Origin of the sequence: Variovorax gracilis (genome assembly GCF_030317115.1) — a bacterium.
In the GTDB taxonomy this organism is placed as follows: domain Bacteria; phylum Pseudomonadota; class Gammaproteobacteria; order Burkholderiales; family Burkholderiaceae_C; genus Variovorax; species Variovorax gracilis.
Window position 1 is genome coordinate 451,014 of the sequence record NZ_JASZYF010000001.1, and the last position, 55,060, is coordinate 506,073.

Genomic DNA, 55,060 nt, shown 5'->3' on the forward strand with positions numbered 1-55,060 from the left:
GACACTGAACTTGACCTCCATCGTCTTTGCCAGCGATTCGACCTCGCGCCGGTCCAGGCCCGCCCGCATGCGCGTCCCGCCGCCGGCGGCACCACCGCGTAGCGAATTGATGACAACCCAGCCCTTGGCCGGCGTCTCCGCGTCGTGCCACTCGAAAACGATCTCGGGCGCCTTGTTCTCAAAGCGATTCAGAAGTTCTTTCATCTCAGTCTTTCAAAATGGAAACCAGTGTGTTCAGTGGCGACGCACGAACCGGCGCCAGCCCCATACCGGGGAGACAGCGGAACCGGCTCCGCCGGCCCGCCGGTATCGCCCCCGGCAGGGGGTGGAGCGCGTCACGAAGTGCGCGAGCCTGGCGTTCTGCCTAGGCCAGGAGAAGCTTGTCGTCGTCGAGCTTCTCGCCGCGTGTCTTCTCGAACATGTGCAGGAGATCGGACACGTCCATGCCGGCGCGCTCCTCCCCCTTCACGTCCAGGATGACGCGGCCTTCATGCAGCATCACCGTGCGGGTGCCGTAGTCGAGCGCCTGGCGCATGCTGTGCGTGACCATCATGGCCGTGAGCTTGCCGGCCTCGACGATGCGGGCGGTGAGTTCGAGCACGAAGGCGGCCGTCTTCGGGTCGAGCGCCGCCGTGTGCTCGTCGAGCAGCAGGATGCGCGACGGTTGCAGCGACGCCATCAGCAGGCTGACCGCCTGCCTTTGCCCGCCGGAGAGCAGGCCCATGCGGTCGGCCAGCCGGTTTTCGAGGCCGAGGTTGAGGATGCTGAGCTTCTCGCGGAAGAGTTCGCGCAGGCTGCGCGTCAGCGAGAAGCCGAAGGTGCGGCGGGCGCCACGCTTCCAGGCCAGCGCCATGTTTTCCTCGATCGTGAGTGCCTCGCACGTGCCGGCCATGGGGTCCTGGAAGACCCGGGCGACAAGGTTCGATCGCTCGCAAGCCGGGCGGCGGGTGACGTCTTCGTCGTCGATGCGGATGGTGCCGCGATCGACCATCAGGTCGCCGCTGACGGCATTCAGGAAGGTCGACTTGCCGGCGCCGTTCGAACCGATGACGGTGACGAACTGTCCCGTCGGGATCTTCAGGTCCAAGCCTCGCAGCACCCGGTTCTCGATCGGCGTGCCGGGGTTGAAGGTGATCTCCAGGCCTTTGGCGTGCAACATCAGTTGGCCTCCTTGACAGTAGCGGCCGCGATCCGGCCGGCGCCGCCCGGCCTGAGCGCGGCCAGCTTGCGTTTGTAGGTGGGAACGAGCAGCGCGAATGCGACGAGCACGGCGGTGACCAGGTTCAGGTCCTGGGCCTTCAGGCCGATGAAGTCGCTGTTCAGCGCAAGTGCGATGAAGAAGCGGTAGAGCACCGCCCCGAGGACACAGGCCAGCGTCGTGACGACCAGGCTGCGCGCCGGCAGGATCGTCTCTCCGATGATCACCGCCGCGAGGCCGACGACGATGGTGCCGATGCCCATCGAGATGTCGGCGCCGCCCTGGGTTTGCACGAACAGGGCGCCGGCCAGCGCAACCAGCCCGTTGGACAGCGCCAGGCCCCAAACCGTCTGCCGGTCGGTCGAGATGCCCTGCGCCCGCGCCATGCGCGGATTGCCACCCGTGGCACGCATGGCCAGGCCCGCTTCCGATGCAAAGAAGAGATCGAGCAACAGCTTGGCCGCGATCACGATCACGAGCAGCACCAGCGGCTTGAGCACGTAGTCGGGCATGCCGCCGAACGCGACCATGCTGAAGACCGTCGGCTCGTCGATGAGCGCGATGTTGGGCTTGCCCATGACGCGCAGGTTCACCGAATAGAGCGCGATCATCACCAGGATGCTGGCGAGCAACTGCATGATGCGCAGCCGCACGTTCAGCCATGCGGTGAGGTAGCCGGCGAGCGCACCGGCCGAGATCGCCGCCGCCGTCGCGGCGAAGGGATTCCAGCCCGCCACGATCAGCGCGGCGGCAACGGCTCCGCCGAGCGGGAAGCTGCCATCGACCGTGAGGTCGGGGAAGTTGATGATGCGGAACGAGAGGAAGACCCCGAGGGCAACCAGCCCGAAGATCAGTCCGATCTCGATCGCACCGAGGGATGCAATGAGCGACATGTTGGCGACGCCCGCTTACTTGACGACGACTTGAGCGGACTTGACCAGCTCGTCCGGCAGCGTCACGCCTTGCTTCAGCGCGGCGGCCGGATTGACGTGCAGCTCGAAGGTGCTGCTGGTCTGCGAGGCGATCGTCCCGGGCGCCTGGCCCTGAAGAATGCGCACCACGATCTTGCCGGTCTGGTGGCCGATGTCGTAGTAGTTGAGGCCCAATGCCGCGACCGCGCCGCGCTTGACCGCGTCGGTGTCCGCCGCGACCACGGGAATCTTGGCCTGCTGCGCGACCTTGACGATGCCCTCGAACGCCGACATCACGTTGTTGTCCGTGGGTGCGTAGATGACGTCGACCTTGCCGACGAGGCTCTGCGCCGCGCTGGCCACGTCGACAGTCCGCGCCGCGGCGCCCTCCACCAGGGTCATGCCGGCAGCCGGCATGGCCTTCTTCAGCGCCTCGATGATCGACACCGAATTGGCTTCGCCCGGGCTGTAGATCACGCCGACGCGCTTGGCGTTGGGCACTACCCGCTTGATCAGTTCGAGGTGCTTGTCCAGCGGAGAGAGATCGGACACGCCGGTCACGTTGGTGCCCGACGCCTCCCACCCCTTCACCAGCTTGGCGGCGACCGGGTCGGTGACCGCGCTGTAGACGACCGGGATGTCCTTGCTCGCGGCCACCACGGCCTGGGCCGACGGCGTGGCGATCGCGACGATCACGTCCGGCCGTTCGCCCACGTACTTGCGGGCGATCTGCGCCGCCGTGCCGTTGTTGCCTTGGGCGCTCTGGTACTCGTACTTCAGGTTCTTGCCGGCCTCGAAGCCGGCCGACTTCAGCTCGTCCTTGACGCCGTCGCGCACCGCGTCAAGGGCCTTGTGTTCGACGATCGAGGTGACTGCGACCGACACCGTCTTGTCGGTGGCGTGGCTGGGGGCGGCGGCGCCGGCGAGCGCGACGGCAAGCAGGGCGAAGGAGGAACGCAAGAAAGGATATTTCACTGTGGAGTCCTGATGAGAAATAGTCGGCAGGGTTCAATTTGCGACGGCCACCCCGATCGGGCGCCTGTCAGGTTCGCGTCGGTAGACCGCGTTCCAGGGGAGTAAGTGTGATTTTTTGCGCGGAGAATCTGTTTTCATCGCGCGTCGGGGCGAACCCTTGGAAGAGCAACATAATTTCGCCAACTCGCCAAACAAGGAGACGAACTTGCAAGACCCTGATTTCGACCGCATCGACCGCAAGATCCTTGGCTTCCTGCAAGAGCACGGACGCGCATCCAACCTGGAAGTGGCGGCGGCCGCCGGCCTGTCGCCCGCTCAATGCCATCGCCGCCACCGGCGTCTGGAGGAGGCCGGCTTCATCGCGCGCTACGAAACGCGCCTGAATGCCGCCCGGCTGGACCTGCACGTCGTGGCGTTCATCCTCATCGCCATGGAAAAGGGCCACATCCGCGACCTGACGAAGTTCACCGATGTGGTCACCGACCTGCCGGAGGTCCTGGAGTGCTATTCGATCACCGGCGACTACGACTTCGTCATCAAGGTCATCGCGCGCGACTTAAAGGGCCTGTCGCAGTTCCTGATCGACAAGCTGATGCGCCTGCCGGGCGTGGACGGGGTGCGATCCAGCGTCTGCCTTGACGAGTTCAAGTGCACCAGCGCCCTGCCCTTGCCGGACTGAGCCGCACCGGCGCGAGACGCCCGGGTTACCAGCGAAGAATTCGAGGCCCGGCCAGGGCGCCCACCACCACAGGCAACGAAATGCCCGCGACGTACCAGACCGCCAGGAAGGGCGCAGCCAGTTCCTGGCAATGCAGCGCGTAGACGGCAGCGCCCACCCCTCCCGCCATCGCGCCCGCAGCGGCGCCCGCAAGTGCGGGCCGTGTCGGCGCGAGCCCTTTCAGTGCCACCAGGGCGGCGATGAATACCGGGAGGGAAATCGTGGCGATGTTCATTGCGCAAGTGCGCCATGTCTGCCCCATGATCAGCGTCGGACGCTCCTCCGCCGGCGATGACAACAACATCACGGCCGCCATCACCCAGATGACGCCCAATGGCGCGACGAGCCCCAGCCAGGCCCGGCGCACGAGCACGCCGGGTCGCGCCAGTCGCTGCAAGATGACGAAGCCGGTGACCGCCACGCAGATCGGCAGCAGCATGCGGACCCAGAACATCGGCCAGACCATCACCTGGGCGAGGTCGCGCCGCATGCCATACACGAGCGTCATCCACGCGAAGGACAGCGGCACGCCGACCAGCAGCGCGATGGACAGCCTGCGCGAAGCCGCACCCGGAGGCACCGGCGCCGCACCGGTGGCGAGCATCGCGACAAGGTCGTCTGTCTTCATAGGGACTCCTTGATCTTCAGCGCGAGTGCCTTCAGGCCGCGGTGGATGCCCACCTTCACCGCGGACTCCGACATGCCGGTCAGCGTCGCGGTCTCCGCGACCGAGAGGCCTTCGAGCTTGACGTGCACGATGGGCAGGCGGTGCCGGTCCGGCAGGGTGTCGAGCAACCCCGCCAGGTCGCGGCGCGCATCGCTCGCTTCGGTGGCCGATTCGGCGAAAACGGCCAGGTCGTCGTCCAGCGGTTCATGCAGCGCCTCGCGGCCTGCCTTGGCGCGCAGCAGGTCGATCATCTTGTAGCGCGCGATCGCATGCACCCAGGCCGTCAGCGGCTGGTCTCTCTGGTAGGTGTGGCGCTGGTTGTGCATGGCGAGAAGGCATTCCTGTACGAGATCTTCCACTTCATCGGGCCAACCGAACAGGCGCCTGGCCAGGAACGCTCGAAGGTGGGTGCTGAGCTTCTGGAGGAAGGCGCGGTAGGCCGCCGCGTCGCCGTCGAGACCGCGCACGAAGAGGTCGTGCAGCACGCGCTCCGCGTCGCTCTTCGCCAACGGGCTCCCACTGGTCATTCGTGCTTTCGAGTCGGCCGGTTACAGGCGCATCAGGAAAAAGAGATCCGGCGGATTGTGCCGTCGCGCAGGCTCGGCAGCGCATTACGACAAATGGCGTATGCAGTTGCTTGCCAGTTATGGGAGCCGTCGGTACATTGCGGTTTTTGAGGGCCTGCAATGTCCGTTGACACCGTTCCGACTCCATCCTCTCCATCGCTTTCTTCCACGTCTCCCGAGCCCTCTCCTGACGTCGCGCCGCCCGAGTCGGTGTCGATCTCGCCGGTCTATCCCGGCTCATCCCCCCAGCGCAGCCACATCCGCCTGACGTCGCATGCCGGCGGGTTCGGTGCCCTGCCGATCCAGTGGGGCGCAGCCACCGCGGCGGAACGCGGACCGGTGGTCGGCACCACGACCAAGCGCGCGCACCGCAACGTGATCGGCACGCACAGCGGGTCATACAGCGTCTATCGCGCACTCGCCGTGGCCTCGGGCGCCCTGTCGCCGCACCACAAGGCGGACCTCACCAATACGGCGCCGACCGACGCCATCGGCCCCTATCCGCAATGGAGCGAGCCCGGCAAGATCGTCTCGCTCGATCCATGGGGTGCCGTGGTGGCGGATGTGTTCTCCGCCGAACTCGCGGCCGGCTACGACATTCGGCCCACCATCGCGATCACCAAGGCGCACGTGATCCTGCCGGAGGTCATCGAGGCCTTGCAGAAGGGCCGGCTCAAGGCCGACGGCAAGTTCCTGACGGCCGGCGGGGCGGCGATGGTCACCAAGGCGGCGATCGAACCCGTCTGGTACCTGCCCGCGGTCGCCAAGCGCTTCGGCTGCTCCGAGACCGACCTGCGCCGGGTGCTTTTCGAGGAAACGGGCGGCATGTACCCCGAGCTGGTGACGCGCTCCGACCTGGAGGTGTTCCTTCCGCCCATCGGGGGCCAGACCCTCTATATCTTCGGCAATGCGCGCGACCTCGCGAACCCCGATGTCGAACTGACGGCGCGCATCCACGACGAGTGCAACGGCTCGGACGTGTTCGGCTCCGACATCTGCACCTGCCGGCCCTACCTCACGCACGCCATCGAGGAATGCATCCAGGGCGCGCAACGCGGCGGCGTCGGACTCATCGCCTATTCGCGCAAGGAGGGCCGTGCGCTCGGCGAGGTGACCAAGTTCCTGGTCTACAACGCGCGCAAGCGCCAGGTGGGCGGCGACACGGCCGACCAGTATTTCGCGCGCACCGAATGCGTGGCCGGCGTGCAGGACATGCGCTTCCAGGAACTGATGCCCGACGTCTTCCACTGGCTCGGCATCCGCAAGATCCACCGCCTGGTGTCGATGAGCAACATGAAGTTCGATGCCATCACAGGCTCGGGCATCGAGATCGGAACGCGCGTGAACATTCCCGACGAACTGATCCCGGCCGACGCCCGCGTCGAGATGGACGCCAAGATGGCGGCCGGCTACTTCACGCCGGGCGCGGTGCCCGACGCCGAGGAACTCAAGAAGGCCAAGGGCCGGGGGCTCGATCAATGAGCAGGGACAACTACGGGCTGGACCCCGATCGACCGACCTCGAACCCGGCCGTGCGCAGTGTCGACCCCGAAGGGCACGTCGACCCGTCGGCCGAATTCGTGCCCGACACCGATCACCCGGCCGGCGCCGCCGCCTACCTGCGCACGACGCAGGCAGTGCGCAGCCGGGCGGCGGCACTGCTGGCGCGCGCCCGCGCCGGCGATTCGCAGTGGTTCACGATCGGCGCCGACAATGCGATGGAAGACACGGCACGCACCGTGGCCGAAGTGACCCGCGACCGCTACCCTTGGAGCCCCATCCCGTACCACAGCCGCTGGCGCCATTTCGAAGCCGGCGGCGTGAACCGGGTCAGGACGCTCGACGAACTGCTGGGCAACGCGACCGCCAGCCAGCGCGCTCGCGCGCACATCGACCTCGTGCTGGTGAGTGTGCTGCTCGATGCCGGCGCCGGCCCCGACTGGCACTACATCGAGGCGGCCACCGGCCAGCGCTTCACGCGCTCCGAAGGGCTGGGCGTCGCGAGCTTCCACGCCTTCACGAGCGGCCTGTTCTCGTCGAATCCCGCGCAGCCGCTGCAGGCCGATTCGGCCGGACTGCGCGCCTTGGTCACTGACCGGCTCGGCGATGCCTTCCAGGTCAACACGGTCAACCCACTGGTCGGTCTCACGGGCCGGGCCACGCTGCTGCGTCGGCTTGGCGAGGCGATGAGCGAGCAGCCCGAAGTGTTTGGCGACGATGGCCGGCCGGGCCGACTGTTCGATGCGCTCGTCGGCCCCTATGGCCCCGCCGCGCCGCCGACCGCCGAGGTCACGGCGCACGAAATCCTCTCGCTGCTGCTCGATTCGCTTTCCGGCATCTGGCCGTCCTCCAATGCGATCGACAGCATCGCGGCCGACGGCAGCGATGCACCGGGCGGCATCGGCACCGGCGACCCGGCGCTGGCGCTGGGCGACTGCTGGCGACACAGCGCGGTGCCGGGCCCTGGATTGACCAGGGGCTGGATGCCGTTCCACAAGCTCTCGCAGTGGCTCACCTATTCGATGCTCGAACCCTTCGAATGGGCCGGCGTCAAGGTCCGCCATCTCGAAGCGCTCACCGCGCTGCCCGAGTACCGCAACGGCGGCCTGCTGATCGACAGCGGGATGATCGTTCCGAAGGACCCGTCTTTTCTCCTGCGCGACTGGAAGGTCAGCGACGAGTTCATCGTCGAATGGCGGGCGCTCACCATCGCCCTGCTCGACGAGTTGGCTCCGCGCGTGCGCAAGGTGCTCGGCCGCAGCGAGGAAGAGTTGCCGCTCGCCCGCGTGCTCGAAGGCGGCACCTGGGCAGCCGGACGCGTCATGGCACAGCGCTTGCGTGATGGTGCACCGCCCTTGCGCATCGAGAGTGACGGCACCGTCTTCTAGACTCCACCCTCTTTTTTCACAACGACAAGAACGCCCAGCCGCTTCTCGACCACCATGAGCAACGTCCACCTCGTCGATCACCCCCTCGTCCAGCACAAGCTCACACTGATGCGCCGCAAGGAAGCCAGCACCAACAGCTTCCGCCGCCTCCTCAATGAAATCAGCATGCTGATGGCCTATGAGGTCACGCGCGACATGGCGATGCAGGACATCGAGATCGAGACCCCGCTCGAGACGATGCACGCCAAGGTCATCGACGGCAAGAAGGTCGTGCTGGTGTCGATCCTGCGCGCCGGCACGGGCATCCTGGACGGGATGCTGAGCGTGATCCCGGGCGCGCGCGTCGGCCACATCGGCCTGTACCGCGACCCCAAGACGCTGACCGCGGTGGAGTACTACTTCAAGATGCCCGGCGGCATGGAAGAGCGCGACGCGATCGTGGTCGACCCGATGCTGGCCACCGGCAACTCGGCGGTGGCGGCGGTCGAGCGGTTGAAGGAACTGAATCCGAAGTCGATCAAGTTCGTCTGCCTGCTGACCTGCCCCGAAGGCGTGAAGACGATGCAGGACGCGCATCCGGATGTGCCGATCTACACCGCGGCAATCGACCGCGAACTGAACAGCCATGGCTACATCCTGCCCGGCCTTGGCGACGCCGGCGACCGGATCTTTGGGACCAAATGAACTCGCCCCCAGGCTGCGCGCACTTCGTGTCGCTTCGCCTTCCCCCTACCGGGGGCAACGCCTGTGGCCCGGCGGAGCCGGTTCCACGGCGTTTCTGGAATGGGGCGCGAACTACTTGCCTTGCGAATTCATAACCCGAGGAGAAGCACTGTGACTGTTCGCCGTCAGTTGATCATTCGTTCGGTTGCCGTTGCCGCGGCGCTCGCGGCGGGGGCGCCTGGGCTCGCGCTGGCGCAGGCCAAGCTCAAGGTGGCGGCGGTCTACACCGTGCCTTTCGAGCAGCAATGGGTGGGGCGCATCCACAAGGCGCTGAAGGCGGCGGAGGCGCGTGGGGAAATCGAATACACCGCGACCGAGAACGTCGCCAACGCCGACTATGAGCGCGTGATGCGCGAATACGCGACGGCGGGCAACCAGTTGATCCTGGGCGAAGTGTTCGGCGTCGAAGCGGCGGCACGCAAGGTGGCGAAGGATTTTCCGAAGACGGCGTTCCTGATGGGATCGTCGCTCAAGCCGCAGGCGCCGAATTTCTCGGTGTTCGACAACTACATCCAGGAGCCGGCCTATCTGTCCGGCATGGTCGCCGGGGGCATGACCAAGACGAACAAGATCGGCATGGTCGGCGGCTTCCCGATCCCCGAGGTGAACCGCTTGATGAATGCTTTCATGGCGGGCGCCAAGGAAGTGAATCCGAAGGTGGAGTTCAGCGTGAGCTTCATCAACAGCTGGTTCGATCCGCCCAAGGCCAAGGAAGCGGCTTTCGCGATGATCGACAAGGGCGCGGACGTCATGTACGCAGAACGCTTCGGCGTGAGCGATGCAGCCAAGGAAAAGGGAAAGCTCGCGATCGGCAACGTGATCAACACACAGGATAAGTACCCGGACACGGTCGTCGCCTCCGCACTGTGGAACTTCGAGCCTTCCGCCGACCGCGCGATCAAGCTGGTCAAGGAGGGCAAGTTCGCCGCCGAGGACTACGGCCAGTACTCGATGATGAAGCACAAGGGGTCCGAACTTGCGCCGCTGGGCACTTTCGAGAGCAAGGTGCCGGCCGACATCGCCGCCAAGGTCAAGTCGAAGCAGGCGGACATCCTGTCGGGCAAGTTCACAGTGAAAGTGGACGATAGCCAGCCCAAATCCACCGCGAAGTGAAGTCCACCCCCAAGTAGCTCTTCTTGGCCCAAGTCCTCGCGCTGCGCGGCATCACCAAGCGCTTCGGCGCGCTGGTGGCCAATGACGGCATCTCGCTCGAACTGCAGGCGGGCGAGGTGCTGGCGCTGCTCGGCGAGAACGGCGCGGGCAAGTCGACGCTGATGTCCATCCTGTTCGGGCACTACGTGGCAGATGAAGGCAGCATCGACGTGTTCGGCGGGCCGCTCGCACCGGGCAATCCGAAGGCGGCGCTGGCCGCGGGGATCGGCATGGTCCACCAGCATTTCACGCTCGCCGACAACCTCAGCGTGCTGGACAACGTGCTGATGGGCACGGAGTCGCTGTGGAAGCCCTTCTCCCGCCGCGGCGCGGCACGCGCCAAGCTGATGGACGTGGCACAGCGCTTCGGCCTGCCGGTGCAGCCGGATGCTCTGGTGGGCAGCCTGTCGGTGGGCGAGCGTCAGCGCGTGGAGATCCTGAAGGCACTGTACCGAGACGCGCGCATCCTGATCCTCGACGAACCCACGGCCGTGCTCACGCCGCAGGAGAGCGAGGCGCTGTTCCACACGCTCGCGCAGATGGTGGCGCAGGGCCTGTCGATCATCTTCATCAGCCACAAGCTGGCCGAGGTGCTGCGCGTATCGCACCGCATCGCCGTGCTGCGCGGCGGCAAGCTGGTGGCCGAGTCGCGCACCAGCGACACCACGCAGGCGCAACTCGCGCTGTGGATGGTCGGCCATGCGATCGAGGGCACGGTGCGGCGGCCCGCGCAGCGAGTCGGCGATGCCGTCTGCGTGCTCGATCACGTGCGAACCACGGGCAGCGGGCACGATCGACTGCAGGACGTGACGCTCACGCTCAGGGCCGGTGAGATCACCGCCATTGCGGGCGTGTCCGGCAACGGGCAGGTGGCGCTGGCCGAACTTCTGAGCGGCACGCGTCGTGCAATCGCGGGCACGGTGAGCCTGATGGGGCGTGCGCTGGCCGCATCGCCGGCCCGGTTGGTGCAGCGCGGCGTGGCGCGCATCCCCGAAGATCGACATGCTGTAGGCGTGGTGGGCGATCTTCCAGTGTGGGAGAACGCCGTTTCCGAGCGGTTGCGCAGCCGTGCCTTCTCGCGCTGGCTCTGGGTCCGGCGCGGCGCCGCGAAGGCGCATGCGCGCAGCGTGGAAAAGGCCTACGACGTGCGAGGAGCCGGGCTCGAATCGCCTGCGAGGTCGCTCTCCGGCGGCAACATGCAGAAGCTCATTCTCGGGCGGGCACTGCTCGCGCCGGCGTCCGCTCCCGCGCAGCGCCGCATCCCGCGGCTCATCGTCGCGCACCAGCCGACTTGGGGACTGGACATCGGCGCGGTGGCCTATGTACAGCAACAGCTGATCGCGGCGCGCGACGCCGGCGCGGCGGTGTTGCTGATCTCGGACGATCTCGACGAGGTGTTGACGCTGGGCGATCGCGTCGCCGTCATGCACGGGGGCCAGTTGGGCGAGCCCCGCCCGGCATCGGCGTGGACGCGCGAAGCGATCGGCCTGGCGATGGCGGGCTCGAAGACATGAGGCTGGAGCGCCGCCACGGGACATCGCGCGTGGCATTGGTGCTCGCGCCCGTCGGCGCGGTCGGATTCACCTTGCTGGTGAGCGCGCTCCTGGTGCTGTGGGCCGGCGCGCCGGTGGGTCGCACCTATGCGCTTCTCCTGCAAGGCGGCTTCGGCTCGGTGTTCGCCTGGAGCGAGACCCTCACCCGCGCCATCCCCTTGATCCTCACGGGCTTGGCCGCCACCGTCGCCTTCAAGGCGCGGCTCTTCAACATCGGCGCCGAAGGGCAGCTTTATGCGGGCGCGCTCGCCGCCGTGGCCGTGGGCGGCATGCATGGCGGCGCGGGCTTCGATCTGCCGCTCTGGCTGTTGTACCCACTGATGATGCTGGCCGCCGCGACCGCGGGCGCCCTGCTGCTGCTGGGCCCGGCGCTGATGAAGAACAAGCTGGGCGTCGACGAAGTGGTGACCACGCTGCTGATCAACTTCATCGTGCTGCTCGGCGTCTCCGCCATGCTCGATGGCCCCATGAAGGACCCGACGGCGATGGGTTGGCCGCAGAGCGTATCGCTGCAGTCCGAACTCGAGCTGAACAAGCTGATCGCGCAGACGCGGGTGCACAGCGGCTTGCTGTGGGCCGGCGCCCTGTCGGTGATCGTGTGGGCGCTCTTCAAGTACACGGTGATCGGCTTCGACATCCGCGCGGTAGGCGCGAACGCGCGCGCTGCAGCCTTTGCCGGCGTCCCGGTCACGCGCACGGTCGTGCTGGTGGCACTGCTCTCGGGCGCGCTGGCCGGGCTGGCGGGCGCGATCGAGGTGGCCGGCCGCACGAGCTACGTCACCCTCGACATGTCTCCGGGCTACGGCTACAGCGGCATCGTGATCGCGATGCTGGCCGGACTGCATCCGCTGGGCGTGCTGGCGGCGGGCGTGTTCGTGGCGGGCGTGCTGGTCGGAGCCGACACCATGAGCCGGGCGATCGGCGTGCCGACCTACATCGCGGACGTGATCGTGGCCGCCTCGCTGATCGCGGTGCTGGTCGCGACCCTGTTGACCCAATATCGGGTGCGGCTGAGATGAGCGACGTGGCGGACATTCTTTCGAACGCCTCGTTCTGGGTGGCCGTGCTGCGCATTGCCACGCCGCTGATTTTCGGGACACTGGGCGTGCTGCTGTGCGAACGGGCCGGCGTGCTGAATCTCGGCATCGAGGGAATCATGGTCGCGGGCGCCTTTGCGGGCTGGCTGGCGGTGTACGCGGGAGCGCCGCTGTGGATGGGCGTGGGAGTGGCCGCGCTGACGGGAGCCGTCTTCGGGCTGCTGCATGCCTTCCTTACCGTGGGGCTGGCACTCTCGCAGCATGTGTCGGGGCTTGGCATCACGCTGCTGGCAACAGCGCTGAGCTACTACGGCTATCGCGTGAGTTTCCCGAAGGTCAACACGCCACCTACGGTGACTCCCTTCGCGCCGATGGAGTGGCTGCACATCCCGGTGCTCGATGCGCAGACGCCGCTCACCCTCCTTGCGCTGCTGATGGTGCCGGTGGTGGCCTACGTCCTCTACCGCACACCCGTCGGGCTGGCCGTGCGCATGGTCGGCGAGAACCCGCAGGCGGCCGAAGGCCAGGGCGTGTCGGTCGCGGCCACGCGCACGGGTGCGATCGTCGCCGGCTCGGCGCTGATGGGCGTGGCGGGGTCCTTCCTCACGCTCTCGGCCTTCAACGCCTTCTTCTTCAACATGATCAACGGCCGCGGATGGATCTGCGTGGCGCTGGTGGTGTTTGCGTCCTGGCGGCCCGGCAAGGCACTGCTGGGCGCGTTGCTGTTCGCCTTCTTCGATGCGCTGCAACTGCGGTTGCAGCAATCTGGCGACGCCGTGCTGCCCTACCAGATCTACCTGATGCTGCCTTATCTGTTGTCCATCCTGGCGCTGGTGCTGGTCGCGCGCAAGGCGAGCTACCCACAGGCCCTGATGAAACCGTATCGAAAAGGAGAGAGGTAGAACCTCAGACCCCTGGGGCCCGGCGGACCCGGTCCCGCGGGGTTTTCACGAACAGGGCTCGCTACGCTGGCCCGCCACGCGCAGGAGAACCGGAATGCTTGACTTGCTCATACGAGACGCCGCCCTTCCCGACGGCCGCACCGGGATGTCGATCGCCGTGCAAGACGGCCGCATTGCCGAGGTCACGGCCGGGCTCGATGCGCCGGCCGCGGAAAAGCTCGACGCGCAAGGCATGCTCGTCGCGCCGCATTTCGTCGACCCGCACTTCCACATGGACGCCACACTCAGCTACGGCCTGCCCCGCGTGAATGAAAGCGGCACCTTGCTCGAAGGCATCGCGCTGTGGGGCGAGCTCAAGCCGCTGCTGACGACCGATGCATTGATCGAGCGCGCACTGGCGTACTGCGACTGGGCGGTCGCCAAGGGGCTCCTCGCGATCCGCAGCCATGTCGACACGAGTGACCCCAGCCTGCTGGCAGTCGATGCACTGCTCGAGGTCAAGCGTCGCGTGGCGCCCTATCTCGACTTGCAGCTCGTCGCATTTCCGCAGGACGGGGTGCTGCGTTGTCCGGGTGGCGTCGAGAATCTGAAGCGCGCGCTCGACAGGGGCGTGGACGTGGTCGGCGGCATTCCGCACTTCGAGCGCACGATGGCCGACGGCGCCGCAAGCGTGAAGTTGCTGTGCGAGGTCGCAGCCGAGCGCGGCAAGCTGGTCGACATGCACTGCGACGAGTCGGACGATCCGCTGTCGCGCCACATCGAGACGCTGGCCTTCGAGGCGCAGCGCCTCGGGATGCAGGGCCGGGTGACCGGCTCGCACTGCACGTCGATGCACTCGATGGACAACTACTACGTGAGCAAGTTGCTGCCGCTCATCGCCGAAAGCGGCGTCGGCGTGGTGTCGAACCCGCTCATCAACATCACGCTGCAAGGCCGCCACGACACCTACCCCAAGCGCCGAGGCATGACGCGCGTGCCCGAACTCATGGCCGCGGGCGTGAACGTCGCCTTCGGCCACGACTGCGTGATGGACCCGTGGTACGGCATGGGCTCGGGCGACATGCTGGAGGTGGCGCACATGGGATTGCATGTGGCGCAGATGACCAGTCAGCACGGCATCCGGCAGTGCTTCGACGCTGTCACGGTCAATGCGGCCAAGGTGTTTCACCTCGAAGGCTACGGGCTCGAAGCCGGTTGCGATGCGAGCTTCGTGCTGCTGCAGGCGCGAGATCCGGTGGAGGCCATCCGGCTGCGTGCGACGCGGCTCAAGGTCTATCGCAAGGGCCGCCTGTTGGCGCAGACGCCGGCCGCCACGGCGGATCTCCATCTGCCCGGCCGCGAAGCCAGGACCGGCTGGATGATTCAGCGAGGCTGAGGATTCCGGGCCTCAGCCGAGCGAACCCACCGGGCACCACATGTGGACTTTGGACAGGAAGGTCGAGCCCAGCGCAACCGCGAAAGGTTCTACGCCGAAGGACACGAATCCGCAGTGTTCGTAGAGCGCATGCGCGGCGGCATTGCCTTCGGTCACGGTCAGCTGCACGACCTTGACCCCTTCACGCGAAGCGGCTTGTGCCAGTGCAGCCTGCACGAGCATCCGCCCCACTCCGCCTTGCCGGGCCGCAGGCGCGACATACATGCCGAACAGGTTGGCCTTGTGCCGCGCCTTTCCGCGCGGCTCGAACTGGAGCCCGGTGGCACCGACGAGCCGATCGCCGTCAAAGGCGCCCAGGACGACCTGACCGGCCCGGGGCGACGCATCGAGCCGCGACTCCCACCAGGACATCGGCAATGCCGCGCGCTCGTCCGCACTGGAGGTGAACGCGTCGGGATGCCGCTCGTAGCCTTCGAGCATCAGCGCCCGGTAGGCAGCGGCATCGGGTGGCGCGAGACGGCGCACGGTGGTGGACATCGCGAGTTCCTCCTTCAGATGGCCGGCGCAATGGCCTCCGCGTATTCATACAAGGCGCCGAGTATCTGTTCCGCTCTCTCGTCCGCCGTCTCCGCCAGCGTGTCGATCTCGGCGAAAAGCTCGTCGACATTGCGTGCACCGCCCTCCCCTTCGAGCAGACGCGCGACCCGGTGCGCCTCCCAGCGCTCGGATTCTTCGTCATTGAGCGTCTCGACGAAGTTGCGCGCGCGGTAGCGGAACAACAGTTCCTCGAGCCGTGCGTCGTCGAAACCGGTGCGTGCCTGTGCGAGCTGGGTCGGCGGCAGGCTGCGCAACTGAGTGAGTCGTCGCCGATCGCCATTGCCGACGAATCCGCCGTAGAGGTCCTCGTCGACGTCGGGCGCGCCTTCCCGCGGCCGTTCATAGACTTGCGGCCAGATCGCGCTCATGTCGGGTAGCGCGGCGGCCAGTGCCGCATTGCGCATCGCCGCCTCCATGTCGATGCCCCAGCGCGCGGCCATGACGGGCGACAGCGTCTTGAGGTTGCCAACCACCATGGGTGACTTGTTCAGGTGCACACCCTTCACCGGCAGGCGCGCAACGCCTTCGGGCAAGTCCGCGGTGCGCGTGAAGAGGCGCAGGCGCAGCGTCGCCACGTCGATATCGCGCAGTTCGCTGGGGTCGTGGGCCAGGTCCCAGGCGAGCAACTCGTTCTTGTTGGTCGGATGGCTGGCCAGTGGCCACATGACTGCCAGGCAGCCGCGTTCGACCGGGAACATGCCGGAGACGTGCAGGAAGGGCCGCGCGGAGTCGCGCGTGGCGGGCAGACCGAGTTCGGAGGCGACGCGATCCTTGCGATGCAGTGCGAACGCGAAGTCGAAGAGCTTCGGTTGCTTGTCGCGAATGAGCCGCGCCAATGCGATGGTGGCACGCACGTCCGACAGCGCATCGTGGGCCGCCTCGTGAAGCAGCCCATTGGCACGTGCCAGGTCTTCGAGTTTGAAGCTCTGGGTGCCATCAGCCTTCTTCGGCCATTCGATGCCGTCGGGACGCAGGGCGTAGGTCAGCCGCACCACGTCGAGCAGGTCCCAGCGGCCGCAGTCGTTCTGCCATTCGCGCGCATACGGATCGATCAGATTGCGCCAGAACAGGAAGCGCGTGACTTCATCGTCGAAGCGGATGGTGTTGTAGCCCACGCCAATGGTGCCGGGCTGCGAAAACGCGCGCTCGATCTGCGCCGCGAATTCGTGCTCCGGGATGCCGCGCTCCAGGCACTGCTGCGGCGTGATGCCGGTAATGAGGCAGGCCTCCGGGCTCGGCAGGTAGTCGGGCGCGGGCTTGCAATAGATCATCAGCGGCTCGCCGATCTCGTTGAGTTCGGCGTCGGTGCGGATGGCGGCAAATTGTGAAGGCCGGTCGCGGCGCGGCACGGCACCGAAGGTTTCGTAGTCGTGCCAGAGAAAAGTATGAGGCGGCATTGTCAAAGCAAGGGGGAAAACAGGCGTGCGATCGAATCGCCGAGGCGGCGCAGGAAACTCTGGCGCCGTAGGGCCCGGATCGGCGACGCACTGCGGAGATCGGTCACGAATTGCGCGACCAGGGGCTTGGCGAGGGCTGGACCGTAGATCACGGCACAGACCTCGAAGTTGAGCCGGAAGCTGCGGTTGTCGAAATTGGCGGTGCCGATCATCGCGCAGTTGTCGTCGACGACCAACGTCTTCGAATGGAGCATGCGCGCCTTGTATTCCCACACCTTGACACCCGCCGCGATCAACTCGTCGTAGTACGAACGGGCCGCCGCGCTCACGACCAGCGAATCGCTTCGCCGCGGCACGAGGAGCTGCACGTCGACGCCTCGCAAAGCAGCACTCGTGAGCGCCATCAGCGCCGGTTCGCCGGGCACGAAATACGGCGTCGTGAGCCAGGCCCGATGCACCGACGACTGGATCGCCGCCAGGTGCATGCGATGGATGGGCTCCAGAAGATTGTCGGGTCCGCTCGTGACGATCTGCACCGGTATCTCCCCGACGCCCTCGTGAGCGGGAAGGCGCGGCAGCAGACGCGCCATGGTCCGGTCGATCTGGCGCGGGTCTTCGCCGGTCGCGTAGGTCCAGTCCTCGAGGAAGGTCGTCTGCAGCCAGCGCACCGCGCTCCCTTCGATGCGGAGGTGGACGTCGTGATACGCATCCTCGCGTGTACGGGAGTCTTCCTCGTCGGTGATGTTGACGCCGCCGGTGAAGCCCACGCGCCCATCGCATACGACGATCTTGCGGTGGGTGCGGTAGTTGGTGACCGGCCGCAGGCGCCGGCCGATGCGTGTTTCATGGAAGAGCGCGACATGGATGCCCGCCGCGTGCATCGGCGCCATGAACTTGCGGCCAACACGCTTGGAACCCAGCGCGTCGAGCAACAGCCGGACCGCGACACCTTCGCGCGCGCGTTCGATCAGCAGATCGCGCAGCGCCGTACCGATCTGGTCCGGCTCGAAGATGTAGTACTCGAGGTGCACATGGTCGCGCGCATTCCGGATGGCATCGAAGATGGCATCGAAGGTGCGCGCACCGCCTGAAAGCAACTCAGCCGATGTCGCGCTCGACACCGGCAATCCGCACGACGCCGTCCCGAGCGCGGCCATCTGCCGCAATGCAGGCGGCGCCTGCTCGGCCGCATCGCGCAACAGCGCGAGATCCGCCGGCGACTGCGCATTCGCGCGGCTGCGCAAGCGCTTGAGGCGCTGCTTCTTGAGCCGCTGAGGCCCGAGGAAGTAGTAGATGATGAAGCCGGCGAACGGCAGCAGCGCCAGCGAGAGGATCCAGCTCATCGTCGACACCGGCGCGCGCTTCTGCATCACGATCCAGACGGAAAGCACCGCGATGTAGCCGCTCCACGCAAGGGAGAGGCCGGTCTTCCATTCCTGGCTGAGCTCGGGGACGATCAAGGGCGAAAAGGATCCTGAAAAAGAAAAAGGCCGATAGCCCGATGCTACCGACCTTATTCACACTCCAGAAATACCGCGGATCCGGCTCCGCCGATCCGCAGGTATTGCCCCCTGCAAGGGGGTGGGCGGCCACACGAAGTGGGCAAGCCTGGGGGTTAGCCAGTTAGCCCGTCGCTGCTTCCTCGGCTTCCGGCTTTGCCTTGCCTTCCTTCTTGGCCACTGGCTGGATGTCCAGTTGCACTTCTTCCTTGTCGTCCAGGTCGACGGTCAGGCGACCACCTTCCTGCAGGCGACCGAAGAGCAGTTCGTCGGCCAGGGCACGACGGATCGTGTCCTGGATCAGACGCTGCATCGGGCGGGCGCCCATCAGCGGATCGAAACCCTTCTTCGCGAGATGCTTGCGCAGCGCGTCGGTGAACGTGACGTCGACCTTCTTCTCGGCAAGCTGGGTCTCCAGTTGCAGGAGGAACTTGTCCACCACGCGAAGGATGATCTGCTCGTCAAGCGCCTTGAAGCTCACCGTGGCGTCCAGGCGATTGCGGAACTCCGGCGTGAACAGGCGCTTGATGTCGGCCATCTCGTCGCCCGCCTGGCGCGGGTTGGTGAAGCCGATCGTCGCCTTGTTCATGGTCTCCGCACCCGCATTGGTGGTCATCACGATGATCACGTTGCGGAAGTCGGCCTTGCGCCCGTTGTTGTCGGTCAGGGTGCCGTGGTCCATGACTTGCAGCAGCACGTTGAAGATGTCCGGGTGCGCCTTCTCGATTTCGTCGAGCAGCAGCACCGCGTGCGGCTTCTTCGTGATCGCTTCGGTCAGCAGACCGCCCTGGTCGAAACCGACGTAGCCCGGAGGCGCGCCGATGAGGCGGCTCACGGCATGGCGCTCCATGTACTCCGACATGTCGAAGCGGATCAGCTCGATGCCCATGATGTAGGCAAGCTGCTTGGCCGCTTCCGTCTTGCCGACGCCCGTGGGGCCGCTGAACAGGAACGAACCGATCGGCTTGTCTTCGCGACCGAGGCCGGAACGCGCCATCTTGACCGCCGAGGCAAGCACTTCCAGGGCCTTGTCCTGGCCGAACACGACGCTCTTGAGGTCGCGCTCGATCGTCTGCAGCTTGCCGCGATCGTCGTTCGACACGTTGGCGGGGGGAATGCGCGCGATCTTCGCGACGATTTCCTCGACCTCGGTCTTGCTGATTGTCTTCTTGCGCTTGTTCGCGGGCAGGATGCGCTGGGCGGCACCGGCTTCATCGATGACGTCGATCGCCTTGTCGGGCAGATGGCGGTCATTGATGTACTTGGCGCTCAGTTCGGCGGCGGCCTGCAGTGCGGCCACGCCGTACTTCACGCCATGGTGCTCCTCGAAGCGCGACTTCAGGCCCTTCAGGATGTCCACGGTTTCCTGCACCGTCGGCTCGACCACGTCGACCTTCTGGAAGCGACGCGACAGGGCCGCATCCTTTTCGAAGATGCCGCGGTATTCGGTGAAGGTGGTGGCGCCGATGCACTTGAGCTGCCCGCTGGAGAGCGCCGGCTTGAGCAGGTTGGATGCATCGAGCGTGCCGCCCGAGGCAGCGCCGGCGCCGATCAGCGTATGGATCTCGTCGATGAACAGGATCGCATTCGGCTTGTCCTTGAGCGACTTGAGGACGCCCTTCAGGCGTTGTTCGAAATCACCGCGGTACTTGGTGCCAGCGAGCAGCGCGCCCATGTCGAGCGAGTACACGTTGGACTCGGCCAGGATTTCCGGCACGTCGCTCTGGGTGATGCGCCATGCGAGGCCTTCGGCAATCGCCGTCTTGCCCACGCCCGCCTCCCCCACCAGCAGCGGATTGTTCTTGCGGCGGCGGCACAGGATCTGGATCACGCGCTCGACCTCGTACTCGCGGCCGATGAGCGGATCGATCTTGCCTTCCTTGGCAAGCTGGTTGAGGTTCTGGGTGAACTGCTCCAGCGGAGAAGATTTCTCGTTCTTCTCGCCACCGCCCTCTTCGCCCTCGCCCGAAGACGCGTCGTTGTTGCCCTTGGCAGCTTCCGGCGGATCGCTCTTCTTGATCCCGTGCGCGATGAAGTTCACCACGTCCAGGCGCGTCACGCCCTGCTGATGCAGGTAATAGACGGCATGCGAATCCTTTTCACCGAAGATCGCGACCAGCACGTTGGCGCCGGTGACTTCCTTCTTGCCGTTGCCGGTGGACTGCACATGCATGATGGCGCGCTGGATGACGCGCTGGAAACCCAGCGTCGGCTGGGTGTCGACATCGTCGGTTCCCGCCACCTGGGGCGTGTTGTCCTTGATGAAGTTGGTGAGCGACGCGCGCAGGTCGTCGACGTTCGCCGAGCAGGCGCGCAGAACCTCTGCGGCACTCGGGTTGTCCAGCAAAGCGAGCAGCAGGTGCTCCACCGTGATGAACTCGTGGCGCTGCTGCCTGGCTTCGACAAAAGCCATGTGCAAGCTGACTTCCAGTTCCTGGGCAATCATGTGATTTCCTTTTGCCTTGCTGTAAATAATTTCTCAGATGGGTTGGAGCGCTGTTTATTCAACCGGTTCACTGACGCATTGCAACGGGTGACCGGCCTGATGGGCCGCTTCCATCACCTGATTGACCTTGGTCGCCGCCATGTCGCGGGAATAGACCCCGCACACGCCACGACCGTCGAGATGGATCTTGAGCATGATCTGCGTGGCGGTTTCCCGGTCCTTGTTGAAGAACTCCTGAATCACGACGATCACGAACTCCATCGGCGTGTAGTCGTCGTTCAGCATCACGACCTGGAACATCTGGGGCGGCGCGGTTTTCTGCGGCCGCCGTTCGAGAACGACCGCATCGCCGTCGTCCCGCCTCGGCTTCGTAGCCGGCGGCGTCTTGGGGGTCGAGGGGATTCTGGTAGCCATGAAAATCATTTTATAGAGCAGCCGCGCGTTGCACTTGCCGTAGTGACACAACTGGAGGCAGCTTTGTGACATTCAAGGCGGATGGGGCTGGAACTGCATGGTCGACACATGCAATCTACGTGCCTTCCACCCCCTGCATGCCGGTCCCCGCGCGCAAGATATGCAACAAAAAAGCCCCGGCGCCTTGCGGCTCGGGGCTTTGCTGGCAAGGGCTCCGCAGACGCCCCGCGCAACGGTTTACATGTTGTCGATCATCACCTGGCCGAAGCCAGAGCAACTCACCTGGGTGGCGCCTTCCATCAGGCGGGCGAAGTCGTAGGTGACCTTCTTGCTGGCGATGGATTTCTCCATCGAACTGATGATCAGGTCGGCCGCTTCGATCCAGCCCAGGTGGCGCAGCATCATTTCGGCGGACAGGATCTCGGAACCGGGATTCACATAGTCCTTGCCGGCGTACTTCGGGGCCGTGCCGTGGGTGGCTTCGAACATGGCAACCGTGTCGCTCAGGTTCGCGCCGGGGGCGATGCCGATGCCGCCGACCTGTGCGGCCAAGGCGTCGGACACGTAGTCGCCGTTCAGGTTCAGCGTGGCGATGACGCTGTATTCGGCCGGGCGGAGCAGAATCTGTTGCAGGAAAGCATCAGCAATTGAATCTTTTACGGTAATTTCTTTGCCCGTCTTGGGGTTCTTCAGCTTCATCCAGGGGCCGCCGTCGATCAGTTCGGCGCCGAATTCCTTGGCTGCCAGGCCATAGGCCCAGTCACGGAAACCGCCTTCGGTGAACTTCATGATGTTGCCCTTGTGCACGATCGTGACGCTGGGCTTGTCGTTGTCGATGGCGTACTGGATCGCCTTGCGCACCAGACGCTCGGTACCCTCGCGCGAAACCGGCTTGATACCGATGCCCGAGGTGTTCGGGAAGCGGATCTTCTTCACCCCGAATTCGTCCTGCAGGAACTTGATGAGCTTCTTCGCCTTGTCGCTCTCGGCTTCGAACTCGATCCCCGCGTAGATGTCTTCCGAGTTCTCGCGGAAGATCACCATATTGGTCTTGTGCGGCTCCTTCACGGGGCTGGGCACGCCCTCGAAGTACTGGATGGGCCGCAGGCACACGTACAGGTCGAGTTCCTGCCGCAACGCGACGTTCAGCGAACGGATGCCGCCGCCGACGGGGGTCGTCAGCGGACCCTTGATGGAGACCACGTAGTCACGGACGGCGTGGAGCGTTTCTTCGGGCAGCCAGACGTCCGGACCATAGACCTTGGTCGACTTCTCGCCAGCGTAGACCTCCATCCAGTGGATCTTCCTTTTGCCTCCATAGGCCTTGGCCACTGCGGCGTCCACGACCTTGAGCATCACGGGGGTGATGTCGAGGCCCGTACCGTCGCCTTCGATGAACGGAATTACCGGCTGATCGGGCACATTCAGCGAGTTGTCGGCGTTGACCGTGATCTTCTGGCCTTCGGCCGGGATTTTGATGTGCTGATAGCTGGACATGAGATCAAGGACTCCAGGAGAAATGAACGGTGGAAGACACTACGTTTCCAGCCGGCTGAATACCCTTAGAATTTTAGACGCAACCGGAGGAGCCTGAAGGATCTGTCAACCACAGCCATATTGGCTCCGTTGTTGACTGACCTTCTGCTGGCCGGGAGGCGTTTTCAACCATTTCCATTGAGGAATCCGTAATGAGCAAAGTTCTCGCAGTCATGATGGCCGGCCTGTTCGCAGCTGGCGCATACGCACAAGGCACCTCGCAAGAAGCCGCCCCCCAGACCAACACCAAGTCCCAGCAACGCGCTACCGAGCGTCGCGCCGACAAGCCCCAAGGCCAGGTCCGTCAGCCGACTGGCGACACCGCCAACACCGCTGAAGGCAGCGGCGGCCTGACCCAGAACAAGGCAACCGCCGCCGGCCAGGCACGCGCAAACACCCGCAGCGATCGCCGCCGCAACAAGGATGGCAGCGTTCGCAAGATGAACCCGCAAGGCGGCACGCCCAACTGAGTGGGTCGGTCTGCTAATGAAAAAGCGTTCTCCGGGACGCTTTTTTTTCGTCTGCTCGCGCACCGAGTCGGTCAGGTACCGTACAGGTAATTCCCCCGAATAAGAGGTAAGCTCCGAGGCCAATTGGCCATGCCCGCATCCGCGGGCATTCTTGTTTGTGTTGCCGTCCTGAAAGTCGACCCATGTTCCAGCGTTTTTTCACCTTTTTGGCACTGTCGGCCGCATTGCTGACTATTGCGCAGGCCCAGGAGCCGCAAAGCAATCTGCCACGGACCAAGCTGTCCGCCGGCATGTACCAAATCGATGCGCAAGTGGCACAGACCCCCGAACAGCGTCAGACCGGGCTGATGTTCCGCAAGGAAATGCCGCAGGCGGAAGGGATGATCTTTGTGTTCGAGCAACCGGCTACCCAATGCTTCTGGATGAAGAACACCCTGCTCCCGCTGACGGCCGCCTTTGTCGCGGATGACGGCCGGATCGTCAACCTGGTCGACATGAAGCCCCTGTCGGAGGATTCGCACTGCTCCAAGGAGCCGGTGCGCTTCGTGCTGGAGATGAACCAGGGCTGGTTCGCGCGCAAGAGCATCAAGGAAGGCAGCAAGCTAGGCGGCGAACTCTTCGCAAGCCGGCGCTGAACGCCCCCGAAAAAGAAAAAGCCGACCCAGGGTCGGCTTTTTCATGCGTGGCACGTTCGGATCAGCCGAAGTTCTTGGCCGCGAAGTCCCAGTTGACCAGCTTCGCGAGGAAAGTTTCGACGTACTTGGGGCGCAGGTTGCGATAGTCGATGTAGTAGGCGTGTTCCCAGACGTCGACGGTCAGGAGCGCCTTGTCGTCGGTCGTGAGCGGCGTGCCGGCAGCGCCGGTGTTGACGATGTCCACCGAGCCATCGGCCTTCTTCACCAGCCATGTCCACCCGGAGCCGAAGTTGCCGACGGCCGACTTCACGAATGCTTCCTTGAACGCTGCGAAGCTGCCCCACTTGGCATCGATGGCCTTGGCCAGCGCGCCGGCGGGTTCGCCGCCACCGGCGGGCTTCATGCAGTTCCAGAAGAAAGTGTGGTTCCAGATCTGGGCGGCATTGTTGTAGATGCCGCCGCTGGACTTCTTGACGATCTCCTCGAGCGTCATGTTCTCGAACTCGGTGCCCTTCTGCAGGTTGTTCAGGTTCACGACGTACGCATTGTGGTGCTTGCCGTAGTGGTATTCGAGCGTTTCCTTCGAATACTCGGGTGCCAGCGCGTCCAACGGGTATGGCAGAGGCGGAAGAACGTGTTCCATGTTTTATCTCGCGGGTTGGTTGTGGGATGGCTGATTCTAGAAAGGTAGGGGAACCATATCTTTCCGGGGCTTAGCCTAGCTTAGTTCTCACTCGGTTTTCACTGGGAAACATAGCGAAATTCGTCAGAAGCGGATTAGCGTATCTTTCCTACACTTAACCCTCTCCCTAGCGAAATCCTAGCTATGACGAACGAAACTCTGCCGAAGGTCCAAGCCTTGAGCGAAAGCCTAGCACGGACGCTGCCCCCGGGCGAGTGGCAGGACAAAACCCAGAAGAGCCTGTACTTCTATGTGTCGGCCAAGGGCACCCGGTCCTACGGGTTCTACAAGTGGTCCTCGGCTCGGCAGCAACCCATCCGCAAGTCGCTCGGGAAGTGGCCGGAAACCAAAGCTGAGGACGCCCGCAAGGAGGCGGCACGGCTGGCCGTCCTCGTGGCTGACGGGAAGGACATTACCGCCCGCACGGCCAGCAAGGCGCAGACCGTCTCCGAGTTCGCCAACGGCCACGCGGAGAAGCTCAAGCAGGAGAACCGGGCCGCATGGGAGTGGATTCGCAAGATTCTGGACTTCCACGCCCCCGATTGGTCCGCCCTGCCCCTCGACAAGCTGACCAAGGAAATGATCGCCGTGCGCCAGCGTCGGATCGCCTATGGAGACGCCTCCCACGAGCCCCGGGGGAAGCAGGCCGGGGCGGCGTTTGTAAAGGCCCTACGAGCCCTGTTCACCTATGCAGAGAAAGAGCACAACTTCGAGGGCAAGAACGTCGCCAAGCTGGTCGACAGGGCTCCGGGGGTCGCTCGGCAGCGCATCCTGTCCGAGGCGGAGCGGGTGGCAATCATCGCCACGCTCGACTCGCCCCGCTGGCTCCCCCATGTGCGCCCCTACTTCCGGCTGCTCATGCTGACCGGGGCGCGTCGGGCCAACTTGGCCGGGGCGAGGAAGGAACAGTTCAAGCTGGACGTGTCCGAATGGCGCGTCCCCGCCCGGAGCGCGAAGGGTCGCCGGGAACTGTTGGTCCACCTGCTGCCGGAGGCGGTTGAGCTGCTCCGTGCGCAGTTCGCCAGAAACCCTGAGTCTCCATGGGTCTTCCCCACGACCAGCGGTTCTAGCAGCGGCCACATCGAGGAGTTGCGGCCAGTGTGGAAAGCAATTCTCAAGGAAGCCGGGGTGTCGGACGACATCACGATCCACGATCTGCGTCGCACCTTCGGCTCTCGTCTGCTGGAGCAGGAGACGCCCATGGAGGTCGTATCGAAACTCATGGGGCATCGGAACGTGGCAACGACAGCGAAGCACTACGCATTTGTCACCGACGAGGCGGCAGCGAAGCACTTGAACCGCGCTAGCCTCTAGTCCTATTCAGAGGATCAAAGAATGAAAAAGTGGATCAAAGGAAGCCTTGTGTTTTTAGCTGGCGGTGTGACGTTCACGGTTGTCCTCTTGGCCGTGATGCTTCGCGCCGATGAACGCAAGTACTACTACGTCCAGCAATATGACGGGACTACCCTGCCGCTCGTGCTTGAAATGGTTGACCGACAGGGTTGCCAGGACCTGAGGACAACGACCCACGACATTAGGGCGCAGACCCGCCTCGCCGTCGAGACTGCGGAGCCCGTCTGCGTCCCAAAAAACTCTCAAAGGCGCAATGACCTTGTGCAGGCAGAGCAGACAGGAGCGTCCCGGGCTAGGGCCAAACAGCCAGCATCGGATTGACGCGGCGGGCGGCGTGGAAAGCCTCCCGGGTGAAGTACTGAGATTTCCGCCCCTGTAGGTATGCAATCTTCACTTGCAGGGCCGCGTCGGGGTCGAGCCCAATGTAGAGCAGATGGTGGTTGAAGGTCGTGCTCATGACGTACGCAACGTCGTTGTCCCGCATGGCCTGCATGACGATCGCAAGCATTAGCTCTCGGCACGCCTCGATGGGGGTATCGGGCAGACCCTCGCGCATCGGTTGAATGTCCGGATCATTGATCGCCCCGCCCCATGATGACTTCGGGAGGTCGAGCCCCGTATAGGAGCCGCGTTCGGCCCGGGGAAGGGTACGGATACCCTCCTCCGGTTTCGACGGCTCTGACAAAGCCTCCGAGCCCTGTGCACGCCACACACGTTCGAGGGGTCCGGCGTCGAACTCGGGGAGAGCCCTCACGATTGTTCCTCCATAGGCATTTCTGTGCGCTCCTGGCGGGGCTCTACCCGCGAGCTATCGGATATTTGGGGAGAGAGGCGTATGTTTTCCAACTGCCGGTAGGTCCAGTCCCATTGAGACTCGTCCTCGGGCAGTTGCTCACCGAAAACACGCCCGGTCATGATGCGTTCCCCCGGTCCTTTTGAGCCAAGCGCTCGATCAGTTCAGCAGCGGCTCCCATCCCCCATGCCTGCTCTGGCGTTGGGCCGGTAGACCGCTGGCGGGGGTCATAGATTTGGTTGATCCACACCGGCTGCGCGGGACGCTGCACCCGACCCATTTCGTCGGCCAGTCGGTCACCCTCCGCCGCCATGGCTTTCTCACGCTCACGCCGCTGCTCCATCGTCAGCTTGTTAAACGGAATGTCCGCGTATGGGATGGGGATGGGGGTCGAACTCATTGCTGCTCCCCCTGCGACTGCGTAGCCATTTGCCGAGCGAGTTGGGAGACAACGCTCTGGGCCATCGGCTGAAGGTGCGGGTACTGCGTAGCCAACCGCTCAAGCGCCTGTGCAGGCGGGAGAGCGCGCAAAGCATCCGACACGCTCTTGGGGATCGCAGCGCCGAGACCATCCAAGAGGAAGTTGATACCCGGGCGCGAGTACAGGACTGCGGTGAGAGCGGCAGCGCCAGCCGTGTGACCGAGAGCCCCGGCCGTGGCCGCTCCGCCGATGACGCCAGCCCCGAGCAGCGCCCTGCCCGCTGTACCGCTGTCGGGGATCGAGGCCGGGAGAACCCTACGTGCAGCCGTGTTCAGTTCGCTCCCGTCCTGGCCGAACTTCTGGGCGGCACGGTTGAATTGAAGCGGTGTGAACCGTCCACCCTGACCCATGGCGCGATCCGCAGCCTTCACGGAGGGCAGCAACTGACGATATGAACTGTTGGCCTCCTTGAGCAGACTCTTGGCGGCGGGGGTCGTCGCCTCCAGACCGTCCCGCCACGATTGCTGGAGCGCATAGAACGCTTCCCCGAGCGAGTGAGCGGAGGGGTCGGCAGCAGTGCTGAACTCCCGGGCTTGGTGACCAATTTCGGCGTCGATGGCCTTCCATGTCTTGCCGTCGATGGGCTTCCCGCTCTGTAGCTGCGGCTGGATCTTGCGAGCCACGTACTGGATCAGCTTGCCCTCTTGCTCGACCGTCAGCAGGGGAATGTCCTTCAGCGCGGCGTCGGTCGCTTGGAGAGCTTGGGTAGCTTTCGCCGGGGTCAGGAACATCTGTGGCAGCGCGAGGTCATACGCGTCCGAAATGGCCCGTTGGGCGGATTCGATCGTGTCCTCACCGGAGCCCCGGACCTTCTTGCCGAGTGGGGCCAGAGCGCGATTGATTTCGACGTTGTTGTACTGCTCCATCGAGCGAGTGCGAGCGTTGCGGATGAGGTCGCCAGCGAGCGGGATCGACATGGCCTTGTCTTCCGTGGCGCGAACCACCCTACCGGGTAGGTTGTCCCCGAACAGTTGGCCCGGCGTCGGCGTCACGCCAGCGTCGATGAGCGTTTGGGCGTCCTTCGACACGAACGGCTTGGCGACTCCTCCGAGAGCGCGGGTCAGAAGTCGCCCGCCCGCTGCGCCTGCCCCGCCGACCATTGCAGAAGTGCCCCGGTTGCCCTCGTCGGCCGTGGCTGCGGCGTACCCAGCGTTCGCAGCGATATCGCCTGCAGCGGGCGCTAGACGCCCCAGAGTGCGAGCGAGGACAGGAGCTTTCGAGATGAGCGTGCCAGCGCGGGAGATGGGGGCAGCCGTTGCGACCACTTCCGGGATCGCCTCGCCAATCGCGCCAGCGGTGCCCAGATCGGCCTTGTTCGCCTCATAGGTTGCCAGGTTGTCTCTGCGCTCCCGTGTGTCGTCCCTGCCGAGCGTTCCCATGGACAGGGAGTTGATTGGGTTGCCCGGTGGGAAGATTTGGTCACGCATCTTCGACAAGCCGCCACCGATGCCGGTCAGCACCTTCTCGGTCGTGGACATGCCCTCTGCCGTATCGACCTTGGCGGGGGCGGCAGAGGACCGGGCCTGCCGGATCGCGTTGGCGAAGGCGCGGGCGTCCTCCGCGTTGCCAGCGGCATCGGCTGCGATCAGGCCACGTTCAAGCTGTTCAAGCGTAGCCATGTACTCACCTGTACTTGTTCAGAAGGTCATCGATGTTCTTCGGGGTCGAATGCTGATCGGCTGCGGCCTTGACCGCATCGCGGATCGATGGACCCTTGGCCTGCTGCTCGAACTGCTTGCGGACACGCTCGTACACGGCCAGCTTGCGGCTGACGGGGATCGTGGGATCGCCCAACCCGCCCGAGGTCGCGGACAGGAACTTGAGGTCAGCGTCGGAGAACTGCGGGCCGAGCCCCTTGCGGTCGATGTAGCTGACCAGCTTCTTGCCCATCTGGTCAATCTCACCGGCCGCATCACCTGCGGCGGTGGAGACGCCCACAACGCCGAGCGCCTTGTCACGCACCGAGCCGACCGTGCTGGAGGTCGCCTTGGGGATGAGGGGCTTCATCTGGTCGAGCAAGTCGATGGCCTTCTCGGCGTTGTCGATGGCCTGCTTCGCGTCCTGCTGCTCCTTGAGGACGCCAGCCGACGACTTGCCACCTTGGCCAACAACGTCCTTCTGGCCGCTGAGCTTGTTCACGCGGGTGATCGTGCCACCGTCCCCTTGGAACAATTGATAGTTGCTGGCCTTGTCGCCCCCGCCACCGGCAGAGCGAACAGCATGGGCGAGCGTGGCGCGGAGGTCGCGGTTGGCGGCGTTGTCGTCGGCGCGCTGCTGGTCACGCTCACGGCGGTAGGTCAGTTCCTCCTGCTGCTTGCGCTGCGCTTCGGCAATAGCGTCGGCCTGCTTCTGCCGGCGCTCGGCGCGGGCTTCGACACGCTCCGGCTCGGTCACGAGTTGGTCGGTCGCATACGCCTTCATCAAAGGCGCGACGTTGGGAATCTGCGACCCGCGCTGAGCCCATGCCAGCTTCTCCTCCCGGGGGGCATCCGCCGCAGGCGGGTGGGATAGGTGCTCCATCGCTGCCGCTGCGGCACGGCGCTCGTAGTCGCTGGCTTCATTGTCAAGAGCCGTCTGCTTGTACTGCACCAAGGCCTGACCGAGGATGGGGAGCAACTGCTGACCCTTAGAGGGGGCCACGAAGCGCCCAGAGACCATCTGACCTTGAGGTTGGCCCTGCTGGGCGATAGCTGCGGCCTGCTCTTGAAGCTGCTTGCGGCGCTCAGCGAGGCGGAAGGCTTGGGTGGTCAGAGCCTCGTTGCCGCTGTCGAGGGCATCGCCGTCAGTGAATGCGTTGGTAATGGAAGGCATGGGGGCTCCTACTCTTGGGAATGGATAGCTGCGGCAGCTTCGATCTGCTCGCGCAAAGTCGCTTCTTTCGGCAGGGGGCAATCAGCGTCGGTCCCCATGCGCTCCTGCATCTCGCTGGTCAATTGCTCGGTGACGAACTGCTGGGTGACGCCCTGGGCGTGCTTCATGAACTCGGGGTCGGCAAGGTGGTCCGGGCGGTGCGTCTCCTTGGGCGCGAACGGCGTGGGGTAGCCGTGCCGATTGGCGACGGTCGGCTCAGACGGGCGGTAGCTGTTGCCGTTGGGCAGAAGGTCGGGACGCCAACGCATGCCCTCCTCGGCGCGCTGCATGTGACTGAGTTCAGCCAGGTACTGCGTCTGGACCTCGGGGGGCATACGCTTGATCCGCTCCAGCAGACCGGGCTTGCGAATGTCGCGCTCAAACTCTGCTTTGCTGATCGGCGTGCGATTCACGTATTTCATTTGTACGGTTCCTTCCACGGCTGGGGGGCGTTCTTGGCGAGGGATGGCTTGCGAGCGGTGGACACCGGACTCGTGCGCCGCTGGAATTCCTCAGCTTCTTCACGCTTGCGCTGGCGAAACTCTTCCTCAGTCATGTGGAATGGCTCGCCCACTACGTTCGACGCACGCCGCTGGACCGGGGGATGGTTGCCTGCACGAAGGAATGCAGCCTCTACGGTCGTGAAGCTGGGGCTCAGCGTCGGATCGGGTACGGAGCGCGGCAGGTTGGCCTTGGCGAGGTGGGCGAAGTGCATGTCGAACCGCGTCTGATCGATTCGGCGCAGTTCGACAAGGTTGGCTTCGATGTTGGCGGCGATCTGGTCATAGGCCGCAAGCATTCGATCGAAGTTGCGAGCCCGCACCACGTGCTCTGTGTTCGGGATTGGGTCCATGGTGTCGCGAGCAGCTTGATCCCAGACGCCAGCGCCGGGCGTCGGGTCCGGGGCCTCTTGGATCACGCGGAAGTCACTCACCGATGACTCCTTGCGCCGGGGGCAGCAAGTCCTCCGGCCACGGATGCTGGTTCTCACCGTATGGGTTGCCGTCGGCACCGTATGGCTTCGCCGGGGGTCTGCGCTCGCCCCAGCCGTTCGTCGGTTCGCTCTGGTGCCCGACGCGGGGGTCAACCTCTGCGACCCGGTTGCCGATAGCGTTGATCCCCGGATCGCCGACTTTGAGTTGAGGGGCGCAAACACCGGAATCCCAGCCCGCCCCTGCGCGGCGTGCCCGTGCGCGCTCGATGTCTTGATAGTCGAATGCCACGATTGGCTCCTCAATTGACGACCCAGCCGAAGCCGTTGGCCGGAATGGTGGATTGGGCGATGGAGGCGCCAGCGCCGACGACGAATGCGCCTGCGGTGATCGTTCCTGTGGCGCCCGCTGTGCAGCCCGCGACGCACACGCACCACGTCATGGCCTGATTGGTTTTGGACCGGCCCGGGGTGCCTTGCACAGCCTTGACCCCGCCCGAGGCGCTGGGGGCGTTGTCTGCTGCCGACACAGCCACGGTCAGGTCCGTCCCAGCGTGCGGATTCCACGATTCCGCGTTAGCCGCGGTGAGCGCGTTGTGCCCTATGGGCGGCTGGACGGCGATACTCGTAGGCGCGCTCAAAGCCCCGGCAATAGTCGCAGCGGCATAATCAGTGGACACTATAGATTCCCGAAATAGGCTATAGCCTATTTTCGATTAATCGTCCGAATTTCGGGGAAATATAGTCCTTTGAGGTCTATTAGGACTTCTACTTAATTTGGCGAGAACAAATGGACAAGAAATATCAAGTTTTTGTTAGCTCAACCTACACTGATCTAGTGATGGAGAGGAAGGCAGTTATCGAGAATCTTTTGCGATTGGATTGCATTCCCTCGGGGATGGAGCTATTCCGTGCCGCAAACAAAAAATCGTGGGATCTCATAAAGGGGGTTATTGACGAATGCGACTATTATCTTGTCATCGTAGGTGGGCGCTACGGATCTCAGCATGAGGACACAGATCTGAGCTACACGGAGATGGAATACCGCTACGCCGTCGAGAAGGGCAAACCCGCCGTTGGCTTCGTTCACAAGGATATAGGCGTGCTTCCCGGAAATAAGTTGGAAGAAACAGAAGCGGGTAGAGCCAAACTCTCGAAATTCACGGCGCTCGTCAAAAGTCAACAATGCGCTTTTTGGACAAATGAAAGTGATCTCGCCGCCGAGGTTGTTCTTAGCATAAACGACCTCAAGAAGACTGATCCAGCGGTCGGATGGGTCAAGGGAGATCAAGTGCCTGAGCGAGGTGCCACAGAGGAAATACTCCGATTGCGCCAAGAGATAGAAAAACTCCAATACAACATTGCGGCGACGGAAATTTCAGCAGGCAAGGGAACAGAGCAATTTTCCCAAGGCGACGATAAATTCGAGATCTCATATGCATTTGACGGCTTCAAGAGCAACCAGTTCTCAGCCGACATAAATTTCACCGCATCATTCCGCTCAAGTTGGAACGACATTTTTGCGGAATTGGCTCCTTTAATGATAGATGAAGCGTCCGAGAAACAACTGAAGGGGCAACTTAGTCAATTCTGCATCACACACAATCTTGACACTCTCTCGAAAGAAAAGAGCACCGCCCCCTATCGACTGAAAAACTTTCGAGCAGATTCGGATGATTTCCACACAATTAAGGTCCAGTTGCTTGCGCTACGACTGATTCAGAAGAGCGAGAAGAAGAAGTCGAGAAGTGTGAACGACAAGGAAACATATTGGACGCTAACTCCTCATGGGGAAAACGTCATGATGACATTGAGAGCTATTAGGCGCGCGCCGAAGGTTCACGCGGAGGGCAAAGTAGAACGCACGGCTCTCAAGATGGTCAGCGAAAATACGGCCCACTAAAGGCAAGGAGCTTAGAGAACATAATGATTAATTGGAAAACAGCGGCGACGACATTGGTAGTTGCCGCATCTTGTATTGGCCAGACCGTGCAAGCAGTGGAGGCACGGGGCATGCGGTCGTGTGGGACTTGGACCAAGGAAAGGGCCGTTCAAGGAGTTGACCACTTCGTTTCTGAGGCGTGGTTGCTCGGCTATTTATCCGGCATGGCTTTTGTCAGCAGCAAAAACATTTTGAAAGGGACAGATAATGACTCCCTGTACCTTTGGATGGATAACTATTGCAAGGCCAACCCGCTCAAGGATGAGGCTGACGGGGCTAACGATCTGTACTTCGAGCTGGTGAGGCAAAAGAGGATGTGAGCATTACAAATTGTTGGTGGCAGGCTCTGTGGGTTTCGGGTGCAGGTTCCGCAAGGCCGACCAGTGACATGAGAGGCACCCCCACCCGCCCATTTGCGCCCATGTGGGAACGGCATTGCCAAGTGCTTTTCACATGCCGCTGACTCAAAAGAATGTCAGCACGCCGCCCGGCCAGCCAGCAGCAGGCAGAGCCAGAGAAGACAGAGGGCAAAACCTCTCCGCTCTCCACCCGCCCGGCTCACTCGGTTCCGCGTCGGATTCGCTTTGTCAGTGCAGATCAATGACTTAGCTCCGCGTGGCTAGGCAGTGAACTAGTCGTCAGTCCCGGCAAAGGGGTCGCGGCGCTTTGCGGCAGGCAATTCAGGCGCTTCGGGCTGCTCCGTGCCGAGCTTGGCGTACATCGCCTGCGCCGCCTCATAAATCTCCGGGTGCGCGGTCAGGAAGTCGTGGATCATTTGCCGTAGCGCCTGCGGGTGGTCGACCCACGGCGAGTCGTCGTCCGGGCTAATGTCGCGTGACGCCACGGTCACGATCTGGTACGACAGCCGCTGGGCCTTGAGCCACGTAGGCATCGGCATTTCGTCAGCCTTCTGGTTCGGATCGTTCACGCCCTCAGGCGGCAGAGAACGAACGAGCAACTTCGACAGTAGCTCGGGGTTCGCCTTCAGGAAATCGACGCCTCCTACTGCCGCGTAGGCCCTTGCAGAGTCATTTCTAAGCTGCTGGCGGAGCGACACATCGGGATCGACCTCCGGTGGGGGCACGGCTACCACTGGCGGACGGGGCTTCCCCACGTCTCCGACATCGCACAGACCATTGTTTACATCGTCAATTGACCAAAACATTTGAATTTCTCCGAATTTTCATGGGGGAACACATCAATAGGGGCGGCTAGGGGCGGCTAGGGGCGGGTATTTCTACTTGTTGTCTAATTAAAAATCGATCGAACGAATTTATATAACACTTCCCGGAAAAGCGCCCCTAGCCGCCCCTCCCGCCCCTAATGCTTAGCACCTCTGGCGGTTTTCACTATTCCTTTCAAAGCCCTCACGCCGCCCGTTCCTTTGCCCGCTTCGATCCGACCTTTGCCGTAATCAATAAGCCTCTTGCTAAAGATCGCAGACGAGACGGCTTTCATGCCCTCCATCTCGCACCAGTGGGCAAAGGACGCGAACACCTCGGTGCTAGGCGTCTTGCCGTTCGGGTCAAACTCCCAGCCCTCGTCGTCCATCCAGCGACCGAGCTTGTCTTGCGCTCCCCTGTAGGCGTCGGCATTGCGCACCAGATCGGCAGGCGGGCGCGGCAACCCTTCGCGCTCCAATTCGACGCCACCTTGGATCGCCCACCAGAGCAGCCACCGCAGGGCGTCAGGGTCGCGCCCCTCGGCCATCACATCCCTTAGCCACGGGTCAGCCTCGGGCAACGAAGGGTCATCGCCATCCGTCGCAGAGAGCACACCGGGCCGACGCCAGCGCAGGGCGAAGGGGAACGGGGCCAGCCGATCCCACAGGGCAGCGTCACCCGCCGCAATGTTGGGCAGCGCGTTGGTCAGCAGCACGGGGGTGAACGTCACGGCGTACTCGCCGCCGTCCTGGTAGTTCGCCCGGACGTTGATCTTGTCCCCGCCGGTGAGGGCCTTCACGCGGGCCTCATCCAAGTACTGCGTGTCACTGCTCTCGTTGGCGAAGACCATGCGAGCGCCGACCGCTTTGGCGAGGAACGGCGATGCACTCTCAGCGTCACGCCCGCGAATCGACGTCATGAGCGATCCGGCAGGCACGTTCACGGCGTAGTCGCCTAGCGCATGACCAAGGGACTTCGCCAGCACGCTCTTGCCGTTGGCCCCCTGCCCGTGCCAAATCTCCAGCGATTGGAGGGCATTGCGACCGCGCAGGGCCGCACCGATCCGCAGACTCAGCCACCGCTCCCGCTCGGCGTCGACATGACCGTGCTGTAGGCCGGTGATCCCCTCGATGAAGTACGCAGCGCGGGCAGCGCCCTCGGTCCCTTGCGGCTCGGAGCCGTCATATGAAACCGCGCAGCGCTTGAGGATCATGTCTTCTTGCTGCTCGGGGCGGACCTCGCCAGTGCGCAGATCCACGATGCCGTTCTGGACCGCGAGCACGTCAGGGTCAGCATCAAAGTCGGCCATGGTGGCGTGGAGCATCCGGCGCTCGGCAGCGTCCTTGAGCATGGTCTGCCTCCCGGGCACGGAGGAACACTTCGCCTCGGCGTGCTTGCGGTAGCGACCGGCCTTCTTGACCAGCGCGTCTCGCTTTGCCGCGTGGGCGTCGTCAGCGGGCATCCCCGACGCCATCAGCTCGAATCGATCAGCCAGCAGGAAGTAATGGCGCGCGACCACGTTGGTCATCTCGTAGGGCGTCGAGCCCATGTTGTGCCACCGCGTGCCGTCCCACTTCACCCACTCGCCCACGTCAGTTAGGTGGCGCAGGTTGTTGCGACCGATCAGACGCACAAGCAGGGAAGCGTTGCCGCGGTCGGTCAGGTCCGTCAGGCTCTGGTTGAACTTGTCCTGCGACGCCAGCGCCCATTTCTTTGCCTCTTCCAGTTCTGTGACTGGGACCTGCGGCAGCGCAAAGATTTCCTTGATGACCTGCTTCTGGTCGGGCCAGTATTCGCGGTCGGTGTTGTACTTGGCGACGAACCAATCGTCATAGCCACGCTTCTTGCCCTTCTCATCGACGCCAAAGTCAGGGAACCGGGCCTGCACACCGTAGCTGTCGAGTTCAACGGCATAGGTCGCCAGCGCTCTCGCCACGTTCGGGTTGCTCGCCCAATCGCCGTCAAACAGAGCCAGGTGGACTTTCCCCGGGCGGCAACCGTCGAGGATGTCGAGGCGTACGGTCTTGCTGTCCACGCCGTCCTCACCATCGCCGCCGCTCTCTGCGAAGTCCCAGCAGCTATCCATCACCATCGTCGGGATGCCGGTCGTGAGCTCGAACAACACCGACTTTTTCAGCCCCTCGACAGAGGCATTCATGTTGCCGCTGTTGAACTCGACAACCGAGCCGACGCAGGTGCTGGGCGCACGCTTGCCCTTCGGCCCTATGTACTTGTTCTCGTCCCTGTCGATGCGATCCTTGTAGTAGTCAAGGTCATACCAAAGCCTGTACTTGGCTTGCCCATCGTCGGTCAGGGGCTGCGGCTTCGGCGTGATCTTGAAATCCGAAGGCACGAGGCCAGACCGCATCAGATCGGCCAGCATGAAGGCTTCGGACGTGGCGTTCATGGTGGTCACGTTCGGCAGCGCACTCATTAATTTCTCCTCAACTTGCGCTCGGCCACCATGCGACCGCGCCAGTCCCAGAGGGCCTCGCCGGTGCGCGGGACGATGCCGATGCGGTAGGCGAACGCGACATAACCGGGGGCCAGGACGCGGGGCGCTGGGCTGGGCTCGGGTGGCTCGATGCGCTCAGCCTTGATCTTCACCATGCGCCTCTTCCAATCGCGAAGGTTGTCGTCCATGGCTCACTTCTCCGCCATGCGCCGGTTGAACTCAGCGATCGTTTCGTCGTGAGTTCGATACACGCCCTTCGCCCGCTCATGGGCAATCTCCATCGTGATTTGCTCGGACCTATGGACCTCGGCTTGCCGCTTCAACTTGGCGGATTCCCGCTCCATTTCTTCCAGCTGGGCGCGATCCCGGCGTGCCTTCGCCAGCTTCTGCTCTGCCCTGCGCACCTGCTCGTCGGCGCGCCAGTTCTTGATACTTGCGGCCCAGTGCTCCACGTCCTCGGGCATCCATGCCTGACGGCCCAAGACACGCTGCTGGAGCGGGGTCGGCAACGGGGGCAAATCCTTCATGTAAATCATGGCCCCGAGGGAGACAGGGGCGATCCCAGCCGCATCGGCAAAGTGATCACGGCCGCAATAAATTCCACCGATCAATTCAAGCATTTGAAACTCCAAATAAAAGAAAACCCTGTAATAGAATGATCGCCAAAGCGGTTTCTATTACAGGGCCTAAGTAAATCCAACCTATCCGCTTTCGCCGGTTCTAATTCTAAAAGCGGAGCTATATTTAGGGCGATCTATATAGCCATGTAGCTATACTTTCGTTATTGCTCGACCAGCCTCAGCGACGCAATAACCTCGTCGCGCTTGTAGAGAATGCGTTTCCCAAACCGATATCGGGGCGGCAGATAGCTTTTGCGTTTGTTATAGGCAACGTGAAGCGCTCCGGGCGTAGTGCGCAGGAGGGCGGCAACCTCTTTGGTCGTGAGATATTCAGACATCGCAAACCTCCGGGGGCGCGCCAAATTCCAGACGTTGCTCGACCCATGCGACGATTTCCTGCCACTCGGCCGTGCCTTTCTTGTAGCAATCCCAGTTGTCGGGGTGCTCCGTGCTGATGCCCGCCTCCCGAGTTTTGACGTTCGTGTACATGTAGAAGTACCGGTTGTAGACCGTGGTCCGAACCCACTCCTCAAAGGAGCAAGTTGAGTCCGGGTGGTTGTCCATCCACCAGTCGTACATGTCGGGCGCGGCGAACTTGATCCGCTCAGCCACTTGCTTAATCGGCGCACGGTCCGCAATTGCTCTGTTCTCCGCTGCCCCGTATGGGCCCAGAAGCGACTCATAAACGCGGAAGATCAGGTACTTGTATTCCAGCGGCCACCGACCTCTCGGCGCGTTGCTCCCCGGATGGTTGCCGCCAAGAATGCGGCGCTTGGGGCGGAATTTGGGCGCGGCTTCGCCCAGAGCGATTTCAGACATGGGAACCCTCGAAATGACATCGGCCTGCCACGGGGCCAAGAGCCAGAATGGGCTCGCTCATTCCGAGGTTTGTTGAAATACCTTCGGGAACAACGTGTAGTCGAAGTGGCTGGGGAGGTGGCACTCCCGCGAGGTTCCGACGCCCCCGAGTCTACCGGCGTTCACTTGGAACGCAACGATTAACCGTTGTAGCTGCGCGTGATCGTTATGCGACTATATTCACATATGAATAGGTATGAGATGGCTTTACTGCCACCAATCAAGCCACTCAGAATTAATTGTTAGGCGGAATGTCCCGTCATTTCTGGAGCTTAACCATGCCTAACTTCAACATCACCATTGGCGCCCCCTCGGCAACTCGTCTCTCCAATGTCTCGGCCAGCAAATACAACGTCGCTCCCCGGACCAATGAATTCAAGTGCACCGTGAACGGCGTCGAGCAGCCCGCATGGACCACCGAGGGGCGCGGGAGCCACTACCTGTACTTCAAGCAGGATGACACGCTGTACTACGTGAAGGTGACCGGCCCGGGCGAACTGACCGCCGCTCGCCAGTCCCTGATCGTGACCACGGACGCGTACGAGGAAGTCATGGCGAAGATCGACCCGAAGCCAGCCAAGCGCCGTGGCCGGGCGAAGGCGTCCGCGTGACGCATAGCGGAGACATAGCTAAAATAGCCCCGCTCCGAGGGAGAACGGCATTCTAGAAAGGAATTACGCACCGGGCGTCGGACGCGTTCCCATTGTCCCCGACTGCATCACCTTGAGATCGACCGTACCGTCGGCGAGCCGCGCATGCACGTCATCGCCGGCGGCCAGCCGCCGCACGCTGGTGACGGCGTGGCCCTCCGCGTTCGTGAGCCACGCATAACCCCGCTGCAGCACCAGTGCCGGATCGAGCAATTGCAGGCGTAGCGCCGCTCTGTCAAGGCGTTCGTGCTGCCGAACGAATGCGGCGCGAAACCTCTGCGGCAACTCGGCTTGCAGCATCTGCTGCGCCTGCGCGAAGCGCCCCGTTCGAGACAGCACGGCGTAGTGCAGGCGTTGCGCACTGTGGGCAAGGTGGAGTTTTTGCCGCCCGACCAGCGAAGACGGACGTCCGAGCCGGCTGGCCGCGACGTCAAGACGCTGGTTCGACGCGTCGACGCGCGCAGCGATCGACTCCCGCAGCCGTTCGTCCAACAGTTCGAGCGCGCCGAGCCACAGGTCCCGTGGCGCTGCGACGAGTTCGGCAGCGGCGGTCGGCGTCGGCGCGCGCACGTCGGCGCAAAAGTCGGCGATGGTGAAGTCGGTCTCATGGCCGACACCGGTGATCACCGGCACCGGGCTCTGGACGATGGTGCGCGCCAGTTGCTCGTCATTGAAAGACCACAAATCCTCGATGGAGCCGCCCCCGCGCACCAGCAGGATGACGTCGACCTGCGGCCGCAGCCTGTAAAGCGATTGCAACGCGCCCGCAAGTTCGGCGGCGGACTGCGCGCCCTGCACCGCCGCAGGCGCGACCACCACGGAGATGTGCGGCACGCGGCGACGCAAGGCGGTGACGACGTCGTGGAGCGCCGCCGCACCGAGCGAAGTCACCAGCCCGATGGAGTGCGGCATGGTGGGCAGTGGTCGCTTGCGCGCGCTGTCGAAGAGCCCTTCCGCTTCGAGCCGCGCCTTGCGTTGCATGAATTGCTCGAACAATGCGCCCTGACCGGCCCGGCGCAGGCTCTCCACAACCAGTTGCAGGTCGCCGCGCGGCTCGTAGACCGCCAGCCGGCCTCGCACCTCGACCTGATCGCCATCGCGGGGCGAAAAATCGAGAAGGCTCGCGGCACGCCGGAACATGGCGCAGCGCAACTGGCCGAATTCATCCTTCAGCGCGAAGTAGCAATGCCCGCTGGCGGCTCGAGAAAAACCGGAGATTTCCCCCCGCACTGTGACGGGGTTGAAGCGTGCATCAAGCGCGTCCGCGACCGCCCGGCAAAGCGCGCCAACAGCCCAGATTCGGCCTCCGGACGCAGGTGTTTGCTCACGTTCACTCATGCCGGGACCGCTTGACGCGTAACGATTCGTCCACAAGGGGACCCAAGGTCACCATCACCGCCCCATGGCGTGCAGCAAGAGCGCAAGTCCTCGTGCAAGTTATTGATTTGATTGGAAAAAGTGCTGCTCAATTTTCGGCCTAACCAATGAAACGCCCAGCCAGTGCGGGTCCTGGCGAGTTGCCCTGCGTGTTAGTCACAAAGTTATCCACAGATTGTGTGAGTCTTCGCCTACGTGAAAGACAGGTCAGGAAGGCGTGCCGGCTCGGTGGATAATCGCCGCGCATTTGCAGTCCATGGGCCGGAGGAATTCTTGTTTTCCATCATAGTTGCTGCGGGTTGGCCGATCTGGCCTCTGCTCGCTTGTTCGGTGATCGGGCTGGCGCTCGTCATCGAAAGATTCACCAGCTTGAAGACCTCCAGGGTCTTGCCTCCCAAGTTGCTCGACGAGGCCATCACCGTGTCGCGCACTTCGATCCCCGGTCCGGATGTGGTGACCAAGCTGGAAAAGAACTCCGGGCTCGGCGAGGTCCTGGCTGCAGGATTCCGCGCCCTCAATACCAACCCGCTATCGAGCGAAGACGATCTGCGCGTCTCGATGGAAGCAGCCGGACGCGTGGTGGCCCATCGGCTCGAACGGTACCTGCCCGCCCTGGCGACCATCGCATCAGCGGCGCCTTTGCTCGGCCTCCTCGGGACCGTGATCGGCATGATCGAGATCTTCGGCTCGCAGTCTCCCACGAGCGGCGCGGTCGGCTCGGGCAATCCGGCGCAGCTTGCCCACGGCATTTCGATCGCGCTCTACAACACGGCCTTCGGACTCATCATCGCGATTCCGGCGCTGATCTTCTGGCGCTATTTCCGCAGCCGTGTCGACGAGTACCTGCTGAACCTCGAACTGGCCGGCGAACGCTTCGCGCGCCACCTGAACACATTGCGCCGATGAGAATGCATTTCCGCCACGGGTCGCGCGATGAACCCGAGATCAACCTGATCCCCTTCATCGACGTGCTGCTGGTCGTGCTGATCTTCCTGATGCTGTCGACCACCTACAGCAAGTTCACCGAGATGCAGCTGCGTCTTCCGGTCGCTGACGTGGAAGCGCAACGGGACTACCCGAAGGAAGTGATCGTCGCCGTGTCGGCCGACGGGCGCTATTCGATCAACAAGAACGTGCTGCCGGACCGCAGTGTCGAAGCGGTCGCCGCGGCGCTGGCGGCGGCTGCCGGCGGCGCCAGGGACAACGTCGTGATCATCAGCGCCGACGCCAGTGCCGCCCACCAATCCGTCATCACGGTGATGGAAGCGGCCCGTCGGGCCGGTCTCGTGCAGATCACTTTCGCCACGCAGTCGGCCGCACAGGCGGGACGCTAGCCTTGGCGTCGTTGCGCCAGGCCTGGCTGCAACGCGGCGTGCTGGCGCGGCTGCTCTGGCCGCTGTCGTTGCTGTTCGGCGCGCTGGCCGGCGCTCGGCGCGCGCTGTATCAGGCAGGTATCCTGCGGACCGAGCAGGTTCACGTGCCGGTCGTCGTCGTCGGCAACGTCATCGCCGGGGGGTCCGGCAAGACACCTGTGGTGATGGCTGTCGTTCGACACCTCCAGGCGCGAGGCATCAAGGCCGGCGTCGTGTCCCGCGGCTACGGGAGGGCGACCGACGATTGCCGCGAGGTGCTCGATGACTCCGATCCGCGCGACGTCGGCGACGAGCCTGCACTGATCCGACATTCGACCCGGTCGCCGGTCTTCGTCGCGCGAAAGCGGATCGAAGCGGCCCGCGCCCTGCTCGAGCGATACCCGGACACTCAAGTCGTCGTGAGCGACGATGGACTTCAGCACCTCGCGCTCGCGCGGGATGTCGAGATCTGCGTCTTCGACGATCGCGGCGTGGGCAATGGCTGGCTGCTCCCGGCCGGCATGCTGCGAGAGCACTGGCCGCGCCGCTGCGACCTGGTGATCCACACGGGCGCACGGCCAGCGTTCGACGGCTTCACCGCGCGGAAGGCGCTCGCCGACTACGCATTGCGCCGCGATGGCACGCGGGTGCCACTCGAATTGCTGACCGACCGGAAGCTCGTTGCCGTCGCCGCGATCGCGAAGCCAGAGGCGTTCTTCCAGATGCTGAAGGAACGATCCCTGCTGCCGGTGCGATGCATCGCCCTGCCCGACCACCACGATTTCGAGGATTGGTCCCTGCCGGCGGACGGCGGCCAGACGCTGGTCTGCACCGAAAAAGACGCAGTGAAACTGTGGCGCAAGGCACCCGACGCCTTGGCCGTGCCGCTGGTTTTCGAGCCTTCCCCCGCCTTCTTCACAGCGCTCGACGCAAAGCTATCATCGCTCGATGGACACCAAGCTGCTTGAATTGCTCGTCTGCCCCGTGACCAAGGGGCCGCTCACCTGGAACGCAGAGAAGCAGGAGCTTTCGTCGCGCAGTGCCCGCCTCGCCTACCCGGTGCGTGACGGCATCCCCGTGCTGCTCGAAACCGAAGCGCGCACGCTGACCGACGAAGAGTTGGGCCTTTGAACACCTCCTTCACCGTCCTGATTCCCGCGCGGCTCGCATCGACGCGCCTGCCCGACAAACCCCTGGCCGACATCGCCGGCCTCCCGATGGTGGTGCGCGTCGCCCGGCGCGCCCTGGAATCCGGCGCAGAGCGCGTCGTGGTGGCTGGCGACGATCCCCGCATCGTGGCCGCGTGCGCAGCACACGGAGTACAGGCGTTGCTCACGCGGACCGATCACGCCAGCGGAAGCGATCGCCTTGCCGAAGCCTGCACGCAGCTTGGCCTGGCAGACGACGCGATCGTCGTGAACGTGCAAGGCGACGAGCCTCTGATCGAGCCCTCCCTGATCGACGCCGTGGCGCTGACGCTGGCGGAGCATCCGGACGCGGCCATGAGCACTGCCGCACATGCCATCGATTCGCCCGAGGAGTTCGCCAATCCGAATGTCGTGAAAACAGTGCTCGACGCACACGGCAATGCGCTGTATTTCAGCCGTGCGCCGATTCCGTGGTGGCGCGACGGTTTTGCGGAAAAAGGGCCGAGGGCCGTTCCAACCTCGCCGCCGGCCCTGCGGCACATCGGCATCTATGGCTATCGCGCAGGATTCGTACGCGCGTTTCCCGACCTGCCTCCGGCGCCCGTCGAGGCGACCGAAGCCCTGGAACAGCTTCGCGCTCTGTGGCATGGCCACCGGATCGCAGTGCACGTCAGCTCACACGCGCCCGGGCCAGGCATCGACACGCCGGAAGACCTCGCACGCGTTCGCGCGCTGCTCGCTGCAAGCTAGTTCCCGCCGCTTCCCGGGCCCTGGAGCGCTGGGGGCGCATGCTATCCTCGAAGCAACTCCGCCCTGCGGCACCCCTCGGGGCGTTCAAGGGCGCGACAGAAAATCAAAGAACCTTCCGAGGACACCATGAGACTGATTTTGTTGGGCGCCCCCGGGGCAGGCAAGGGCACCCAGGCGGCCTTCATTTGCCAGAAGTACGGCATCCCCCAGATTTCCACTGGCGACATGCTGCGCGCCGCCGTCAAGGCAGGTACGCCGCTCGGACTCCAGGCCCAGGCCGTCATGGCATCGGGCGCCCTGGTGAGCGACGACCTGATCATCAATCTCGTCAAGGAGCGCATCGCGCAGCCGGATTGCGCCCAGGGCTTTCTCTTCGACGGCTTTCCCCGCACCATTCCGCAGGCCGAAGCCATGCGCGCAGCCGGCGTCAAGCTCGACTACGTGCTCGAGATCGACGTGCCCTTCTCCGACATCATCGAGCGCATGAGCGGCCGCCGCTCGCATCCGGCATCGGGGCGCATCTATCACGTGAAGTTCAATCCGCCGAAGGTCGAAGGCAAGGACGACCTCACCGGTGAGGACCTGATCCAGCGCGAGGACGACAAGGAAGAAACCGTGCGCAAGCGCCTCGAGGTCTACAGCCAGCAGACCCGGCCGCTGGTCGACTACTACTCCGACTGGGCCAAGGCCGATGCCGCCGCGGCACCCAAATACCGCGCCATCACCGGTGTCGGCACGGTCGACGAGATCACGCAGCGCGCGCTCGCCGCACTCAACAGCTAGTCAGGCCGGGCTGGAACGCAGCCCGTACACCTTGCCGTCGACGAACAGGTACTCGACGCGCATCACGGCGTCCCCCTTCTCGTCCTTGGAGGTGAAGCCCACGGCGGAAATGGTGGCGCCAGGCTTGATTTCCTGAACTTTCCAGGCCTCCATGCGCGTGAGCGGCGCCAACTCGAGCTCCCATTGGCGATCGTTGCGACGAGGCACGACCGCCTTGGCGAGCAGGCCAGGTCCATCGACGGGCGCGCTCTGTGCAGGCAAGGCACGCTTTGCAAGGTCCGCAGGCACCTTGAGATTCGGGGGAACCTCGATCATCAGCTCGGCATGCGGGTTCTGCCAGCGCGCGCTCACGACCCGACCTTCCAGGTAGAGGGGGCGGTCCTGATCAAAGCTGCTCCATCCGTGGTGCGCCCAGGCGGGCGGCACAGCGACGGCAGTCGAAGCGGCGGCCCATAGGAAGCTGCGACGTTTCATGCGGAAAGCTCCTTTCAGTAGGCGATCCACCGGCCGCAGAAGATCACGGCCAGCCAGATCGCAGTGGACGACAACATCTGTACCCGCGCCAACAAGTCGAGTTTGAGCAGCGAGTGACGGCCATGAAACCACAAGGCGTTGCAGCCGGCCAATAGCAGCAAGCCCATCTTGATCAGGAATGCCTGGTTGGCAAGCAGTTCCGCCGGCTGGGTGGCGAACATCAATGAACCACTGGCGGCGGCAAGCGCAAAGCCCGACAAGGCGATGGTCAAGGACAATTTGGCGAGATCGCGCACAGGTAGCACGGCAGCGCGTCCGAAAACGCGCATCTCGAGCGCAACCAGATTGCCCACGAGCAGCGCGATCCCGACGATGTGCACGACTTCCAGCGCCGGATAGGCCCACGGAGTCGATTGCAACGCGCTGAACATGGGTTCAGGCGGAACGTTCGCCGGACAGGAGTTCAAGCATCAGCGCGATGCGCGCCTTGACCGGCGTCAGGGCACCCGCGTCGCGCAGGACTTCCTTTTGCCTCGGAAGGATGCGCCCCTGCGAACACCGCGTCGCCCGAAGGACGGCAATCCCCTCGGCTTGCGCACGCAGCGCGGCTGCCTCGAGCGAATGGTGTAGCGTGCCGTTGCCCGTCGCCGCGAGCACGAGGCCCTGGACGACATCGGGGCCGCCCAGCCTGCGCTCCTGCACCAGCGCATCCACGATCGAGCCTCGCGACTCGGCATGGCTCAGGAGAATTTCCACGCGAGGCCAGGACGCAACACCCGCCACACGATCGAAGGCCAGCCGCTCGCCGGCCGGCACCGGCCAGTCCCTGAGCACCCTGAGTGCCCCTTCTTCCACGTAGGCCACCGGCCCCGCGTCACCCGAGTCGAAGGCATCGAGTCGGTACGTGTGGACCTTTTGAACATCGAATGCGCTGTGCACCGTGCCCGCGCAAACCGCGACGACACCCTGCGCGCCCGGCGTGGACGCAACGACGATGGCGTCCCGCACGTTCTGGGGACCATCGGGCGCCAGCGCGGTAGACGGCCGCATGGCGCAGGTCACGACGACCGGCTTCGACGGCCCAAGGACGGCCTGCAGGAAGAATGCCGTCTCCTCCAGGGTGTCCGTCCCGTGCGTGATGACGATGCCCGCCACGGCGGGCTCCGCGAGCCAATAGGCGCAACGCTGCGCCAGCGTTTGCCAGATGGCGAAGGACATGTCCTTGCTGTCGACCTGCGCCACCTGTTCGGCCGTCAATGAAATACCCGGTGGCGCGTCGATGCCGCCCAGCAGCTCGGCCACGCCCACCTCGCCGGCGGTGTAGCCGATGTTGTCGGCTGCGGCCGAGGCGCGGCCCGCAATCGTGCCTCCCGTGCCCAGCACGACCACGCGGCGTTCGTCTTTTCCATTGCTCTCGGCCATCGCTTGCCAACTTCCAGAAACTGGTTAAAAATACAGGTACTGGATATTCAGCCAGTGCCAATCAGGAGCCAACATGCAGTTCGCCGTGAAGCTTACCGCCCGTCAGCAGCAGATTCTGGACTTGATCCAGAGCGCCATCGCGCGCACCGGAGCCCCTCCCACGCGCGCCGAGATCGCCGCCGAACTCGGGTTCAAGTCGGCCAACGCTGCCGAGGAGCACCTGCAGGCACTCGCACGCAAGGGTGTGATCGAACTCGTAAGCGGCACCTCCCGCGGCATCCGACTCAAGGGCGACGCCCTGCGCTCCCTCAACGAGTCGCGCAACAACCAGTTCTCCCTGTCGCTGCCCGGGATGGCGCAACTCGCGCTGCCGTTGATCGGCCGCGTGGCTGCCGGTTCGCCCATCCTCGCGCAGGAACATGTCGACCAGACCTATTACGTCGAGAACACGCTGTTCCAGCGCCAGCCTGACTACCTCCTCAAGGTGCGCGGCATGTCCATGCGCGACGCCGGCATCATGGACGGTGACCTTCTTGCGGTTCAAGCTACCAAGGAAGCCCGCAACGGCCAGATCGTCGTGGCTCGGCTAGGCGATGAGGTCACAGTGAAGCGTCTCAAGCGCAACAAGCAGGTCATCGAGCTGCATGCGGAAAATCCCGACTACCCCACCATCGTCGTCCAACCGGGCGAGCCCTTCGAAATCGAGGGCCTGGCGGTCGGTCTCATCCGCAACACCATGCTGATGTGAGGCCTTGAATCACCCGGCCGCGACAGGTGGCGGGCGTATGGCGAAGAGCCATCACCCTGTCGAGGCCCATGAAAGCAATCCTGCCTATGTTCAATCTCTGACCTTTGGAGTTCACATGGGAATCGCCCTGCTCAGCATCGTTGATTTGTTCACGCCACTGCAATCGCTGGCCAGCCGCTGGATGCCGGCGCGCAACTCGCGTCGAGTCAGTCCGTCCGGCCTGCGCTATGTCGGAGTCCGTCCAGGCTGCGCCGGACGGCAGGCTGCCGGCTCGCAAGTCAGCGCGCCCGCCGCGCGCCCCCTGCGCGTGGTGCGCATGATCGACGCACAACAACCGGGCTGCCACCAGAGCCGCGTCGTGATTTCGGGCCGCATGGCCGACGTCTGCGCGGAGCTCGACAGGTTGGTGGCACTCGAAGCGGCCGGCTCGGCACTGCACTCCGCGCACACGCATTGAGGGCCTCGGTGCTTCTGCGCTGAACGAGCGCGTTGCCGCCGGCAGCGCCTCGTTTGGCAACCGTCGCGTACGGTGCATGCAACAGCAAATCGACGCGCCGTTACAGCATGTCGATGGTGCGAGGCACAATGGCACGCCATGAACATTGTGATCCTCGACGACTATCAGGATGCGGTGCGCAAATTGCAGTGCGCTGCCAAGCTCGATGCGTATGCCGCCAAGGTCTACACCAACACGGTCAAGGGCATCGGACAGCTCTCGGTGCGGCTCAAGGACGCCGACGTGATCGTGCTGATCCGCGAGCGCACCCAGATCTCCCGCCAGCTCATCGAGAAGCTGCCCAAGCTCAAGCTCATTTCGCAGACCGGCCGGGTCGGCGGCCACATCGACGTGAACGCCTGCACGGAGCAAGGCATTGCGGTGGCGGAAGGCACGGGGTCGCCGCTGGCGCCTGCGGAGTTGACCTGGGCTTTGATCATGGCCGCCATGCGTCGCCTGCCTCAGTACATCAGCAACCTCAAGCACGGTGCATGGCAGCAATCGGGCCTCAAGTCGGCATCGATGCCGCCGAACTTCGGGCTTGGCTCGGTGCTCAAGGGCAAGACGCTTTGCATCTGGGGCTACGGGCGTATCGGCCAGCTGGTCGCACGGTACGGCCAGGCATTCGGGATGCAAGTGGTGATCTGGGGGCGCGAGCAGAGTTGCGCCAGGGCGAGGTCCGATGGATTCCAGGTTGCGCCGAACCGTGAAGCCTTCTTCGCCGCGGCCGACGTGCTGTCGGTTCATCTTCGGCTCACCGACGAAACGCGGGGCCTGGTCACGCTCGAGGATCTTTCGCGCATGAAGCCGACCGCGCTGTTCGTGAACACATCGCGCGCCGAGCTGGTCGAGCAGGACGCACTTCTCGCAGCACTCAATCGCGGCCGGCCTGGCCTGGCGGCGGTCGACGTCTTCGAGAGCGAACCCCCGCTGCAGGGCCATGCCCTGCTACGGCTCGAGAACTGCATCTGCACCCCGCACATCGGCTACGTCGAGCAGGACAGCTACGAGATGTACTTCGGTCAGGCTTTCGACAATGTCGTCAGCTTCATCAAGGGAAACCCGACCAACATCGTCAACCCCGGCGCACTGCAGGTCCGCCGTTGAAACGGCCTGCCCTGCCGGCCGCCCTGTGGGCCCTGCTGGCGGGCAACTTCGTGATCGGCACCGGCGTGATGGTCGTGCCCGGCACGCTCAACGAACTCAGCACGTCCCTGGAGGTCAGCGCGGCGACGGCCGGCCAGTTGATCACGGCCGGCGCGATCGTCATGTGCCTGGGAGCGCCTTTGCTCGCCGCCGTGGTCGCGGGATGGGACCGCCGGGTGCTGCTGGCCTGCACGATGCTCTGGTACGGAGCCGGTCACCTCGTCGCGACGCTCATGCCGAATTTCGGCGGGCTGCTGCTGGTCCGCATGCTGACGGTGGTGGCGCCCGCGATCTTCACCCCGCAGGCTGCAGCGTGCGTCGGTCTGCTGGTTCCGCCTGACCAGCGCGGCCGTGCAGTCACCTTCGTGTTCCTCGGATGGTCGATGGCTTCGGTGCTGGGCCTTCCGATTGGCGCCATGATCGGCGGCCATTTCGGGTGGCGGACGGCGTTTGCGGTGATCACGGCTCTGTCGACGATCAGCGCGGTCTGGATCTGGCTCAAGCTTCCCACCGGCATTCGGCCCGCCGCCTTGTCGCGTGAAGCCTGGGGCCGCGTGCTCACAAGTCCCCTGCTGATGGGTGTGGTCTCCGTCACCGCGCTACAGGGCGCCGGCCAGTTCATCCTGTTCAGCTACTTCGCTCCCATCCTGAAGCAGAACCTGGGTGCGAGTGCAACCGAACTGGGCCTCATGTGGGCCTGGTTCGGCGTCTGCGGCCTCGCCGGCAACATGCTGGTGAGCCGCCACATCGACCGCGTGGGTGCGCCGCAGATGGTGTTGCTCACCACCTCGCTGATCGCGCTGAGCCTGCTTCTGTGGCCGCTGGGTGTCACCCTCGTCTGGCTGGCGGTCCTGCTCACCCCCTGGGGACTCGGGTGCTTCGCGACCAATTCAGCCCAGCAGGCACGGCTGGTGGGGATCTCGCCCGCGCTCGCGCCAGGCTCCGTGGCGCTGAACAGCTCCGGCATCTACATCGGACAGGCCGTAGGTGCCGGGGCCGGCGGCTGGCTGCTGGCCCATGACGCAACCGCCTGGATGAGTTGGGTCGGCCTGGCAACCGTCCTCGTCGCCCTCGGGCTCAGCGTGGCCGTGGACAGGGCACAGCGCCGCGCCCCTGCATTCAGCGCTTGATGATCGGTCGCGGCGCGATCTCGGCCTCGGTGGTCGGATCGAACAAATCGAAGTCGATCACGTGCGGATCCGTCGAAGGCGCGGGAGGCGGCTTCGGGGACTCGATCGGCGTCGGCATGGTCTCGTAGGCCGTCTTGTCGAAGTCGGCGAGGTCCAACTCCAGATCAGGCCTGACGCGCGGCTGTGCCTCGCTTGCGACAGGCATCGGCACCGGTGCATCCGGCACCATCACCGTGTCGCGATGCAGGCCGTCATCGATCGAGCCGTAGATCGAGGGCGACATCACCAGATCCTCGTCGTGCATGACCGGCGGCTGGGTATCGACTTCGAGGGGCGCGGTCGCCGTCGGCATTTCGTCGTGCGTGTCGACGAACGACTGCGGGGTCACCGGTGCAGGCGGTGCGCTCTCCGGATCGATCACCTCTTTCGCCACCGCGTAGAGGAGCAGGAGTTCCTGGTAGGCAGCGAGATCGAACGCGTCGTCCTCGTGGACGCCCGGCTTGCGGAAAATCAGTTCCTCGATCAGCGCAAGGGTGCCGGGCGCAGGCCATTGCGATTCGATGCGCGCCAGGGCGCTGCGGTAATGCTCCAGCCCCCTGCCCGCCTCGGTGAAATGCTCGAAGGCCGGCACGTCGGCGTTGAAGGCGCGTTCGAACTCTTCCGCCAGCCGCGCATAGTCTTCCTTGCGGTCGAGCGAATGAAAGATGCGCAGCAGGTCGAGGTAGGCCAGCGCGCTGGTCCCGGGATTGGCGGCGATGTGCTCGCGCAGCACCGCGATCGCCTGGTCATGTTGGCCGAGCGAGAGGAAGAAGTCCGATTGCTGCTGCACGTCGAACAGTTCTTCGGTGTTGACCGGCCGCACCGGGGCGTTGTCGAAAGTGCGCACCGGATGCGCGGCCTCGTCGAAGCCGCTGTCGAGCGCATGGGGCTCCAGCGGCGCAAACGGTGTCGGCACGAAAGTCCTGCCCGTGCTGGCGCTGCGTCGCGGAGGGCGCACATCCGGCTCGGAGTCCAGGTCCATCTCTTCGTCCAGCAGTCCCCGCTGCGGATGGAGACGCTTGCGCGCGCCCTCGCCTCTCGGAGGCGGCGCTTCACCCCACCAGGCCGGCACGGCCGCAGGGCGTCGCGCCTGGCGCCACAGCAGCAACATGCCGATGAGCGCCAGCAGCAGCAGCGCGACCAAGGCGTAGACGAGCGGATTGCGATACTGGCTTTCACGCGCCTGGGCCAACTCGCTGCGCAATTCGTTCAGGGCGCGCTGGTTCTGCGCAGTTTGCTCGCGCAATGCGGCGAGCGTGGAATCCATGTCCTTTGCACGCTGGGCCTCGCGCTGCGCCTCCTGCGGCTGCGGATTCATCGCGTTCCAGAGGGCCGCGGCAGCGGCACGTCGCCCAAGATCCTCGGAGGGAGGCAATGCCAGGTCCGTCGTGGTCTTGAGGCCCGCTTCCTTGGTGGCTTGCGGCTCCAGCGCCTCGACGCGAAGGCGTGATCCGCCTGTGGCCGATTCTGGCTTCGGCGACGGTTGCGCGGGGGATGCTGGCGTCGCCGCAGCGACCTTCGGCGCGGCAGGCGGCCTCGCCACGGGCGTTCGCCGGGGCGCGGCCGGAGCAACGATGGCAGGAGCGCGGCGCGGTGCCTGCGTTTCGGCATCAGGCGATGCGGGCTCCCGCGGCGGGATGGCGCGCTGTGCTGTCCTGGTGCCGGAACCCTCCGACGAGGACGCTCCGCCGCTCGCATTGCGCGGCACAGCGCGCGTCGCGGGCCGCGCGACCGGCGCGGGGTCCGACGAGGAACGCGCCGCGGACGGCGCAACAACACCCGGCAGCGCCACGTCGGTGGGCACATCGGCCAACAGCACGTAGCTGCGCGCAGACTTCGTCTCGCAGCCTGCCCGCACGGTGACGGTGACCACCGGCTCCTCCATCGGAACGGTGGAGCGAATGCGCATGTTGGGATTGCCAGGACCCGCTCCGGGATCGAGGGATACAGTCACACGGCGATCGGGAATCGCCGTGTCGCCTTGGAGGACATGGGCCTCGAGGCACAAGGAGCCGCCCGCCTCCGCGGAATCGAGCGTGAGCGGGATCACCACGTCCATCGGCTTGCCGATCCAGACGGCGCCCTGCGGCCGACCGATCGTCAACGCGGATGATTCGAGGGCGAGCCCGAGGAGAAACAGGCTCGCCGCTAAGCGTGGGGACTGCAAAATGGGCTGCAATGGCAATCTAAAGTTGACACATTCTGACATGAGGGTCAGAGGCGATCTTTCAGAGAGAGACAATTATCAAATGACTGTGAATTTTTCCAACATCGGTGTGATCGGCGCCGGCGCCATGGGACGAGGCATCGCGCAGATCGCAGCGCAGGCCGGAAGCGAGGTGTTGCTGCTCGACAGCTTCGATGGCGCGGCAGCGCGTGGACGCGATGCCGTCCTCGCCCAATGGCGGAAGCAGCACGAAAAAGGCAAGCTGGACGCCGCACAGCGCGACGCGCTGTCTTCACGCGTGCGTGCGGTCGATTCGATGCAGGCGCTCGCCGCCTGCGATCTGGTGATCGAAGCCGTGGTCGAAGACCTGGAGGTCAAGCGCAAGCTCTTCAAGGAGTTGGAGGACATCGTGTCGCCCTCGGCCACGCTCGTCACCAACACGTCGTCGCTGTCAGTCACCGCCATCGCGGCAGCGATGAAGCATCCCGAGCGCATGGCGGGATTCCATTTCTTCAATCCCGTGCCGCTGATGAAGGTCGTGGAGGTCGTTGCCGGCTTCAAGACGGACGCCCAGGTCTGCAAGCGGCTCGCCGGCTATGCCACCCAGATGGGCCACAGCGCGGTGCAGGCGAAGGACACGCCCGGCTTCATCGTGAACCACGCAGGGCGCGGCTACGGCACCGAGGCGCTGCGCATCGCTGGTGAAGGCGTCGCAGACTTCGCGACGATCGACCGCATCCTGAAGGACCAGGCCGGTTTTCGGCTCGGGCCGTTCGAGTTGCTCGACCTGACGGCGCTCGACGTGTCGCATCCCGTGATGGAGTCGATCTACCGCCAGTACTACGAGGAGCCGCGCTATCGCCCCAGCGTGATCACGGCGCAGCGCCTGGCGGCCGGCGCATTGGGCCGCAAGACAGGCGAAGGCTTCTACCGCTATGCCGACGGAACGATGCAGCAGACTCCAGAGCCGCCTGCGCCGACAGTCGATTCGATCCCGTCGGTCTGGGTGTCGCCGCGCGCGGCGCGTCGGCCCGAACTCCTGCGGCTCGTCCATGCCCTGGGCGCCCAACTCGAAAGCGGCGCGACGCCTTCCAGCGCGGCGCTGATCCTGGTCGCTCCGCTTGGCTTCGACGTGACGACCGTGGCAGCGGTCGAGCGGCTCGACGCGACGCGCACGGTCGGTATCGACATGATGGTCGACGACGCGGCGACCCAGCGCCGCGTGCTTGCAACCAACCCCGCCACCCGGCGCGACGTGCGCGATGCAGCGCATGCGCTCTTTGCCCGCGACGGCAAGACCGTCAGCGTGATCCGCGACAGCGGCGGCTTCGTCACCCAGCGCGTCGTCGCCACCATCGTGAACATCGCTTGCGACATGTGCCAGCAAGGCGTCTGCTCGCCGGCCGACCTCGACACGGCCGTGCGCCTCGGGCTCGGCTATCCGCAAGGGCCGTTGGCCATGGGCGATCTGTACGGCCCGACCAACATGCTCGAAGTGTTGTTCAACCTCCAGACCGTCTACGGCGATCCTCGCTATCGCCCGAGCCCTTGGCTGCGCCGGCGCGGCGCCCTCGGCCTGAGCCTCACCCATGAAGAAGAGTAAGAGACACGCATGACCGCAGAACTGAAGAGCACGACCGAGGGCAGCACGATGGTGCTCACCCTCTCCAATCCCTCGCAACGCAATGCGCTGGGCCCCGAGATGTATGCCGCGGGCATCGAGGCGCTAAACGGCGCAGAGAACAGCGACGAGATCCGCAGCGTGATCCTCGTCGGCGAAGGCAAGTGGTTCTGTGCCGGCGGCTCGCTGCAGCGCCTGTCCGCCAACCGGGACCGCGAACCCGCGGTGCAGGCCGAGAGCATCGAGGCACTGCACACCTGGGTCGATTCGATCCGCACCTTTCCGAAGCCCGTCATCGCAGCGGTCGAAGGTGCGGCGGCCGGCGCGGGCTTCTCGCTGGCATTGGCCTGCGACTTCGTGGTCTCGGCGCGCGATGCGGTGTTCGCTGCCTCGTACAGCAATGTCGCGCTTTCGCCGGATGGTGGGCTGAGCTGGCATCTCGGACAGGCGCTGCCGCGCCAATTGGCCAGCGAATGGCTCATGCTCGGCGAACGCCTGGACGCCTCGCGCCTCCACGCACTGGGGCTGGTCAACGAGATCACCGAAAGCGGGCAGGCCCTCGCCTCCGCACTTGCTCTCGCCGGAAAGCTCAATGCGCGCGCGCCGAACGCTCTGGCCAGCATCAAGGAACTGCTCAGTGAAGCGCGGGGCACGACCCTGGTGTCGCAGCTGTCACAGGAGCGCGATCACTTCGTGCGCAATCTGCATCACGCCAACGCGGGCATCGGCATCGCGGCATTCCTCTCGAAGCAGACGCCGCGCTACGAATGACGGGCGCGTCGCTCCCGCGACAACCCCCAGCTTTTCAGTCACCGACAGGACAGTCCATGGACGACCCCATTCTTACCATCGAAGAACGTGAAGCGATCAACGGTGGTCGCTGGTTTTCTTCTCTCTCCCCATCACTGCGCCACGACATCCTCCGATGTGCTTTCGTCAAACGCTACAAGGACGGCGAGTTGATCGCCGCTCGCGGCGATCCGCCGGAGCAGTGGATCGCCTGCGCAAAGGGCGCAGTGCGGGTGAGCTCGACCGCCGTGTCGGGCAAGCAGGTCACGCTGACCTACGTCGAGCCGGGCATCTGGTTCGGCGACGTGGCGATGTTCGACGGGGACCGGCGCACGCACGATGCGTATGCGCATGGCGACTCCACGATCCTCTGCGTGGCGCGTGCGGACTTCCAGAAGATCCTCGCGAACCACGTCGAGCTCTACGAAGCGTTGATGCGCCTGCAGGCGCGGCGCATCCGCCAGTTGTTCGGGCTGGTCGAGGACCTCAACACCCTGCCCTTGCGCGCGCGCTTGGCCAAGCAACTCATCCACCTGGTTCGCAGCTATGGCGTGCCGAACCTCGCGGACGGCAGCCAGATGCGCATCGGCCTGCATCTCGCGCAGGAAGAGCTCGCCCAATTGCTCGGCGCATCGCGCCAGCGCGTCAACCAGGAACTGAAGGCCATGGAGCGCGAGGAAGCGATCCGCATCGAGCCGGGCGGCCTGGTCGTGCTGGACCGCGCCGCGCTGATGCGCATCTCGGAAGCCGACGACCAGTAAATCCAGAGATATCGAGAGACATGACCCAGGACTTCGACAATTTCGTCGGCACGCGTGCCGTTTCCCAACAGCACCTCGTCGACATCGATGCGCTGACCGCATGGCTCGAAAAGAACCTTGAAGGGTTCGAGGGGCCGCTCACGGTCGAGATGTTCAAGGGCGGGCAGTCCAACCCGACCTACAAGCTCATCACGCCGTCGCAAAGCTACGTGATGCGCGCGAAGCCGGGACCGGTCGCCAAGCTGCTGCCTTCTGCGCACGCGGTCGAGCGGGAGTTCAAGGTCATGAGCGGGCTTGCCGGCACCGACGTGCCGGTACCGCGGATGTACTGCCTGTGCGAGGACGAAGCCGTGATCGGCCGCGCCTTCTACGTGATGGAATTCATGGCGGGCCGCGTACTGTGGGACCAATCCCTCCCCG

The 55,060-nt window shown here is 64.3% G+C and carries 62 protein-coding genes (2 of these 62 only partly in view); 30 read left to right on the forward strand and 32 right to left on the reverse strand.

The genetic code is table 11. The features are described 5' to 3' along the window. The 4 genes from QTH97_RS02135 to QTH97_RS02150 all read right to left on the reverse strand — a co-directional run. Positions 1–204: the 5' portion of a Glu/Leu/Phe/Val dehydrogenase dimerization domain-containing protein gene (locus QTH97_RS02135; protein ID WP_286566336.1), read on the reverse strand. It extends 1,023 nt beyond the left edge of the window; only the first 204 of its 1,227 coding nucleotides appear in the window; it begins with the start codon at positions 202–204; its stop codon lies off the left edge, out of view. 160 nt (positions 205–364) lie between these two features. Next, positions 365–1,159: an ABC transporter ATP-binding protein gene (locus tag QTH97_RS02140; RefSeq protein WP_286566337.1), complete on the reverse strand. Its 795-nt coding sequence runs from the start codon at positions 1,157–1,159 to the stop codon at positions 365–367. Beyond that, on the reverse strand, positions 1,159–2,091 hold the full coding sequence (locus QTH97_RS02145; protein ID WP_286566338.1) for an ABC transporter permease: 933 nt from the start codon (positions 2,089–2,091) through the stop codon (positions 1,159–1,161). The genes QTH97_RS02140 and QTH97_RS02145 overlap by 1 nt, the downstream gene beginning before the upstream one ends. Before the next feature lie 15 nt (positions 2,092–2,106). Next, positions 2,107–3,084: an ABC transporter substrate-binding protein gene (locus QTH97_RS02150; RefSeq protein ID WP_286566339.1), complete on the reverse strand. Its 978-nt coding sequence runs from the start codon at positions 3,082–3,084 to the stop codon at positions 2,107–2,109. 205 nt (positions 3,085–3,289) lie between these two features. Here QTH97_RS02150 and QTH97_RS02155 point away from each other — a divergent pair, with 205 nt between their 5' ends. Further along, positions 3,290–3,763 (forward strand): Lrp/AsnC family transcriptional regulator, encoded by a 474-nt coding sequence (locus tag QTH97_RS02155; RefSeq protein ID WP_286566340.1) that lies wholly within the window; start codon positions 3,290–3,292, stop codon positions 3,761–3,763. A gap of 25 nt (positions 3,764–3,788) precedes the next feature. On the opposite strand, the gene QTH97_RS02160 is transcribed toward QTH97_RS02155, so the two are convergent. Both QTH97_RS02160 and QTH97_RS02165 read right to left on the reverse strand, forming a co-directional pair. Further along, positions 3,789–4,430, reverse strand: coding sequence for a DUF1109 domain-containing protein (locus QTH97_RS02160; RefSeq protein WP_286566341.1), 642 nt, complete (start codon positions 4,428–4,430; stop codon positions 3,789–3,791). After that, positions 4,427–4,996 (reverse strand): sigma-70 family RNA polymerase sigma factor, encoded by a 570-nt coding sequence (locus QTH97_RS02165; RefSeq protein ID WP_286566342.1) that lies wholly within the window; start codon positions 4,994–4,996, stop codon positions 4,427–4,429. Before QTH97_RS02165 ends, QTH97_RS02160 begins: the two co-directional genes overlap by 4 nt. 159 nt (positions 4,997–5,155) lie before the next feature. On the opposite strand from QTH97_RS02165, the gene QTH97_RS02170 reads away from it, so the two are divergent. The 8 genes from QTH97_RS02170 to QTH97_RS02205 all read left to right on the forward strand — a co-directional run bounded on the left by QTH97_RS02170 (position 5,156) and on the right by QTH97_RS02205 (position 14,665). After that, the gene (locus QTH97_RS02170) at positions 5,156–6,517 is read left to right on the forward strand and encodes a GTP cyclohydrolase II (protein ID WP_286566343.1); all 1,362 of its coding nucleotides are present in this window, start codon (positions 5,156–5,158) and stop codon (positions 6,515–6,517) included. Then, the gene (locus QTH97_RS02175; RefSeq protein WP_286566344.1) at positions 6,514–7,923 is read left to right on the forward strand and encodes a URC4/urg3 family protein; all 1,410 of its coding nucleotides are present in this window, start codon (positions 6,514–6,516) and stop codon (positions 7,921–7,923) included. The genes QTH97_RS02170 and QTH97_RS02175 overlap by 4 nt, the downstream gene beginning before the upstream one ends. Before the next feature lie 54 nt (positions 7,924–7,977). Continuing rightward, positions 7,978–8,607 (forward strand): uracil phosphoribosyltransferase, encoded by a 630-nt coding sequence (upp, locus tag QTH97_RS02180; RefSeq protein WP_286367663.1) that lies wholly within the window; start codon positions 7,978–7,980, stop codon positions 8,605–8,607. Between the two features lie 150 nt (positions 8,608–8,757). Then, on the forward strand, positions 8,758–9,759 hold the full coding sequence (locus QTH97_RS02185) for a BMP family protein (RefSeq protein WP_286566345.1): 1,002 nt from the start codon (positions 8,758–8,760) through the stop codon (positions 9,757–9,759). Positions 9,760–9,782: 23 nt separating this feature from the next. Next, positions 9,783–11,312: an ABC transporter ATP-binding protein gene (locus QTH97_RS02190; protein WP_286566346.1), complete on the forward strand. Its 1,530-nt coding sequence runs from the start codon at positions 9,783–9,785 to the stop codon at positions 11,310–11,312. After that, positions 11,309–12,370, forward strand: coding sequence for an ABC transporter permease (locus QTH97_RS02195; protein WP_286566348.1), 1,062 nt, complete (start codon positions 11,309–11,311; stop codon positions 12,368–12,370). Before QTH97_RS02190 ends, QTH97_RS02195 begins: the two co-directional genes overlap by 4 nt. After that, a complete protein-coding gene (locus QTH97_RS02200; protein WP_286566350.1) occupies positions 12,367–13,290 on the forward strand; it encodes an ABC transporter permease in 924 nt (307 codons plus the stop codon). The genes QTH97_RS02195 and QTH97_RS02200 overlap by 4 nt, the downstream gene beginning before the upstream one ends. Positions 13,291–13,384: 94 nt before the next feature. Beyond that, a complete protein-coding gene (locus tag QTH97_RS02205; protein ID WP_286566352.1) occupies positions 13,385–14,665 on the forward strand; it encodes an amidohydrolase family protein in 1,281 nt (426 codons plus the stop codon). Positions 14,666–14,677: 12 nt separating this feature from the next. Here QTH97_RS02205 and QTH97_RS02210 read toward each other — a convergent pair whose 3' ends face one another. From QTH97_RS02210 to icd, 6 genes are all read right to left on the reverse strand, one after another. Further along, the gene (locus QTH97_RS02210; RefSeq protein WP_286566354.1) at positions 14,678–15,202 is read right to left on the reverse strand and encodes a GNAT family N-acetyltransferase; all 525 of its coding nucleotides are present in this window, start codon (positions 15,200–15,202) and stop codon (positions 14,678–14,680) included. A gap of 14 nt (positions 15,203–15,216) precedes the next feature. Continuing rightward, positions 15,217–16,659, reverse strand: coding sequence for an exodeoxyribonuclease I (gene sbcB / locus QTH97_RS02215; protein WP_286566356.1), 1,443 nt, complete (start codon positions 16,657–16,659; stop codon positions 15,217–15,219). A gap of 2 nt (positions 16,660–16,661) precedes the next feature. Next, positions 16,662–18,119, reverse strand: coding sequence for a cardiolipin synthase (gene cls / locus QTH97_RS02220; protein WP_286566358.1), 1,458 nt, complete (start codon positions 18,117–18,119; stop codon positions 16,662–16,664). Between the two features lie 163 nt (positions 18,120–18,282). Further along, positions 18,283–20,604 carry an ATP-dependent Clp protease ATP-binding subunit ClpA gene (clpA, locus tag QTH97_RS02225; protein ID WP_286566359.1) on the reverse strand — a complete coding sequence of 774 codons (2,322 nt, stop codon included), beginning with the start codon at positions 20,602–20,604 and terminating at the stop codon, positions 18,283–18,285. A 54-nt stretch (positions 20,605–20,658) separates the two neighbouring features. After that, the gene (clpS, locus tag QTH97_RS02230; RefSeq protein WP_286566361.1) at positions 20,659–21,018 is read right to left on the reverse strand and encodes an ATP-dependent Clp protease adapter ClpS; all 360 of its coding nucleotides are present in this window, start codon (positions 21,016–21,018) and stop codon (positions 20,659–20,661) included. Positions 21,019–21,255: 237 nt separating this feature from the next. Then, positions 21,256–22,515 (reverse strand): NADP-dependent isocitrate dehydrogenase, encoded by a 1,260-nt coding sequence (gene icd / locus QTH97_RS02235; protein WP_286566363.1) that lies wholly within the window; start codon positions 22,513–22,515, stop codon positions 21,256–21,258. A gap of 191 nt (positions 22,516–22,706) precedes the next feature. Here icd and QTH97_RS02240 point away from each other — a divergent pair, with 191 nt between their 5' ends. Both QTH97_RS02240 and QTH97_RS02245 read left to right on the forward strand, forming a co-directional pair. Further along, positions 22,707–23,024: a cell envelope biogenesis protein TolA gene (locus QTH97_RS02240; RefSeq protein WP_286566365.1), complete on the forward strand. Its 318-nt coding sequence runs from the start codon at positions 22,707–22,709 to the stop codon at positions 23,022–23,024. A 182-nt stretch (positions 23,025–23,206) separates the two neighbouring features. Next, positions 23,207–23,659: a DUF192 domain-containing protein gene (locus QTH97_RS02245; protein ID WP_286566367.1), complete on the forward strand. Its 453-nt coding sequence runs from the start codon at positions 23,207–23,209 to the stop codon at positions 23,657–23,659. A gap of 61 nt (positions 23,660–23,720) precedes the next feature. Here the strand turns inward: QTH97_RS02245 and QTH97_RS02250 are convergent, their stop codons facing one another. After that, complete coding sequence (locus QTH97_RS02250) at positions 23,721–24,302, reverse strand: superoxide dismutase (protein WP_286566369.1); 582 nt, start codon at positions 24,300–24,302, stop codon at positions 23,721–23,723. Positions 24,303–24,485: 183 nt separating this feature from the next. On the opposite strand from QTH97_RS02250, the gene QTH97_RS02255 reads away from it, so the two are divergent. Beyond that, positions 24,486–25,655, forward strand: a complete 1,170-nt coding sequence (locus QTH97_RS02255; protein ID WP_286566371.1) for a tyrosine-type recombinase/integrase — start codon at positions 24,486–24,488, stop codon at positions 25,653–25,655. Between the two features lie 21 nt (positions 25,656–25,676). Beyond that, a complete protein-coding gene (locus QTH97_RS02260; protein ID WP_286566373.1) occupies positions 25,677–26,015 on the forward strand; it encodes a hypothetical protein in 339 nt (112 codons plus the stop codon). Here the strand turns inward: QTH97_RS02260 and QTH97_RS02265 are convergent. From QTH97_RS02265 to QTH97_RS02300, 8 genes are all read right to left on the reverse strand, one after another. Further along, positions 25,987–26,448, reverse strand: a complete 462-nt coding sequence (locus QTH97_RS02265; protein WP_286566374.1) for a hypothetical protein — start codon at positions 26,446–26,448, stop codon at positions 25,987–25,989. The two genes, QTH97_RS02260 and QTH97_RS02265, sit on opposite strands and share 29 nt — an antisense overlap. A gap of 157 nt (positions 26,449–26,605) precedes the next feature. Continuing rightward, the gene (locus QTH97_RS02270) at positions 26,606–26,887 is read right to left on the reverse strand and encodes a hypothetical protein (protein WP_286566375.1); all 282 of its coding nucleotides are present in this window, start codon (positions 26,885–26,887) and stop codon (positions 26,606–26,608) included. Then, positions 26,884–28,587, reverse strand: coding sequence for a hypothetical protein (locus QTH97_RS02275; RefSeq protein ID WP_286566377.1), 1,704 nt, complete (start codon positions 28,585–28,587; stop codon positions 26,884–26,886). Before QTH97_RS02275 ends, QTH97_RS02270 begins: the two co-directional genes overlap by 4 nt. A gap of 4 nt (positions 28,588–28,591) precedes the next feature. Then, positions 28,592–29,779 (reverse strand): hypothetical protein, encoded by a 1,188-nt coding sequence (locus QTH97_RS02280; protein ID WP_286566379.1) that lies wholly within the window; start codon positions 29,777–29,779, stop codon positions 28,592–28,594. 8 nt (positions 29,780–29,787) lie between these two features. After that, positions 29,788–30,240 (reverse strand): hypothetical protein, encoded by a 453-nt coding sequence (locus QTH97_RS02285; RefSeq protein WP_286566380.1) that lies wholly within the window; start codon positions 30,238–30,240, stop codon positions 29,788–29,790. After that, positions 30,237–30,752, reverse strand: coding sequence for a hypothetical protein (locus QTH97_RS02290; RefSeq protein WP_286566382.1), 516 nt, complete (start codon positions 30,750–30,752; stop codon positions 30,237–30,239). Before QTH97_RS02290 ends, QTH97_RS02285 begins: the two co-directional genes overlap by 4 nt. Continuing rightward, positions 30,745–31,041 carry a hypothetical protein gene (locus QTH97_RS02295; protein WP_286566384.1) on the reverse strand — a complete coding sequence of 99 codons (297 nt, stop codon included), beginning with the start codon at positions 31,039–31,041 and terminating at the stop codon, positions 30,745–30,747. The genes QTH97_RS02290 and QTH97_RS02295 overlap by 8 nt, the downstream gene beginning before the upstream one ends. 10 nt (positions 31,042–31,051) lie before the next feature. Next, positions 31,052–31,285 (reverse strand): hypothetical protein, encoded by a 234-nt coding sequence (locus QTH97_RS02300; RefSeq protein ID WP_286566386.1) that lies wholly within the window; start codon positions 31,283–31,285, stop codon positions 31,052–31,054. A 254-nt stretch (positions 31,286–31,539) separates the two neighbouring features. On the opposite strand from QTH97_RS02300, the gene QTH97_RS02305 reads away from it, so the two are divergent. Next, positions 31,540–32,652 (forward strand): DUF4062 domain-containing protein, encoded by a 1,113-nt coding sequence (locus tag QTH97_RS02305; protein WP_286566388.1) that lies wholly within the window; start codon positions 31,540–31,542, stop codon positions 32,650–32,652. Between the two features lie 23 nt (positions 32,653–32,675). Then, complete coding sequence (locus QTH97_RS02310) at positions 32,676–33,011, forward strand: hypothetical protein (RefSeq protein ID WP_286566390.1); 336 nt, start codon at positions 32,676–32,678, stop codon at positions 33,009–33,011. A 311-nt stretch (positions 33,012–33,322) separates the two neighbouring features. On the opposite strand, the gene QTH97_RS02315 is transcribed toward QTH97_RS02310, so the two are convergent. The 6 genes from QTH97_RS02315 to QTH97_RS02340 all read right to left on the reverse strand — a co-directional run bounded on the left by QTH97_RS02315 (position 33,323) and on the right by QTH97_RS02340 (position 37,748). Next, positions 33,323–33,856, reverse strand: coding sequence for a hypothetical protein (locus QTH97_RS02315; RefSeq protein ID WP_286566391.1), 534 nt, complete (start codon positions 33,854–33,856; stop codon positions 33,323–33,325). A gap of 155 nt (positions 33,857–34,011) precedes the next feature. Next, positions 34,012–36,288: a DNA primase family protein gene (locus QTH97_RS02320; RefSeq protein ID WP_286566392.1), complete on the reverse strand. Its 2,277-nt coding sequence runs from the start codon at positions 36,286–36,288 to the stop codon at positions 34,012–34,014. Beyond that, entirely contained in the window at positions 36,288–36,497 is a 210-nt protein-coding gene (locus tag QTH97_RS02325; RefSeq protein WP_286566393.1) for a hypothetical protein, read from the reverse strand. Before QTH97_RS02325 ends, QTH97_RS02320 begins: the two co-directional genes overlap by 1 nt. A gap of 3 nt (positions 36,498–36,500) precedes the next feature. After that, entirely contained in the window at positions 36,501–36,929 is a 429-nt protein-coding gene (locus tag QTH97_RS02330; protein ID WP_286566395.1) for a hypothetical protein, read from the reverse strand. Between the two features lie 161 nt (positions 36,930–37,090). Then, entirely contained in the window at positions 37,091–37,267 is a 177-nt protein-coding gene (locus QTH97_RS02335) for a helix-turn-helix domain-containing protein (protein WP_286566396.1), read from the reverse strand. Next, a complete protein-coding gene (locus QTH97_RS02340) occupies positions 37,260–37,748 on the reverse strand; it encodes a hypothetical protein (RefSeq protein ID WP_286566397.1) in 489 nt (162 codons plus the stop codon). Before QTH97_RS02340 ends, QTH97_RS02335 begins: the two co-directional genes overlap by 8 nt. Positions 37,749–38,065: 317 nt before the next feature. Between QTH97_RS02340 and QTH97_RS02345 the strand changes: the two genes are divergently transcribed. Further along, positions 38,066–38,398, forward strand: coding sequence for a hypothetical protein (locus tag QTH97_RS02345; protein ID WP_286566398.1), 333 nt, complete (start codon positions 38,066–38,068; stop codon positions 38,396–38,398). 63 nt (positions 38,399–38,461) lie between these two features. On the opposite strand, the gene xseA is transcribed toward QTH97_RS02345, so the two are convergent. Then, entirely contained in the window at positions 38,462–39,775 is a 1,314-nt protein-coding gene (gene xseA, locus QTH97_RS02350) for an exodeoxyribonuclease VII large subunit (protein WP_286566399.1), read from the reverse strand. Positions 39,776–40,087: 312 nt separating this feature from the next. Here xseA and QTH97_RS02355 point away from each other — a divergent pair, with 312 nt between their 5' ends. From QTH97_RS02355 to adk, 6 genes are all read left to right on the forward strand, one after another. Further along, positions 40,088–40,720 carry a MotA/TolQ/ExbB proton channel family protein gene (locus QTH97_RS02355; RefSeq protein ID WP_286566400.1) on the forward strand — a complete coding sequence of 211 codons (633 nt, stop codon included), beginning with the start codon at positions 40,088–40,090 and terminating at the stop codon, positions 40,718–40,720. 2 nt (positions 40,721–40,722) lie between these two features. After that, positions 40,723–41,148 (forward strand): ExbD/TolR family protein, encoded by a 426-nt coding sequence (locus QTH97_RS02360; protein WP_286566401.1) that lies wholly within the window; start codon positions 40,723–40,725, stop codon positions 41,146–41,148. A 2-nt stretch (positions 41,149–41,150) separates the two neighbouring features. Next, entirely contained in the window at positions 41,151–42,134 is a 984-nt protein-coding gene (gene lpxK / locus QTH97_RS02365; protein ID WP_286566402.1) for a tetraacyldisaccharide 4'-kinase, read from the forward strand. Beyond that, positions 42,115–42,297, forward strand: a complete 183-nt coding sequence (locus QTH97_RS02370) for a Trm112 family protein (RefSeq protein ID WP_286566403.1) — start codon at positions 42,115–42,117, stop codon at positions 42,295–42,297. Before lpxK ends, QTH97_RS02370 begins: the two co-directional genes overlap by 20 nt. Next, positions 42,294–43,064 (forward strand): 3-deoxy-manno-octulosonate cytidylyltransferase, encoded by a 771-nt coding sequence (kdsB, locus tag QTH97_RS02375; RefSeq protein WP_286566404.1) that lies wholly within the window; start codon positions 42,294–42,296, stop codon positions 43,062–43,064. The genes QTH97_RS02370 and kdsB overlap by 4 nt, the downstream gene beginning before the upstream one ends. A 126-nt stretch (positions 43,065–43,190) precedes the next feature. Then, positions 43,191–43,847: an adenylate kinase gene (adk, locus tag QTH97_RS02380; protein ID WP_286566405.1), complete on the forward strand. Its 657-nt coding sequence runs from the start codon at positions 43,191–43,193 to the stop codon at positions 43,845–43,847. On the opposite strand, the gene QTH97_RS02385 is transcribed toward adk, so the two are convergent. The 3 genes from QTH97_RS02385 to QTH97_RS02395 are packed head-to-tail and all read right to left on the reverse strand — an operon-like array spanning position 43,848 to position 45,743. Further along, positions 43,848–44,321, reverse strand: coding sequence for a DUF6152 family protein (locus QTH97_RS02385; protein ID WP_286566406.1), 474 nt, complete (start codon positions 44,319–44,321; stop codon positions 43,848–43,850). A gap of 14 nt (positions 44,322–44,335) precedes the next feature. Next, the gene (locus tag QTH97_RS02390) at positions 44,336–44,752 is read right to left on the reverse strand and encodes a hypothetical protein (RefSeq protein ID WP_286566407.1); all 417 of its coding nucleotides are present in this window, start codon (positions 44,750–44,752) and stop codon (positions 44,336–44,338) included. A 4-nt stretch (positions 44,753–44,756) separates the two neighbouring features. Continuing rightward, positions 44,757–45,743, reverse strand: a complete 987-nt coding sequence (locus QTH97_RS02395) for an asparaginase (protein WP_286566409.1) — start codon at positions 45,741–45,743, stop codon at positions 44,757–44,759. Between the two features lie 73 nt (positions 45,744–45,816). Between QTH97_RS02395 and lexA the strand changes: the two genes are divergently transcribed. From lexA to QTH97_RS02415, 4 genes are all read left to right on the forward strand, one after another. Continuing rightward, positions 45,817–46,491 carry a transcriptional repressor LexA gene (gene lexA, locus QTH97_RS02400; protein ID WP_093107767.1) on the forward strand — a complete coding sequence of 225 codons (675 nt, stop codon included), beginning with the start codon at positions 45,817–45,819 and terminating at the stop codon, positions 46,489–46,491. A gap of 115 nt (positions 46,492–46,606) precedes the next feature. Then, a complete protein-coding gene (locus QTH97_RS02405) occupies positions 46,607–46,948 on the forward strand; it encodes a hypothetical protein (protein ID WP_286566410.1) in 342 nt (113 codons plus the stop codon). Between the two features lie 138 nt (positions 46,949–47,086). After that, entirely contained in the window at positions 47,087–48,094 is a 1,008-nt protein-coding gene (locus QTH97_RS02410) for a D-2-hydroxyacid dehydrogenase family protein (protein WP_286566411.1), read from the forward strand. Next, positions 48,091–49,263: an MFS transporter gene (locus QTH97_RS02415; protein WP_286566412.1), complete on the forward strand. Its 1,173-nt coding sequence runs from the start codon at positions 48,091–48,093 to the stop codon at positions 49,261–49,263. Before QTH97_RS02410 ends, QTH97_RS02415 begins: the two co-directional genes overlap by 4 nt. Here QTH97_RS02415 and QTH97_RS02420 read toward each other — a convergent pair. Next, positions 49,253–51,406 (reverse strand): tetratricopeptide repeat protein, encoded by a 2,154-nt coding sequence (locus QTH97_RS02420; RefSeq protein WP_286566413.1) that lies wholly within the window; start codon positions 51,404–51,406, stop codon positions 49,253–49,255. The two genes, QTH97_RS02415 and QTH97_RS02420, sit on opposite strands and share 11 nt — an antisense overlap. A gap of 145 nt (positions 51,407–51,551) precedes the next feature. Between QTH97_RS02420 and QTH97_RS02425 the strand changes: the two genes are divergently transcribed. The 4 genes in view from QTH97_RS02425 to QTH97_RS02440 are tightly spaced (at most 56 nt apart) and all read left to right on the forward strand, a layout consistent with a single transcriptional unit that may run on beyond the window. Next, entirely contained in the window at positions 51,552–53,072 is a 1,521-nt protein-coding gene (locus QTH97_RS02425) for a 3-hydroxyacyl-CoA dehydrogenase (RefSeq protein ID WP_286566414.1), read from the forward strand. A 9-nt stretch (positions 53,073–53,081) separates the two neighbouring features. Next, complete coding sequence (locus QTH97_RS02430) at positions 53,082–53,861, forward strand: oxepin-CoA hydrolase, alternative type (protein ID WP_286566415.1); 780 nt, start codon at positions 53,082–53,084, stop codon at positions 53,859–53,861. 56 nt (positions 53,862–53,917) lie between these two features. Then, positions 53,918–54,640, forward strand: coding sequence for a Crp/Fnr family transcriptional regulator (locus QTH97_RS02435; RefSeq protein ID WP_286566417.1), 723 nt, complete (start codon positions 53,918–53,920; stop codon positions 54,638–54,640). Positions 54,641–54,660: 20 nt separating this feature from the next. Next, positions 54,661–55,060, forward strand: the start of a protein-coding gene (locus QTH97_RS02440; protein WP_286566418.1) for a phosphotransferase. The gene runs 689 nt beyond the window's last position; 400 of the gene's 1,089 nt are visible here — the first part of the coding sequence; its start codon is at positions 54,661–54,663; its stop codon lies beyond the right edge, outside the window.

Coding starts and splice junctions, on each gene's coding strand:
- QTH97_RS02140 (WP_286566337.1), bottom strand. CDS start 1,159: ATGTTGCACGCCAAAGGCCTGGAGATCACCTTCAACCCCGGCACGCCG.
- QTH97_RS02145 (WP_286566338.1), bottom strand. CDS start 2,091: ATGTCGCTCATTGCATCCCTCGGTGCGATCGAGATCGGACTGATCTTC.
- QTH97_RS02160 (WP_286566341.1), bottom strand. CDS start 4,430: ATGAAGACAGACGACCTTGTCGCGATGCTCGCCACCGGTGCGGCGCCG.
- QTH97_RS02165 (WP_286566342.1), bottom strand. CDS start 4,996: ATGACCAGTGGGAGCCCGTTGGCGAAGAGCGACGCGGAGCGCGTGCTG.
- QTH97_RS02170 (WP_286566343.1), top strand. CDS start 5,156: ATGTCCGTTGACACCGTTCCGACTCCATCCTCTCCATCGCTTTCTTCC.
- QTH97_RS02175 (WP_286566344.1), top strand. CDS start 6,514: ATGAGCAGGGACAACTACGGGCTGGACCCCGATCGACCGACCTCGAAC.
- upp (WP_286367663.1), top strand. CDS start 7,978: ATGAGCAACGTCCACCTCGTCGATCACCCCCTCGTCCAGCACAAGCTC.
- QTH97_RS02195 (WP_286566348.1), top strand. CDS start 11,309: ATGAGGCTGGAGCGCCGCCACGGGACATCGCGCGTGGCATTGGTGCTC.
- QTH97_RS02200 (WP_286566350.1), top strand. CDS start 12,367: ATGAGCGACGTGGCGGACATTCTTTCGAACGCCTCGTTCTGGGTGGCC.
- QTH97_RS02205 (WP_286566352.1), top strand. CDS start 13,385: ATGCTTGACTTGCTCATACGAGACGCCGCCCTTCCCGACGGCCGCACC.
- QTH97_RS02210 (WP_286566354.1), bottom strand. CDS start 15,202: ATGTCCACCACCGTGCGCCGTCTCGCGCCACCCGATGCCGCTGCCTAC.
- sbcB (WP_286566356.1), bottom strand. CDS start 16,659: ATGCCGCCTCATACTTTTCTCTGGCACGACTACGAAACCTTCGGTGCC.
- clpA (WP_286566359.1), bottom strand. CDS start 20,604: ATGATTGCCCAGGAACTGGAAGTCAGCTTGCACATGGCTTTTGTCGAA.
- clpS (WP_286566361.1), bottom strand. CDS start 21,018: ATGGCTACCAGAATCCCCTCGACCCCCAAGACGCCGCCGGCTACGAAG.
- icd (WP_286566363.1), bottom strand. CDS start 22,515: ATGTCCAGCTATCAGCACATCAAAATCCCGGCCGAAGGCCAGAAGATC.
- QTH97_RS02240 (WP_286566365.1), top strand. CDS start 22,707: ATGAGCAAAGTTCTCGCAGTCATGATGGCCGGCCTGTTCGCAGCTGGC.
- QTH97_RS02245 (WP_286566367.1), top strand. CDS start 23,207: ATGTTCCAGCGTTTTTTCACCTTTTTGGCACTGTCGGCCGCATTGCTG.
- QTH97_RS02250 (WP_286566369.1), bottom strand. CDS start 24,302: ATGGAACACGTTCTTCCGCCTCTGCCATACCCGTTGGACGCGCTGGCA.
- QTH97_RS02255 (WP_286566371.1), top strand. CDS start 24,486: ATGACGAACGAAACTCTGCCGAAGGTCCAAGCCTTGAGCGAAAGCCTA.
- QTH97_RS02260 (WP_286566373.1), top strand. CDS start 25,677: ATGAAAAAGTGGATCAAAGGAAGCCTTGTGTTTTTAGCTGGCGGTGTG.
- QTH97_RS02270 (WP_286566375.1), bottom strand. CDS start 26,887: ATGAGTTCGACCCCCATCCCCATCCCATACGCGGACATTCCGTTTAAC.
- QTH97_RS02275 (WP_286566377.1), bottom strand. CDS start 28,587: ATGGCTACGCTTGAACAGCTTGAACGTGGCCTGATCGCAGCCGATGCC.
- QTH97_RS02280 (WP_286566379.1), bottom strand. CDS start 29,779: ATGCCTTCCATTACCAACGCATTCACTGACGGCGATGCCCTCGACAGC.
- QTH97_RS02285 (WP_286566380.1), bottom strand. CDS start 30,240: ATGAAATACGTGAATCGCACGCCGATCAGCAAAGCAGAGTTTGAGCGC.
- QTH97_RS02305 (WP_286566388.1), top strand. CDS start 31,540: ATGGACAAGAAATATCAAGTTTTTGTTAGCTCAACCTACACTGATCTA.
- QTH97_RS02310 (WP_286566390.1), top strand. CDS start 32,676: ATGATTAATTGGAAAACAGCGGCGACGACATTGGTAGTTGCCGCATCT.
- QTH97_RS02315 (WP_286566391.1), bottom strand. CDS start 33,856: ATGTTTTGGTCAATTGACGATGTAAACAATGGTCTGTGCGATGTCGGA.
- QTH97_RS02320 (WP_286566392.1), bottom strand. CDS start 36,288: ATGAGTGCGCTGCCGAACGTGACCACCATGAACGCCACGTCCGAAGCC.
- QTH97_RS02325 (WP_286566393.1), bottom strand. CDS start 36,497: ATGGACGACAACCTTCGCGATTGGAAGAGGCGCATGGTGAAGATCAAG.
- QTH97_RS02330 (WP_286566395.1), bottom strand. CDS start 36,929: ATGCTTGAATTGATCGGTGGAATTTATTGCGGCCGTGATCACTTTGCC.
- QTH97_RS02335 (WP_286566396.1), bottom strand. CDS start 37,267: ATGTCTGAATATCTCACGACCAAAGAGGTTGCCGCCCTCCTGCGCACT.
- QTH97_RS02340 (WP_286566397.1), bottom strand. CDS start 37,748: ATGTCTGAAATCGCTCTGGGCGAAGCCGCGCCCAAATTCCGCCCCAAG.
- QTH97_RS02345 (WP_286566398.1), top strand. CDS start 38,066: ATGCCTAACTTCAACATCACCATTGGCGCCCCCTCGGCAACTCGTCTC.
- xseA (WP_286566399.1), bottom strand. CDS start 39,775: ATGAGTGAACGTGAGCAAACACCTGCGTCCGGAGGCCGAATCTGGGCT.
- QTH97_RS02360 (WP_286566401.1), top strand. CDS start 40,723: ATGCATTTCCGCCACGGGTCGCGCGATGAACCCGAGATCAACCTGATC.
- QTH97_RS02370 (WP_286566403.1), top strand. CDS start 42,115: ATGGACACCAAGCTGCTTGAATTGCTCGTCTGCCCCGTGACCAAGGGG.
- adk (WP_286566405.1), top strand. CDS start 43,191: ATGAGACTGATTTTGTTGGGCGCCCCCGGGGCAGGCAAGGGCACCCAG.
- QTH97_RS02385 (WP_286566406.1), bottom strand. CDS start 44,321: ATGAAACGTCGCAGCTTCCTATGGGCCGCCGCTTCGACTGCCGTCGCT.
- QTH97_RS02390 (WP_286566407.1), bottom strand. CDS start 44,752: ATGTTCAGCGCGTTGCAATCGACTCCGTGGGCCTATCCGGCGCTGGAA.
- QTH97_RS02395 (WP_286566409.1), bottom strand. CDS start 45,743: ATGGCCGAGAGCAATGGAAAAGACGAACGCCGCGTGGTCGTGCTGGGC.
- lexA (WP_093107767.1), top strand. CDS start 45,817: ATGCAGTTCGCCGTGAAGCTTACCGCCCGTCAGCAGCAGATTCTGGAC.
- QTH97_RS02405 (WP_286566410.1), top strand. CDS start 46,607: ATGGGAATCGCCCTGCTCAGCATCGTTGATTTGTTCACGCCACTGCAA.
- QTH97_RS02410 (WP_286566411.1), top strand. CDS start 47,087: ATGAACATTGTGATCCTCGACGACTATCAGGATGCGGTGCGCAAATTG.
- QTH97_RS02425 (WP_286566414.1), top strand. CDS start 51,552: ATGACTGTGAATTTTTCCAACATCGGTGTGATCGGCGCCGGCGCCATG.
- QTH97_RS02430 (WP_286566415.1), top strand. CDS start 53,082: ATGACCGCAGAACTGAAGAGCACGACCGAGGGCAGCACGATGGTGCTC.
- QTH97_RS02435 (WP_286566417.1), top strand. CDS start 53,918: ATGGACGACCCCATTCTTACCATCGAAGAACGTGAAGCGATCAACGGT.